The organism is Marinobacter sp. LV10R510-11A (genome assembly GCF_900215155.1).
In the GTDB taxonomy this organism is placed as follows: Bacteria; Pseudomonadota; Gammaproteobacteria; order Pseudomonadales; family Oleiphilaceae; genus Marinobacter.
This window is the reverse complement of record NZ_LT907980.1, coordinates 746,481-804,151: the sequence shown is the minus strand read 5'-3', so window position 1 is coordinate 804,151 and position 57,671 is coordinate 746,481. Positions and strand designations below refer to the sequence as shown.

The 57,671-nt window shown below is 54.5% G+C and carries 49 protein-coding genes and 1 other RNA gene (2 of these 50 cut by a window edge); 11 read left to right on the top strand and 39 right to left on the bottom strand.

Translation table 11 applies throughout. The features are described 5' to 3' along the window. Window positions 1–256, top strand: partial view of a LysR family transcriptional regulator gene (locus CPH80_RS03830; protein WP_096275691.1) — the end only. Its footprint begins 689 nt before the window's first position; 256 of the gene's 945 nt are visible here — the last part of the coding sequence; its start codon lies beyond the left edge, outside the window; its stop codon occupies window positions 254–256. On the opposite strand, the gene aroC is transcribed toward CPH80_RS03830, so the two are convergent. The 9 genes from aroC to CPH80_RS03785 all read right to left on the bottom strand — a co-directional run bounded on the left by aroC (window position 208) and on the right by CPH80_RS03785 (window position 9,969). Next, window positions 208–1,302, bottom strand: a complete 1,095-nt coding sequence (gene aroC / locus CPH80_RS03825; RefSeq protein WP_096275690.1) for a chorismate synthase — start codon at window positions 1,300–1,302, stop codon at window positions 208–210. The two genes, CPH80_RS03830 and aroC, sit on opposite strands and share 49 nt — an antisense overlap. Window positions 1,303–1,339: 37 nt before the next feature. Next, window positions 1,340–2,242 (bottom strand): 50S ribosomal protein L3 N(5)-glutamine methyltransferase, encoded by a 903-nt coding sequence (gene prmB, locus CPH80_RS03820; RefSeq protein WP_096275689.1) that lies wholly within the window; start codon window positions 2,240–2,242, stop codon window positions 1,340–1,342. A gap of 93 nt (window positions 2,243–2,335) precedes the next feature. Beyond that, a complete protein-coding gene (locus CPH80_RS03815; protein WP_096281380.1) occupies window positions 2,336–3,448 on the bottom strand; it encodes a patatin-like phospholipase family protein in 1,113 nt (370 codons plus the stop codon). A 46-nt stretch (window positions 3,449–3,494) separates the two neighbouring features. After that, entirely contained in the window at window positions 3,495–4,397 is a 903-nt protein-coding gene (locus CPH80_RS03810; protein ID WP_227520344.1) for a DUF4892 domain-containing protein, read from the bottom strand. Window positions 4,398–4,401: 4 nt separating this feature from the next. After that, entirely contained in the window at window positions 4,402–5,271 is an 870-nt protein-coding gene (locus tag CPH80_RS03805; RefSeq protein ID WP_096275688.1) for an alpha/beta fold hydrolase, read from the bottom strand. 11 nt (window positions 5,272–5,282) lie between these two features. After that, the gene (locus tag CPH80_RS03800; protein ID WP_096275687.1) at window positions 5,283–5,633 is read right to left on the bottom strand and encodes a PilZ domain-containing protein; all 351 of its coding nucleotides are present in this window, start codon (window positions 5,631–5,633) and stop codon (window positions 5,283–5,285) included. Window positions 5,634–5,736: 103 nt separating this feature from the next. Beyond that, a complete protein-coding gene (locus CPH80_RS03795; RefSeq protein ID WP_096275686.1) occupies window positions 5,737–6,768 on the bottom strand; it encodes a DNA polymerase III subunit delta' in 1,032 nt (343 codons plus the stop codon). After that, window positions 6,761–8,899: a transglutaminaseTgpA domain-containing protein gene (locus CPH80_RS03790; RefSeq protein WP_096275685.1), complete on the bottom strand. Its 2,139-nt coding sequence runs from the start codon at window positions 8,897–8,899 to the stop codon at window positions 6,761–6,763. The genes CPH80_RS03795 and CPH80_RS03790 overlap by 8 nt, the downstream gene beginning before the upstream one ends. Next, window positions 8,896–9,969 carry a DUF58 domain-containing protein gene (locus tag CPH80_RS03785; protein WP_096275684.1) on the bottom strand — a complete coding sequence of 358 codons (1,074 nt, stop codon included), beginning with the start codon at window positions 9,967–9,969 and terminating at the stop codon, window positions 8,896–8,898. Before CPH80_RS03785 ends, CPH80_RS03790 begins: the two co-directional genes overlap by 4 nt. Before the next feature lie 121 nt (window positions 9,970–10,090). Here CPH80_RS03785 and CPH80_RS03780 point away from each other — a divergent pair, with 121 nt between their 5' ends. The 3 genes from CPH80_RS03780 (at window position 10,091) to CPH80_RS03770 (ending at window position 13,148) form a co-directional block, all read left to right on the top strand. Continuing rightward, a complete protein-coding gene (locus CPH80_RS03780) occupies window positions 10,091–11,002 on the top strand; it encodes a tyrosine-type recombinase/integrase (protein ID WP_096275683.1) in 912 nt (303 codons plus the stop codon). Beyond that, window positions 10,999–12,072, top strand: coding sequence for a transposase (locus CPH80_RS03775; protein WP_096275682.1), 1,074 nt, complete (start codon window positions 10,999–11,001; stop codon window positions 12,070–12,072). Before CPH80_RS03780 ends, CPH80_RS03775 begins: the two co-directional genes overlap by 4 nt. Window positions 12,073–12,470: 398 nt before the next feature. Further along, window positions 12,471–13,148, top strand: a complete 678-nt coding sequence (locus CPH80_RS03770; protein ID WP_227520342.1) for a hypothetical protein — start codon at window positions 12,471–12,473, stop codon at window positions 13,146–13,148. A gap of 135 nt (window positions 13,149–13,283) precedes the next feature. On the opposite strand, the gene CPH80_RS03765 is transcribed toward CPH80_RS03770, so the two are convergent. Together CPH80_RS03765 and CPH80_RS03760 are read right to left on the bottom strand one after the other, a co-directional pair. Next, the gene (locus CPH80_RS03765; protein WP_096275681.1) at window positions 13,284–14,120 is read right to left on the bottom strand and encodes a DUF6160 family protein; all 837 of its coding nucleotides are present in this window, start codon (window positions 14,118–14,120) and stop codon (window positions 13,284–13,286) included. A 159-nt stretch (window positions 14,121–14,279) separates the two neighbouring features. After that, window positions 14,280–14,834: a hypothetical protein gene (locus tag CPH80_RS03760; RefSeq protein WP_227520341.1), complete on the bottom strand. Its 555-nt coding sequence runs from the start codon at window positions 14,832–14,834 to the stop codon at window positions 14,280–14,282. A 224-nt stretch (window positions 14,835–15,058) separates the two neighbouring features. On the opposite strand from CPH80_RS03760, the gene pabB reads away from it, so the two are divergent. Continuing rightward, window positions 15,059–16,468, top strand: a complete 1,410-nt coding sequence (gene pabB, locus CPH80_RS03755) for an aminodeoxychorismate synthase component I (protein ID WP_227520340.1) — start codon at window positions 15,059–15,061, stop codon at window positions 16,466–16,468. A gap of 42 nt (window positions 16,469–16,510) precedes the next feature. Here pabB and thrH read toward each other — a convergent pair whose 3' ends face one another. Next, window positions 16,511–17,125, bottom strand: coding sequence for a bifunctional phosphoserine phosphatase/homoserine phosphotransferase ThrH (gene thrH / locus CPH80_RS03750; protein WP_096275680.1), 615 nt, complete (start codon window positions 17,123–17,125; stop codon window positions 16,511–16,513). A gap of 251 nt (window positions 17,126–17,376) precedes the next feature. Between thrH and CPH80_RS03745 the strand changes: the two genes are divergently transcribed. After that, window positions 17,377–18,099 (top strand): phosphoadenylyl-sulfate reductase, encoded by a 723-nt coding sequence (locus CPH80_RS03745; protein WP_096275679.1) that lies wholly within the window; start codon window positions 17,377–17,379, stop codon window positions 18,097–18,099. Between the two features lie 25 nt (window positions 18,100–18,124). Here CPH80_RS03745 and cysB read toward each other — a convergent pair whose 3' ends face one another. Beyond that, complete coding sequence (cysB, locus tag CPH80_RS03740; protein ID WP_096275678.1) at window positions 18,125–19,102, bottom strand: HTH-type transcriptional regulator CysB; 978 nt, start codon at window positions 19,100–19,102, stop codon at window positions 18,125–18,127. A 254-nt stretch (window positions 19,103–19,356) separates the two neighbouring features. Here cysB and CPH80_RS03735 point away from each other — a divergent pair, with 254 nt between their 5' ends. Continuing rightward, complete coding sequence (locus tag CPH80_RS03735) at window positions 19,357–22,095, top strand: LuxR C-terminal-related transcriptional regulator (RefSeq protein WP_096275677.1); 2,739 nt, start codon at window positions 19,357–19,359, stop codon at window positions 22,093–22,095. Window positions 22,096–22,402: 307 nt separating this feature from the next. Here CPH80_RS03735 and dinG read toward each other — a convergent pair whose 3' ends face one another. The 8 genes from dinG to CPH80_RS03695 all read right to left on the bottom strand — a co-directional run bounded on the left by dinG (window position 22,403) and on the right by CPH80_RS03695 (window position 36,074). Beyond that, window positions 22,403–24,550: an ATP-dependent DNA helicase DinG gene (gene dinG / locus CPH80_RS03730; RefSeq protein ID WP_096281372.1), complete on the bottom strand. Its 2,148-nt coding sequence runs from the start codon at window positions 24,548–24,550 to the stop codon at window positions 22,403–22,405. Continuing rightward, window positions 24,550–25,239 (bottom strand): general secretion pathway protein GspB, encoded by a 690-nt coding sequence (locus tag CPH80_RS03725; RefSeq protein ID WP_096275676.1) that lies wholly within the window; start codon window positions 25,237–25,239, stop codon window positions 24,550–24,552. Before CPH80_RS03725 ends, dinG begins: the two co-directional genes overlap by 1 nt. Window positions 25,240–25,242: 3 nt before the next feature. Next, on the bottom strand, window positions 25,243–26,907 hold the full coding sequence (locus CPH80_RS03720; RefSeq protein WP_096275675.1) for an ExeA family protein: 1,665 nt from the start codon (window positions 26,905–26,907) through the stop codon (window positions 25,243–25,245). Window positions 26,908–26,917: 10 nt separating this feature from the next. Then, complete coding sequence (locus tag CPH80_RS03715; protein WP_096275674.1) at window positions 26,918–28,366, bottom strand: DUF3336 domain-containing protein; 1,449 nt, start codon at window positions 28,364–28,366, stop codon at window positions 26,918–26,920. A gap of 29 nt (window positions 28,367–28,395) precedes the next feature. Further along, window positions 28,396–29,187 carry a VacJ family lipoprotein gene (locus CPH80_RS03710; RefSeq protein WP_096275673.1) on the bottom strand — a complete coding sequence of 264 codons (792 nt, stop codon included), beginning with the start codon at window positions 29,185–29,187 and terminating at the stop codon, window positions 28,396–28,398. 24 nt (window positions 29,188–29,211) lie between these two features. Continuing rightward, window positions 29,212–30,333: a beta-ketoacyl-ACP synthase III gene (locus CPH80_RS03705; protein ID WP_096275672.1), complete on the bottom strand. Its 1,122-nt coding sequence runs from the start codon at window positions 30,331–30,333 to the stop codon at window positions 29,212–29,214. A gap of 144 nt (window positions 30,334–30,477) precedes the next feature. After that, on the bottom strand, window positions 30,478–34,341 hold the full coding sequence (hrpA, locus tag CPH80_RS03700) for an ATP-dependent RNA helicase HrpA (protein WP_096275671.1): 3,864 nt from the start codon (window positions 34,339–34,341) through the stop codon (window positions 30,478–30,480). Window positions 34,342–34,397: 56 nt separating this feature from the next. Further along, complete coding sequence (locus CPH80_RS03695) at window positions 34,398–36,074, bottom strand: AMP-binding protein (RefSeq protein WP_096275670.1); 1,677 nt, start codon at window positions 36,072–36,074, stop codon at window positions 34,398–34,400. Between the two features lie 186 nt (window positions 36,075–36,260). On the opposite strand from CPH80_RS03695, the gene CPH80_RS03690 reads away from it, so the two are divergent. Continuing rightward, entirely contained in the window at window positions 36,261–36,752 is a 492-nt protein-coding gene (locus tag CPH80_RS03690) for a MaoC/PaaZ C-terminal domain-containing protein (RefSeq protein ID WP_096275669.1), read from the top strand. Window positions 36,753–36,769: 17 nt separating this feature from the next. Here CPH80_RS03690 and CPH80_RS03685 read toward each other — a convergent pair whose 3' ends face one another. From CPH80_RS03685 to CPH80_RS03600, 18 genes are all read right to left on the bottom strand, one after another. Beyond that, window positions 36,770–37,801: an AgmX/PglI C-terminal domain-containing protein gene (locus CPH80_RS03685; RefSeq protein ID WP_227520338.1), complete on the bottom strand. Its 1,032-nt coding sequence runs from the start codon at window positions 37,799–37,801 to the stop codon at window positions 36,770–36,772. Beyond that, window positions 37,798–38,178 (bottom strand): hypothetical protein, encoded by a 381-nt coding sequence (locus CPH80_RS21950; RefSeq protein ID WP_180326130.1) that lies wholly within the window; start codon window positions 38,176–38,178, stop codon window positions 37,798–37,800. Before CPH80_RS21950 ends, CPH80_RS03685 begins: the two co-directional genes overlap by 4 nt. Next, the gene (locus CPH80_RS03675; RefSeq protein WP_096281368.1) at window positions 38,179–38,616 is read right to left on the bottom strand and encodes a tetratricopeptide repeat protein; all 438 of its coding nucleotides are present in this window, start codon (window positions 38,614–38,616) and stop codon (window positions 38,179–38,181) included. A gap of 118 nt (window positions 38,617–38,734) precedes the next feature. Continuing rightward, window positions 38,735–41,554: a tetratricopeptide repeat protein gene (locus CPH80_RS03670; protein ID WP_096275668.1), complete on the bottom strand. Its 2,820-nt coding sequence runs from the start codon at window positions 41,552–41,554 to the stop codon at window positions 38,735–38,737. Beyond that, window positions 41,551–43,032 (bottom strand): tetratricopeptide repeat protein, encoded by a 1,482-nt coding sequence (locus tag CPH80_RS03665; RefSeq protein WP_096275667.1) that lies wholly within the window; start codon window positions 43,030–43,032, stop codon window positions 41,551–41,553. The genes CPH80_RS03670 and CPH80_RS03665 overlap by 4 nt, the downstream gene beginning before the upstream one ends. A gap of 6 nt (window positions 43,033–43,038) precedes the next feature. Beyond that, complete coding sequence (locus CPH80_RS03660) at window positions 43,039–43,545, bottom strand: hypothetical protein (protein ID WP_227520337.1); 507 nt, start codon at window positions 43,543–43,545, stop codon at window positions 43,039–43,041. Window positions 43,546–43,819: 274 nt separating this feature from the next. Beyond that, window positions 43,820–44,998 (bottom strand): vWA domain-containing protein, encoded by a 1,179-nt coding sequence (locus CPH80_RS03655; RefSeq protein WP_096275666.1) that lies wholly within the window; start codon window positions 44,996–44,998, stop codon window positions 43,820–43,822. Window positions 44,999–45,020: 22 nt separating this feature from the next. After that, window positions 45,021–45,863: an AAA family ATPase gene (locus CPH80_RS03650; RefSeq protein WP_096275665.1), complete on the bottom strand. Its 843-nt coding sequence runs from the start codon at window positions 45,861–45,863 to the stop codon at window positions 45,021–45,023. 18 nt (window positions 45,864–45,881) lie between these two features. Continuing rightward, on the bottom strand, window positions 45,882–47,822 hold the full coding sequence (locus CPH80_RS03645; protein WP_096275664.1) for a VWA domain-containing protein: 1,941 nt from the start codon (window positions 47,820–47,822) through the stop codon (window positions 45,882–45,884). Between the two features lie 62 nt (window positions 47,823–47,884). Continuing rightward, on the bottom strand, window positions 47,885–48,229 hold the full coding sequence (locus CPH80_RS03640; protein WP_096275663.1) for a hypothetical protein: 345 nt from the start codon (window positions 48,227–48,229) through the stop codon (window positions 47,885–47,887). Next, the gene (locus CPH80_RS03635) at window positions 48,229–48,675 is read right to left on the bottom strand and encodes a YcgN family cysteine cluster protein (RefSeq protein ID WP_096275662.1); all 447 of its coding nucleotides are present in this window, start codon (window positions 48,673–48,675) and stop codon (window positions 48,229–48,231) included. Before CPH80_RS03635 ends, CPH80_RS03640 begins: the two co-directional genes overlap by 1 nt. Then, entirely contained in the window at window positions 48,672–48,965 is a 294-nt protein-coding gene (locus CPH80_RS03630; protein WP_096275661.1) for a YcgL domain-containing protein, read from the bottom strand. Before CPH80_RS03630 ends, CPH80_RS03635 begins: the two co-directional genes overlap by 4 nt. Next, on the bottom strand, window positions 48,962–50,110 hold the full coding sequence (locus CPH80_RS03625) for a ribonuclease D (protein ID WP_096275660.1): 1,149 nt from the start codon (window positions 50,108–50,110) through the stop codon (window positions 48,962–48,964). The genes CPH80_RS03630 and CPH80_RS03625 overlap by 4 nt, the downstream gene beginning before the upstream one ends. Window positions 50,111–50,153: 43 nt before the next feature. Then, window positions 50,154–50,756 (bottom strand): recombination mediator RecR, encoded by a 603-nt coding sequence (recR, locus tag CPH80_RS03620; protein WP_096275659.1) that lies wholly within the window; start codon window positions 50,754–50,756, stop codon window positions 50,154–50,156. A gap of 33 nt (window positions 50,757–50,789) precedes the next feature. Next, on the bottom strand, window positions 50,790–51,113 hold the full coding sequence (locus tag CPH80_RS03615; RefSeq protein WP_096275658.1) for a YbaB/EbfC family nucleoid-associated protein: 324 nt from the start codon (window positions 51,111–51,113) through the stop codon (window positions 50,790–50,792). Window positions 51,114–51,131: 18 nt separating this feature from the next. Then, a complete protein-coding gene (gene dnaX / locus CPH80_RS03610) occupies window positions 51,132–52,874 on the bottom strand; it encodes a DNA polymerase III subunit gamma/tau (RefSeq protein WP_096275657.1) in 1,743 nt (580 codons plus the stop codon). A 142-nt stretch (window positions 52,875–53,016) separates the two neighbouring features. Beyond that, window positions 53,017–53,113: signal recognition particle sRNA small type (gene ffs / locus CPH80_RS03605), an RNA gene on the bottom strand. Window positions 53,114–53,218: 105 nt separating this feature from the next. After that, window positions 53,219–53,860, bottom strand: a complete 642-nt coding sequence (locus CPH80_RS03600; RefSeq protein WP_227520336.1) for a 2OG-Fe(II) oxygenase — start codon at window positions 53,858–53,860, stop codon at window positions 53,219–53,221. A 147-nt stretch (window positions 53,861–54,007) separates the two neighbouring features. On the opposite strand from CPH80_RS03600, the gene CPH80_RS03595 reads away from it, so the two are divergent. From CPH80_RS03595 to prsR, 3 genes are all read left to right on the top strand, one after another. Beyond that, window positions 54,008–54,928, top strand: a complete 921-nt coding sequence (locus CPH80_RS03595) for a D-hexose-6-phosphate mutarotase (RefSeq protein WP_096275656.1) — start codon at window positions 54,008–54,010, stop codon at window positions 54,926–54,928. A gap of 104 nt (window positions 54,929–55,032) precedes the next feature. Continuing rightward, entirely contained in the window at window positions 55,033–57,123 is a 2,091-nt protein-coding gene (prsK, locus tag CPH80_RS03590) for an XrtA/PEP-CTERM system histidine kinase PrsK (protein ID WP_096275655.1), read from the top strand. Window positions 57,124–57,225: 102 nt separating this feature from the next. Next, a protein-coding gene (prsR, locus tag CPH80_RS03585) for a PEP-CTERM-box response regulator transcription factor (RefSeq protein ID WP_096275654.1) crosses the window boundary here: on the top strand, window positions 57,226–57,671 show its start. The gene runs 928 nt beyond the window's last position; the window shows 446 of its 1,374 coding nt (coding positions 1–446); the start codon lies at window positions 57,226–57,228; its stop codon lies beyond the right edge, outside the window.

The window sequence follows — 57,671 nt, the reverse complement described above, 5'->3', positions numbered from 1 at the left end:
GATGACCAGCGTCGGCCTGGGCTGGAGCGTATTACCGCTGCGCATGGTGGATGAAAGCTTGAGGGTGCTCGAAGGCGTATTAGCGAAGGGAACGGAAGCGGGACATCCGGTTACGAGGGTTCTCGGCGGTATCGGGCTCACCGGCCGACAGCCAGGCAACGCCGCGAAAGCGCTCCTGGCCATTGTTCAGGAAGAAGAAGGAAGAAGTCAGAGCTGCCCCAAGATCGGAGTCGACACTGAAACATCCCCATTCTGACCACGATGGCGCAAATAGTGATCCATCAACACAATCGCCATCATCGCCTCCGCAATCGGCGTTGCACGAATACCCACACAAGGATCGTGCCGCCCCGTGGTAATAACCTCCACCGGATTGCCATCCACATCAATACTGCGGCCCGGTAAACGCAAGCTCGAAGTCGGCTTCAAAGCAATGCTCGCCAGAATCGGCTGCCCGGAAGAAATACCCCCCAGCACACCGCCAGCTTCATTAGACAAGAAACCCTCAGGCGTCATCTCATCCCGGTGCTCAGTGCCCTTTTGAGTAATGCACCCAAAGCCTGCACCAATCTCCACACCCTTCACCGCATTGATACTCATCAACCCATGGGCCAAATCCGCATCCAAGCGGTCAAAAACCGGCTCGCCAAACCCAGGAGGTACGCCTTCCGCTACTACGTTAATCCGCGCGCCAATAGAATCCCCTTCCTTACGGAGAGCATCCATATAAGCCTCCATCTCCGGCACCTTATCGGCATCGGGACAGAAAAACGGATTCTGATGCACCTGATCCCAGTCTAGTTTCTCCGCACGAATCGGCCCAAGCTCCGACAGATACCCACGGATGCGAATACCCAGGCGCTGCTGCAAAAACTTCCGAGCTACAGCACCCGCCGCCACACGCATAGCCGTCTCACGGGCGGAAGAACGACCACCACCGCGATAATCACGCACGCCATACTTATGCATGTACGTGTAATCGGCGTGTGCCGGGCGGAACTGTTCCGAAATCTTAGAATAGTCTTTTGAGCGCTGATCCGTATTCTCGATAATCAGCCCAATCGGCGTACCAGTGGTTTTGCCTTCAAACACACCAGACAAAATACGAACCTCATCTGCCTCACGGCGCTGGGTCGTGTGCCGCGACGTACCCGGCTTGCGACGATCCAAATCCGCCTGCATATCCTCTTCCGACAGCTCCAGCCCTGGTGGGCACCCGTCGATAATGCAGCCCAGCGCAGCCCCATGGCTCTCACCGAAAGTGGTAACAGTGAACAGTTTTCCGAAAGAGTTTCCTGACATAATTCAATATCTTGTTAGGGTATTGTAAGAAGTTGGTTTAATGCTTGCTCTGCCACTGGCGGAGATCCTGCTCAGTGATAGCAAAGACACCGTCGCCGCCGTTGCTGAATTCCAGCCAGATAAGCGGGAGCCCCGGGTAGGCTTCATCCAGTGCCGCCCAGCTATTCCCCACCTCAACTACCAGCAAACCACCGGGCGTAAGATGCTCAACTGCACCGGCAATAATCCGGTGCGCAATATCCAGCCCGTCATCACCTGCCGCCAAACCCAATGCGGGTTCATGGTGGAACTCATCCGGCATGTCCGCCAGATCCTCCGCATCTACATAAGGCGGGTTACACACAATGATATCGTACTGCCCGCTGATGTTCGCAAACACATCCGATTGCACAGTGCGCACCCGGCCACGGAGTTCGTGAAGATCTATGTTTGATTCAGCAACCGCCAATGCATCCGGTGATATATCTGACAAATCCACACTGGCGTCTTCAAATACCGAGGCCGCGCCTATGCCAATACAACCGCTCCCCGTGCAGAGATCAAGAATCCGCTCAACCGGCTTGTCTCCCAGCCAGGGCTGAAAGCCATTTTCAATCAGCTCACCAATCGGGGATCGCGGCACCAGCACACGCTCATCCACATTAAACGGCATGCCCATAAACCAGGCTTCGCCCAGAAGATAAGCAAGAGGAACCCGCTCCTCGATACGGCGCCTGATACGCTCAAGAATAATCCGGCGCTCTTCCCGGATAAGCCGCGCATCAAGAAACAGGGTGTTGTTTTCCAGCGGCAGATGCAGGCTGCGCATCACCAGCTGTACGGCTTCATCCCACACGTTATCCGTGCCATGGCCGAAAAAAACCGGCGCGGCGGCAAACTGCGAAGATGTGTAGCGAAGGTAATCGCGAACGGTATGAAGATCTTCAATCGGGCTGCTCACAAACCGGTTTCCTGTAATGTCGGATTCAGCGCAGGATTATACGCTGTTTCAACGCTCTACTGCAGCCACCAAGTTAACCCTGCCCGGGCCGGCTCAAATAGCCAGTGGGCCAGAGCTGCTTCGGCTTTCCTCATAACGATCCAGAGCGGCCGCCATGCGTTCACGCCCAAGCTGAATCAGTTCGGGCGCCTTATGGTAGTCATAGCTGCGGCTCGCATTCTTGGGAATGTTAACCAAAAGATCCGGCGGATAACCCGCAAGCTTGTATTGAACCAAAGCACTCTGCATGGTTTCGATAGTGAGGTTCATAACATCAAATTTGCCGATGCCAAGCTTATCCCAATCAATGGTCTCGTGCTCTTCCTGCAGCTTCTTCTCACTAAGCCTTTGGTGCTCTTTTTTCTGTACCTGTTTGGTCATTTTCTCTTCCGGGCTATCCCCGCCGACGGGTTTCTTTACACCCAGAGATTTCAGCGTATCCCAGTCAAACCAACGGGATGCCCTGTCGCGAAAGGTATTCATCCACTCATCCGTATCATCGTCATCGCCGCTAACAGAAAACGCAGCGTCTGATATTTTCCGGCGCCGATCATCCTCACCGCTAAGGTTCACTGCCACGACGATGTCTGCTTGTGCGGAAATGGTAGGAACAATGGGCAGCGGATTCAGCAAAGAGCCGTCTACCAGCACACGACCACCATAAACCAAAGGTGTTACCACCCCCGGAATGGCAACAGATGCGCGGATCGCTCGGTCTAGGGGGCCGTCCTGAAACCAGATCTCCTTGTGGGCCAATAAATCCGTCGCGACGGCGGTATAGTGCAGCGGCAGGTTTTCGATGCGGGTGTCACCCAACATTTCCCGGACTATTGAAAAGATTTTCTCGCCCCGGATGGCGCCAACGGAATTGAACGTCAAATCCAGCAGCTTCAGCACATCAAACTGACCCAGCCCGGTTACCCAGTCTTTGTAGTCCTGCATTTTGCCGGCGGCGTACATTCCCCCAACAAGGGCACCCATAGAGCAGCCAGAGATGGCAACTATGTTATAGCCGCGCTCAGCCAGGATCTCAATGGCACCAATATGGGCATAACCACGGGCACCCCCGCTACCCAACGTAAGAGCAACCGTTTGGCGCCTGCGCTCCGGGGCCTTGCCCTCAGTGCTTATGCTCGACTCGGTGGCCGATATGTCAGAACTACCCATAACCTTGGACACATCATTTTCGGGCACTGCACTCCCCCTTTAAGAGCTACCTCGTTATAACCATCACTTCAACTCGGTCACCCTGTCGGGTCGGGTCGGTAACTGATACCAACGGCCCGACTATCAGCACTTCCTGCTGTTGTTTGGGCACGCCGGTCTTGGTCAACACCTCAGCAAGGGATTCAGTCGCGTTGCGTGCGCGATCCATGGAATCCTTCAGTGATTCATTCGCGTCAAGCGCGGAGTAGCCCACAAGAACCACCTTGGCACCCTCAACTCGGGCAAGCTCGTTGATCTTCCGGCGATCCGCCGACTGCCATTCAAACTGATAGGTAACACCACCTTTCCACGGAACAATCACAGGCCCTAACACTCGATTGTTAACGGTTCCAAGGCCGGGAATTACAGCGCCTGGCGCCACCTTTAGGTGCTCCACCCACACGTACTCTCTCAGGCTGCCCCTAGTAACGGTATACACAGACGTCAGCCAGCGACTGCCATCGCGTTCCACCACGCCCGCCACCAAATAATCCTGGGTAGCGTCCCGGCCATACAGATCCGCTTGGTTGAATATCTGATTTGCCCACACATTGCTTCGGCCACAGCGAACTCCCGTGCACTCAAACAAAATCTGTGCGCCACGCTCACGAAGCACTTCACGATAATGTTCCCGTGCGTCGCGGCGATTAGCATCCCGGGCGATCTGGTAGAGCCGCCCCGCCCCGGAAACCCGCAACCGGGCCATAGATTCTGAGCGAATCTCGTTGTTCACTTCACGTACTGGGCTGAAAAGCACCAGGTGCCCTGACGACTCAACGGGAACCGACAATTCAAGCGTGGACTGGGCAAATGCCTCAGGTAAGGCTTCGGGCAGTGCGGCACTGGCAAGAGCGGAGCTTGTTAGTAACAGAGCGCCAACAAGCAAGGGACATACAAAAAATTTGGACAAGGTATCACTCTTTTTTAAGGAAATTTCTAACAACATCGGCAACCGGGCGGACATCCCCATCAAGGTGACAGTGATGCCCACCGGGCACCTCCAACTTTTGCACGTTCGAAATCGCGTTCAAACGGTCGTCCAGCCCCTTCCGGTTAGCCAACAACCCTTTCTTTGCGCTCACGAACAGTGTCGGCGTCTGAACCGCCTTCAAAGAAGCCACTACCTGATCTTCAGTCATCATCAGTGGCGATGGATGCCGTAGCCGGGCGTCGGTACGCCAGCCGTAACCATCCCCCTCAGGCTGCAAGTTGCGGGGGATCAACGTCAGTGCTGCCTCATGACTGAGCGGGCTAAGGCCGCCTTCACGGACTTTTGCCGCAGCGGTTATATCAGGATAAACAACGGGGCGACCAGAACCCGCAATCCGCTTAGTAATGGACTTACGAAGCTGTGGAATCGTTTCATCAACAGGGCGGCTAAGTGCACCTAAGCTGTCGATCATCACAAGTTTACGCACCCGCTCTGGAAAAGCCGCCGCATACAGCGAGCCAACAATGCCGCCTAGGGAGTGACCCACAATATCCACTTTAATGCCCTGCTCTGGGCCACAAAAGTGTGTTTCGATCAGCTCTGCGATATCCGCAACGTAATCCATCAACTGGTAGCTTTGCCCCGGCGGGCGGTGGCCAGAATGCCCGTGGCCAGCCATATCCACGGCGTATAACGACGACACCTTTGCCAGTTCCGGCGCTATTTGCGAGAAGGTAAAGCTGTTATCCAGCCAGCCATGAAGCATGATGACAGGCGGGCTAACAGGTTGGGAGGCATCCTCGGCCGCCCAGCTTAGGCCAGCCAGAGTAATGTGCCGCAACGGCCACTGCATCTCACATGGCCTCACATCGTATGAGTCGGGCGATCAGAACTCAGAGAGCCGGCAAGATAGGATTCAATCTTGGTTCTGGCACTTTCGTCATCACCATTAAACTGCACACCAATGCCTGCCGCGCGATTACCCTGGGCGCCCTTGGGCGTAATCCAGATAACCTTGCCCGCAACGGGGAGCTTTTCTGGCTCATCCATCAGGTTCAGTAGCAAAAACACTTCATCACCAAGCTGATACTGCTTCTGGGTGGGTATAAACAGACCTCCCTGGCGAATGTATGGCATGTAAGCCGCGTACAAAACCGCTTTATCTTTAATCGTCAGGGTAAGAATGCCGCTGCGTGCACCAAATCCGGGCCCCATATCTGACACCTTTTAAAATTGAATGTTGACCGTTAAACCGAATGTGCGGGAAAAAATCCCTGATATCTCCGAATCATAGCAGTTGTGCTGAGCAAAAGCGTAATTAGGACGCGCGGCGCTTCGTGGGCATTAAGTCTCGCCAGGCTATGAGCAACCGGCTGGCTTCCAGTTCGGGGTTAACATTGTATACGCCAGCCGAACGGCTCTCCCGAACCATATCCAACAGTTCGTGGGCGCGCCATGCCGGGTTGATACCGGCCAGAAAACCGAGCATTTCACCGGCTTCCGGATCGTTTGCTTTGCCCCCAACACACAGCCGGGCCAAATCCGACGCCCAACCTTCAAACAACCAGAGCATATCCTCTAACCCCAGTGCTTTAAATGCCTTTGCCGCCTCCGAGACCGCAACCTGCCCCTTCATAAATTGCCGAAACTTATTGAACGCCTCATCCCGTAACGCCGGGAACTCACCTGTGGTGTACTCAAGCGCCAGGCGCGGGGCATTGCCCGCCAGCATAAGCGACTTGGCCATAAGCTCTGTGGACGGTTGCTTATCGGCTTCAAGGTGCGCCACCTTGCCGGCAAGCCATTGATCGGCCTGCTCTGTTGAAGGCACCGGTATCGACAACACCTGGCATCGAGACCGAATGGTTGGCAATACGGGCCGACCGCTTTCCTGCAAAAGTAGAAGCACAAAGTCCTCCACCGGCTCTTCAAGGGTTTTCAACAGAGCGTTGGCTGAGTTGATATTGAGTTGATCTGCGCGGTCAATAATCGCAATTTTTCGACCTGCAACCTGGGGCGATGAAACCGCAAAAGCCGAAAGCGATCTTATCTGATCAATTTTGATCATCCGGGACTTTTCCGGCGAGCACACCCGAACATCCGGGTGGCTGGATGCGGCAAGCAGTGTGCATTGACGGCACTGGCCACAGGCAATCGGCGCCCCGGCGTCCTTATTTAATGGAGCTGCGCACAATAACAGACCTGACACTGCATCTGCCCAGGCGCGCTTGCCCACGCCACATTCGCCATTAACCAATAACGCATGAGGAAGCCGGCCCTCGGCAAGGCCATTCTGTACAAACTGCCAGGGTTTCTGAAGCCAAGGCATTTCAAGGGCAATATCAGTCACTGTGCTTTCCTGATTGGGGGCTGGCCCGGAATATCCCGGATCGATGCTTGCCAGCTCTGTGCAGCTGTCGCTTCATGGTAGCTAGCAATCTGCGCAGGCGCTTCAGATCGTCGCTATCGTCCCGTGCGGAATGAGGCCCAGATTGAGGGCTAGATTGAGGCCTAGAGTGAGGCATATAGTAATGGCTGTTAACCATCCGAGCAAAAAGCCTGGCAGAATCGGCTACCGCAGGCTCTGCAACCGCCAGCCTTGAGGCCAAAGCCGCCGGTGTTTCACCATGCCTTACAGGCACACCTGCCCGCCCGCACAGCTGATACCAGGCACCCAGCACTCGCGCGTAGCGATCCCGGCCTACACCCCGGCGCATCTGCAACGCTGATATAAGACCTGCAATCAACAAAGCAGCACCGATAATGCCTGCCGTAAAATAACCCAGCTCGCGCATGCCGAACCCGCCAGGCAAGCGGGACATCAAATCTAACTGGCTTTGGCCCTGATACCCAACCACCCAGCGCTGCCATTGGTAGTTTATGCGATCAAGCTGCAGGCTTGCCCACTGAATAATGGCTACATCGCCGTATCTCTGGGCCGATGCCCAGTTGTTTTCCAAGAACGAACCTTCATCGGCCACTGCGTCCCGTAGGCCCAGCTCAATTCTGTCTGGCGCAATGGCCGCCGTGGGATCAATGCGAATCCAGCCCTGCCCTGCAACCCAAGCCTCAACCCACGCATGGGCATCGTACTGCCTCACGATAAGATATTCGTTACCTGCGCCGCTTTCGCCGCCCTGATACCCCACCACAATCCGCGCGGGAATGCCCGCAGAACGCAGCACAAAAGTGGTGGCGCCCGCATAATGCGCGCAGAACCCGCGTTTTTCATCAAAAAGCAGGCTGTCGATGCCGTCGTTTGGCATTTTGGGCGGGCGCAATGTGTAGAAGTAAGGCTGTTCCCGGAAACGGCTCAGCAGCGATTGGATCACGCCAACGTCATCGGTTGAGCGCTTTAACTCATCAGCCAGAGCACGGGCCCGGGGGTTTCCCTGTGCCGGAAGCTGCAGGTAGCGGTGAGCTTCGCCCGGCTCCAAGGATTGTGCTGCTGGCTTATCGGTGTTTTCCAGCGCCAACCTGTAGCGAATTGTGCTATCTGCCGGTCGGCGGAAGCGGAACAGCTCGTCTGCTTCTTTCACAACGTTATCAGACACGGCCTTCGAGCCTTCAAGCGCAAACGCCCACCGCTGATCCGTGGCCTCCATCAAAACATCGTACTCACGGGCTGCCAGCTCACCCACGCCGCCATCTACATTAACCCGACCCGGCGATCGATAGGGTTCGTACCCGCCCTGGCGCCAGGTTCCATCATCGAGGGTGTCGAGAATCAGCCCCCGCCAGTACCTGTCCCGATACTCCGGCATAGGGCCACCGAAAGTCACACGAAAGGCCCGTTCACTGCTTTGTGCCAGGTTGGATATATCCCCTGGCCGCATGGTGTCACTGATACCCGTGCGCGCCTGGCCAGACACAAGCGGTACACTCCACAAAGGCTCCATACGCGGGAAGAATACGAACAAAAGCACAACGACCGGTAGCACTTTCAGCAGCATAACGCCCAGCCTGCGCCAGCCCGCCTTCATGCCCCCGGGAAGATCCGGTGCATTGAGCACTTGCAGCCCGATAAGCAACAAGGCGATGGCACCGATATTCACCAGCGCCCAGTGAATCTCCTGATGAAACAGAAAATTCACGGTGGCCAGATACACCAGAATATAAAACAGCACGTAAAAATCCCGCGCGTTGCGTGTTTCAAGCCACTTCAAACCAACCGTCAGCACAAAAAACGAGGCGGCCGTATCCACGGTGAAACTTCCTTGCACACGAACCAGATATATCGCAACCAACACCAGCATTATCCCGGTGCGCAGCCAACGGCCCGGTAAACGCACACGCCCATGCTGAGCAAGCCACCGCCAGCCCGCCAATGCGACGCACACAAGGATCAGCCATAAGGGAAGTCGATCAAGCTGGGGTGTCAGCAACAACCCAAAGCTTGCAATCAGCCAGAGCAATGCGCGGGACGGCAGGCTATCGCTGGGTTTTTCAGGCTCGTTCTTGGAACGGCTCCAAAGGCTCATGTTTGGGCCCCCGATGTTGCTTCTGTAGGCTTGCCTGTGTGCTTGATGGTATCTGTGTGCTTGCGCGTGCCGTGGGGTGCTGCAAAGGCATCCCGGGGTTTTTCCTCGCCCCAAACCGCCAACGCTCTGAGGCAACGGGTTGCATGGGCAGGGCCACTGTCTGGCTCAATCACCTGCCCAGGCAAATTCAAACCAAACCTCGCACCACTCTTGCCACGCTCTAAAACCAGCCATGAGAGGTAACTAAGCCGCAACTCATGGTCCGTGCCCGCAAAGGCATTGAAATCCAGCCAGTGGGGGCTGCCTTTATCGGCTTCCCAATCTGCCACCACCATCTGGCCACTGCGGGCAAAACGCTTCCACATAACACGCTGGCTCATATCACCCTCGCGCCAGGGCCTGAGCTCTGCGTGGTCATTACCTTCTGGGGATCGAGAACTGGCCGTTTGCTCGCCATCCTCCACCGCGCTGATCACCTCAGGGGCCGCAATTGGCCGGGGGAACACCACAGCGGCCGACATCGGCCTCATCCACGACCAGGCTTTGAGCAAACCAAAAGGAAAGCGGGTTTCAACCCTGATGCGATCTGGCCGCAGGTAACCCCGGAACGCAGAAGGTACGGGCAAGGTAACATCTACCGACTGGCCAGAAGGCACATGGCCCACAGGCACCGACCGCTCGTCGCCCGAAAGCGTAAGGGCAATGGCGTCGTCTTTGCCGGCCGCAGCCCGCAAAAGGAAAACAATGTCATCGCCGGCAAAGCCTTCACCCGCTTGAACCAGCGTTAACTCAAGGCCGGAAAGGTTTCGATGGGTCTGGTGCATGGCACCCACAAACACCGCACCCAGTAGAAAGGTGACCAGATAAATTAGGCCGTTCTGATAGTTAATGCCGGTAAGTAGCATGATCAGCAACAGCAGCCCGAACACCACGCCGGCCGCCGTTGGCAAAATGAACAGGTTTCTCTGGGTGAGTACCTGGACATCTGACCGCGGAATGCGACGGTTTATCCAGCTTTTGACCCAACTTTTGTTGCCACTGGGAAAGCGGCTACGGATTAGTCTGCTCATTGTGCCCCTGCGGCTGATACTTTTATTAGCATGTTGAACGAAGCCGCTACGCGGCAGAGGCCAAATTCGACTGTACTTCTCTGACCCCTTCCATTTCGGAGGGCTTGTCAGGAGAAGTGTGATGAACGCTAACGAACACGCTCGTTTTCAAGCACTGCACCAACGCTACCTCACCGAACTCACCCTGCGCGGCAAAAGCCCCAAGACCATCGATCTGTACACCCGTTGCCTGCGACAGATCTGCGACTATTTCCAGACCTGTCCCGATCAGCTTAGCACCGATCAGCTCCAGCAGTATTTCATGCATCTGGTCCAGCATCGGTCCTGGAGTCTGGTCAAGATTGCCCGCAATGCGTTGCAGAGTTTCTATCAGTATGTACTGCGCAAGCCCTGGGAATACGTCCCTATCGTCAAGGCCCCCAAGGTTCAGACCCTGCAGGACGTGCTCTCCCTGAAGGAGGTCGAGCGCCTGATTAGTCGCACACGCAAACTCAGTTATCAGGTCTATTTCCTCACCACCTACAGTCTGGGCCTGCGACTGAGCGAGTCCCTGAACCTGACCATCGCCGATGTCGACAGTCACCTGATGCGGGTGCATGTGCGCTGTGGCAAGGGCAAGAAGGATCGCTTCGTGCCTTTACCGCTGATGACACTCAAGGCCTTGCGGCGCTATTGGGCCACTCACCGTCATCCGGACCTGCTGTTTCCCGGGGGACACCCGCCGTATGCGTCGGTTGCCACCTCCGGCAAGCCCCGGGTGATGGACCGGGGTGGAGTGCAGAAGGCCATCAAACAGGTCGCTCTGGACTGCGGTATCCGCAAAAATGTGCACATTCATTCCCTGCGCCATAGCTTTGCCACCCATCTGCTGGAAAATGGGGTTAACCTGCGCTCAATTCAGACCCTGCTCGGCCATGCCAGCCCGGTGACCACCGCCCGCTACACCCGGATGACCCATGAGGCCCAGCAGAACAGTGCCCTGATGATTAATGCTCTGGTGGAGCGCCTGCAGGTTGACTGGGTGACCCCATGATCACCCTGGCGCAGATTCTGCGCGATCATGAGGCCAGCCTGAAGCAGCACGTCGGGGCACGTATGCGACCGGAACATCACGCCGCCCTGCGGTCGATTCTGGCCTGCCATACGCCGGACTGTGGCGAGGTTCGCTATCACTGTCGCGCCTGTCAGCAGGTGCAACAGGCGTACCCGTCCTGCGGCCATCGCAGTTGCCCTGCCTGTCAGCACGGCACCAACAGCCAATGGCTGGGCCGGCAGCGGCAGAAGCTGTTGCCGGTGGATTATTTCCTGGTGACCTTCACCCTACCGGCCCAGTTGCGGGGCTTTGCCTGGCACCACCTCCGATGGACCTGTCACGCTCTGTTCCAGGCCGCCCGGGAGACGCTGTGCCAGTTCGCCCGCAACGATAAACGCCTGGGCAACCAGCTCGGGCTGGTCGGGGTGTTGCACACCCACTCCCGCCGCTTGGCTTTCCACCCCCATGTCCACATCGTGGTCCCCGGGGGCGGGCTGACGGGCCATCACTGGCACGCCCGGGCCGGGCGATACCTGTTCAACGGCCGGGCCCTGGCCACCGTGTTTCGCGCCAAATTCCTCACCCGGATGCGCGAGCAAGGCTTTGCCTTGCCGGAATCGATTCCCAAACACTGGGTCGCCCAGTGCGAGCAGGTCGGCCGTGGCGACCAGGCGCTGACCTATCTGGCCCGCTATCTGTATCGTGGTGTGCTCCGGGAGCAGAACATCGTGGATTACGACGGTGAGCAGGTCACCTTCCGCTACCAGGACAGCCAGACCCGGCGCTGGCAGACCCTGACCGAACCGGCGAGTCGGTTCCTCTGGCGGGTTCTGCAGCATGTCCTGCCCAAGGGGCTGCGACGGGTGCGGGAATACGGGTTCCTGCATGGCGGTGCCCGCAAAACCTTACACCGGCTGCAGTGGCTCTTGCAGGTGGCGCTACCCGGGATCGTCACCCAACCCCGGAAACAACGCGTTTGCCCCTGTTGTGGCGAGCCCATGGGCATCACGCTTTGGCGGCGACCTTGCCGGTGGCCCGGGCCGACAATCCGGCGACGATGTTTAGCATAGACCCACATCCGTCCGACATGCACCTCACAGGGAGGGATCAGAGCACCCTATGACACCACCAGGACAGATCGGCTATCGGTTTCACCGAGGGTCACGGGAACCTCTGGCCTGACGAAAATGACCGCCCAATGCCAGGGCCAAAGCACCTCTCAGTTCGCCGATGATATTTCCTTAATAGAGAAGCACCGGGCTCGTCCAACACCGGATCAGGTCGCGGCTGCGCGCGACCTATCCTTATTTGTTGTACGACAAATCAACGGTTCTGATCACAAACTAACGCCCACACGCTTGAAATACTGTCAGACAACCCGAATACTCATAGATAGAGAGAAGCGTACTGATTGCTGTAACCTCAGACACGCCTCGTACCTGAGTTTATCCCAGCAAGAGGCCAGATTATGAACCACCACACCCTGCCAACCCGGTGCAACCCCGGCGCGGCACACTCTACCAAAAATGCCATCCGAATTGCCGCTGCCATTGCAGCCACACTTGCGGCTGCCACTTCACTGCCGGCAATCGCAGGCGTGCAGGCAATGACCTCCGATGAGATGGTTGAAACCTATGTGAGAGATTCTGCGATAATTGTGGTACCAAGAGAGAGCAGGAAAACGGAAGCTGACCGCCAGCGCATTATTCGCGCCCTGACCATTTCCCCGGGCGAACCCGTTACCACAGAAGCTGAAGATGAAGCCTACCGGGAAGCCCTGCAGCGATTTACAGATGAAGGCAAATCCGACGCCCTGGCAAACGCCGAGGAAGAGTTTCTTCGCCGGGCGTTACTTTTGCCTCAAGAAGAACTGGCGAGAGCCCAGCCGCCCGCAGAATTCACCCCCAACATTGCGCCGTTGATTTTCGGGCAGCAGATGCAGATTCCAGATGAGCCGTTCACCCAGTCTTTTCTTAATGATCAGCTGGGCATTGGCTTTGATGGGCAGAACCTGAACTTCTCCATTGGTACCCCTCCGGGAATAGACCAGATAAACATTCCGCAAGGGATCAATGAAGGGCCGATTAGGCTGACGCCAAGAGCGGGTGGTGGGTTTGATCTTTCTATTGCGGTGCCTGATCAGTAGGTAGTGCTTTTTCCACTCAAGCCCTAGATGAAACGGCAACTTATATTCTTAAGCTGCCGTTTTTTATTGCCTGTTCAGTAACGAAAAACGCCCCGCGGATGCGGGGCGTTTCAACACCTTTGGTATCAGATCAGATTATTTGTGACCATAAACCTTCATGCTAGTATTGGTGATTGCTAGGTTGTCCATTTGGAATGAACCAATAGACTCGCCACCAATTTCAACGCCACCTACTAGAATATCAGCTTGGAAGCTGGGGATAGAAATTTCCAGAGCATCCCCACCAGTAGCAGCAGAAACACCTTTTCCAACGGTGATAGTAGCAAACGCGAATGCGTTCGCAAGAGTAGCTGGATCGGCCGGATCAACCGCACCGCCAGATTCAAGGAAATTGGTGCCCATAACACGCATATCGCGGATATTTACACCCAAGAAGTCCATATCCACATCCATGTCAGTAACGTTAAAGCCAACGTTCATGACCAGATTGTCAGTCAAAGTGTCAACGCGAATGTTGAGCTGAGCCAAGTTACCTTCGATACCGATGTTGCTGGCTAGCAGTGTGCTTTCACCACCGCCACCAGCAGCGTTCAGTGAGACCGAACCAACACCGACCGCAAAGTCAATTGGAGCGCCCGAGATGCTATGAACGTCGATAACCGCATCACCGTCTGCCTCAACGTCAATGTCGATGAGCAAGTCATCGAGGAGACCGGCAACACCGGTAACGTTTCCGGTTGCGTCGCGCTCAACTGCACCACCACCAATAAAGATGTCAGAAACAGACAGATAACCTTCGTCGGTGTAGCGGAATTCACCGATACTGACTTCAGTTTCCAATTCAATGGTCACACCAGCCTGGCCAGTCACGTTGCCCATTGCACTATCATCCAGTGCTCTGAGGTCAGCATGAGCTGCAAACGGAAATGCTGCCACGGCAGTTACTAGTGCGAGTTTTTTCAGGCCTTTCATAATGTTCTCCTTTACGGAACAAATTGTTGTTGTTTCCATACGTACAGACTGTTTGGTTTACTTTTGTATCTGCACGACTACAGAGTACGTCAGAGGTAACAGAATGTTCCGTGACCACCTTCACAATAATCGATAATCAGATTGTCCGACATAATATGATTATCCCGCAGCTCCTTCATCAATTTTGAGATTAAACATCTGCTTCTCCATATCCACGACTACCTGGTCGCCAAACGCCGCTTTACCTTCTTTAACCGTGAATGGCACTAGCTGAGCAAGGGTTGGCCCGAAGATGTGTTCCATTTCAACGACCAGAACCTTTTCTGCATTTGACTCTTGGTTCGGGTTGTCAGCGGTATAAAAGATGGCTGTCGCCCCAATCTTGCCCTTTTTGACCAAGGCAACAAGGGAACGACGGAGCACCTCCAAGGCCATATCGGCATGCATTTCTTCAATCTGTTTAATACGAATGGTCTTCACCTTGTCACCCGTATCGGTCACCACTGCAAACGGTTTTACGCCGCCGGAAACAACGATTCGATCTGAGAGATTCCCAATACCTTTCTGATACATCCGTTCGAACTGTTTTTGCACCATTACCCTTATCTCCTTTTCCGTATCCCCTCCGCTTTGCGCGAACGAAAACGACGGCAGCAGAATTACAAACACAAAAATCATCGCTAGCCGGGCAAACATCGAAATCGTATTTTTCATGCATTTTCTCCATATTTACTTGAAAGCTCTGCTACCCATTCCGGACAACAAGCCTCAGTTCATTTTTTGTGTAAGGATGAAACTATTAACTCAGTTATAATACCGACCGATCTCCTATGAGGCGCTCATCCAAAACGACTTTTCATTAGATCAGTGGAGCCGCGAAGCCGACAACGCCCGTTTTGTGTGCTGCTTATCATTTCTCGAAGATTCCGGAGGTACTTTTGAACCCGGCAACCATGCGTGAACTTAACCGAGAGGCGTATCATCGTCTGCTCACCCATGCCAGCCGGGAAAAGGATTTTGCCTACATAGGAAGCATTGGGGATGACTATTCAAGAGGCATTTTCAGCGGCTTTTCTGCTCAGTCTATTGAATCGGAAGTGATCGAATATCCGGCCCCCTCAAGCTTTTGCACCGACCTTATTGCTCAGAAAATGGAGCAACGGGTTAGCCAGTACCAGATCCAACCAGAGCGCAGTCCCCAGTGCCTTACCGGAGGCTGGTTTGGTTTTGTGAGCTATGAACTAGGGTATGTGAAGGAGAATCATATCTCGCGGCTTTGCCCGCCTTTGGATATCCCACTGTTGTTCGCGGGTTTTTACCTATGGGCCGCCAGCCATAATCGAGAAACAGACCAATATTGGCTATGGACTCATTCTCAATGTCCGAAGAGAATCCGAAAGACCATTGATAAGTGGCTTTGCAAGGATGAACCGCTCGCAGTGCTCGACTGGCGAATGAATTCCGGCTTTGAACCACGCCAAACACCAGACGCCTTCAAAGCGAGCGTCCAGGCAATACGTCGATACATCGAAGCTGGAGACTGCTATCAGGTTAACCTCTCGCAAGAATTTTCCGGGCGATTCTCCGGCGATCCTTGGCAGGCATTTCAGGCCCTAGCCGAAGCAAATCCAACGTCCTATAGCGGCTTTATCCGCGCCGGCAACGCATCCATATTGTCGATATCCCCCGAGCGTTTCCTTGAAATACATGGCCGAACCGTAACTACAAGCCCTATCAAAGGCACCCGCCCGAGGGGAAACACGCCCGAGCGCGATTCTGCCTATGCCGCTGAGCTGAAAGCCTCGGCAAAAGACATTGCCGAAAACCTTATGATTGTGGATCTGCTGCGCAATGATCTCAGCCTGAACGCCAAACCCAAAAGTGTGAAAGTCGATCAGCTGTTCGCCCTCGAGTCGTACCGGAACGTCCATCATCTGGTCAGCCACATCCGAGCCGAATTGACAGACGGTGTAACTCCCATGAAGGCACTGTTCGATGCGTTTCCCGGCGGCTCCATTACTGGCGCTCCGAAAATCCGCGCCATGGAAATTATCCGTGAGCTTGAGCCCCACTGGCGAGGTCCTTATTGCGGGTCGGTGTTTTATCGCGGGTTGGATGGCACTCTGGACAGCAACATAGCGATACGCACCATGCTGTGTGAAGAGGAGTCATCTGAAGGCGTGTCTGATGAGGCGCTTGACGAACTAGAGAAAGGAACAGGAACCATACGATGCTGGGGCGGCGGCGGCATTGTTGCCGACTCGGATCCTGAGAGCGAATACCAGGAAACCCTCACCAAAGTGAAGCCGTTGATGGATTTTCTGGAGAATCTGAACCCTAGCCACTAGAGCCAGAGCAACTAGCAGTCGCCCTGGATCGAGGGCATATTTTTAGACGCTGTGAACAGCACTTGCCTTCAGAAATTCCTGCTTCAATTCCTCAAACTCCTGCACTGCCGGATACTGAGGGAACTCGTCAATTACGTTCTTAGGCGCGTGAAACAGAATGCCTGCTTCCGCCTGCCCCAGCATGGTGGTGTCGTTGTACGAATCACCTGCCGCAATTACGCGATAGTTCAATAGCTGGAACGCACGTACAGACTGGCGCTTAGGGTCTCTCTGGCGCAACAGGTAGTCGGTAATCTGACCGTTCTCGGCAACTTCCAGTTTGTGGCAAAGCAGCGCGGGGTAACCCAGTTTCTTCATCAGTGGCATGGCAAATTCGTAGAAGGTGTCGGAAAGAATCACCACCTGGAACCGCTCGCGCAGCCAGCCAAGAAACTCCTGGGCGCCCGGCAGCGGGTCTAGTTCACCGATCACTTCCTGAATTTGCGGCAAGCCATATCCGTGCTGATCCAGCAGTTTTAGCCGTTGTGTCATCAGAACATCGTAATCAGGAATATCGCGGGTGGTCGCCTTGAGCTCTTCAATACCGGTTTTTTCTGCAAATGCGATCCAGATTTCCGGGATCAATACGCCTTCAAGGTCAAGACATGCCAGTTCCACAGTGATCTCCTGATGTAATGTTTCAACGTTTCAAGTGAGAATTCTAAATGGGAGCAAGGCACGCTCCCCGAATATTAGCGCCGTATCATAAGAAAAACCGGCGAAGAATGCATCGTGCATCGCAACAAAACTGTGAGGTTTTCAGCCCACACCTAAACATCAAGCTATAACCATATAGATTGTCATTCCTTTATGGAATTAGTCGTTTAATGCTAACCTTCTCTAACACCCGTATTAGGTAGTGACATTTTATGAGCAATATCCGCGAGCTACAGGACGAGTTGGGCAGCGAAAGCCCAAGAGCAATTCTGAAGGCTGCTTTCAAACGCTATGACAACATTGCTATTTCTTTCAGTGGCGCCGAAGACGTGGTGCTCATCGAAATGGCCCACAAACTGACCGATAATCTGAAGGTGTTCACGCTGGACACAGGTCGCCTGCACCCAGAAACCTACGAATTTATCGAGCGTGTCCGCAAGCACTATGGCATTAACATAGAAGTGCTGTTTCCCGACACAAGCGAAGTTCAGGATTTGGTGAATCACAAGGGATTGTTTAGCTTTTACGAAGACGGCCACGGCGAGTGCTGCGGTATTCGCAAGGTGAACCCGCTCAAGCGCAAGCTTGCAGGTGTTGATGCTTGGATTACCGGCCAGCGCAAGGACCAAAGCCCGGGCACCCGCGACGAAGTGCCAGTTGTCCAGGAAGACGTCAACTTCTCCGGCCCCGGCAAAACCCTAGTCAAGTTCAACCCACTGGCTAACTGGACGTCAAAAGAGGTGTGGGACTATATCCGCATGACGGAGGCCCCCTATAACGAGCTTCACGAAAAAGGCTTTGTGAGCATTGGCTGCCAGCCCTGCACTCGCCCAGTGTTGCCGGGGCAACATGAACGCGAAGGCCGCTGGTGGTGGGAAGAAGCTACACAGAAAGAGTGCGGCCTGCATGCAGATAACCTTATAGCCCGCCAGTAAGAAAACGGGCGGGGATTGCCGATGCCTAGTAAGTCGGCAGCTCTACATTTTTGAATAATTCCTCTATGTCGGTGCGGCTGCTCTGGCGGGCAACGGCTTCGTCGACAGCCTCTTTAGTAAGGTGCGGCGCGAAACGCTGAATGAAATCGTACATATAGCCACGCAGGAAGGTGCCTTTGCGGAAGCCAATACGGGTCACACTCGGGCTGAACAGTTTTTTGGCGTCCAGTGCGACCATATCGGTATCGGTTTTGGGGTCAAATGCCATGCTGGCGATGATCCCGACCCCAAGGCCCAGGCGCACGTAGGTTTTGATAACGTCCGCATCCGCAGCAGTGAACACCACTTTTGGCGTCAGGCCTTTAGACTTAAACGCCTCATCAAGCTTCGAACGGCCGGTAAAGCCAAACACGTAAGTGACCAGCGGGTGCTCCGCCAGCGCTTCCAGCGTCAACTCAGACAACTGCGCGAGCGGGTGATCCTTGGGCACAACCACGGTACGGTTCCAGCGGTAACAAGGCATCATGATGAGATCGTTGAACAACTCCATAGCCTCAGTGGCGATGGCGAAATCAACGGCCCCGGTGGCCGCCATTTCGGAAATCTGCATCGGCGTGCCCTGGTGCATGTGCAGGGACACATCGGGGTAGGCTTCAATAAAGCCACTGATCACCGGCGGCAAGGCGTATCGCGCTTGGGTGTGAGTTGTGGCAATACTCAGGTCACCCTTACGCTGGTTACTGAATTCCTGGGCAATCTTCTTAATGCCTTCCGCACGGCGCAGAATTTCACCGGCTTCGCGCACGATGATTTCACCCCCTGGGGTGATGCGGGTTAAATGCTTGCCACTGCGGGCAAATATTTCCAAGCCCAGCTCATCTTCCAAAAGGCGAATCTGCTTGGAAATGCCCGGCTGAGACGTGAAAAGACTCTGGGCAGTTGCCGACACGTTGAGATCATGGTGCGCAACTTCCCAAATATAGCGCAACTGTTGTAATTTCATTCGCTCTGTCGCTCCCTGAGTTTTCGGCCTGAGACGGGCTGCATATAGATGTAGACATGTGACCAAGGCCCAAGAATACGCATAACACGTCTATTTTTCATTCTTTATTAGTATATAAGAGCCCACTGACTCAGTTTAGACCATAATGCCGTTTGCGCAGCTTATGACGGCCATGTTTGTTTCTCCAACCCTTGACTTGACCGAGACAGAGCACACAATCCGAGGTCACCATTTATTCGGCATCTGGAACAGCAATGCTATTAACCACCAAGTTCCTCAGGCCCGCCTCTGATCCGCGAGCGGTTCGCCGTGAACGCCTCAGTTCACTTTTGGCGCCAGGCCATCCCAAGCGCATGAACCTTGTGATAGCGCCGGCAGGATTTGGTAAAACAACATTGGTAAGCCAATGGTGCGCCCGCACAACTGGCCCCATTGCCTGGCTGTCCCTGGATGAACACGATGATGAGCCCCAGCGCTTCTGGCAGTACATCGCCGGCGCATTTGAACACGCTGGCCTAACCGGGCTTGAAGACTGTCACAGAAGCCTTGCAGGCAATACGGACGACCATCTCAACAGCGCGATTACAGCATTGATCAACGCACTAGCATCCGACGGTGGCCCATGGGTTCTGGTGCTCGATGATTTTCAGTTTGTAGCCAACGAGAAGATTCAACGCCAGTTCGGGTACTTTGTGGATTATCTTCCTGCAGATGTCACGGTGACTCTGGCTTCCCGCACTGAGCCGCCCCTGCCATTGGCCCGCTGGCGTGTGCGCCGCTGGGTGCAGGAGATCCACCCTGCATTGCTGGCGTTTTCTGAAGATGAATGCCGAGAGTTTTTTCACAGCACCATGGGCTTGGCCATTTCAGAGCAGGAAGTACAGGCCATTTGCCGCCGAACCGAAGGCTGGGTGGCGGCCATGCAACTGTCTGCGCTATCGGGAATTAACAGCGGCTTGGCGCGAGATCCGTCAGCTACTGCTTCAGATGTACCATTAAACGCCCTGAGCATAGATGAACGGCACATCAGCGACTATGTGCTCAGCGAAGTGCTAGATAAACAACCAGAGGCCATTGTCGCCTTCTTGCTCGATACCGCCTGCTGCCCGCGATTATGCGCCTCCATGTGCAACACCATTCGTAACGCGGACGACAGCCAGGAAAAGCTGCAAACCCTGCTGTCCCAGAACCTGTTTCTGATTCCCCTGGATAATCACAACGAATGGTTCCGCTATCACGACCTGTTTCGCGATGCCTTGCTGCAGCGCATCCGCCATGCCGACCCAGAGCGCGCCCACCTGCTCTGGCACCGAACGGTGGAATGGCTTTTAGACCACGGTCAGGTTCAGGAAGCCATTGCTCAGATTGTGCAGAAGGAAGACTGGCCATGGTTGGCTGAAGTTCTGGCAACCCACGGTAACAATCTGATTCATGGGGGCTATCACCTGCCGGTTCTAAACTGGCTTGAATCACTGCCCCCAGAGCAGATAGAAGAAAGCGCCCAGTTGCAGATGCTGCGGGTTTGGAGCCGCTTTTTTGCCAACCGATTTGATCATCTTGAGCCGCTGTTGGCCAACGTTGAGGATTTGCTTGACCGCCGTGTTGCAGATTCCGCACCCGATGCAGAGGGCGCACTGGGCCTGCAGAGCGAGGTATCGCTTATACGCTCTTACTTGGCACGGTCGCGCAGCGATGACAAAAGTGCCAGCGACCTGACGCGTCAGGTTCTAGCGGATATTGACCACACGCGAATTCCTCTCAAATCTGTGACCTATTACGGCTTAGGGCTGGACGATTACGGCAGGGGCGACCTGACAGGCGCTGAAGAAGCGCTAAAGTCTGCGGTGCATTATGGGCAGGTTGAACGAAAGCCCAGCACGGTGCTTTCCAGCGGTGGCCTGCTGGCCTGGATACAGTACAACCGAGGCGATATGGACCTCGCGTTGGATACCTGCACCGAGGTGCGCCGGTGGGTTGATCAACACTACTCAGACCCGAGCCAGCCCAGGCTAATCTCATGCTGGCTGAATGCCGCGCTCACCGAAATTCACCGGGAACGTAACCAGCTACAGGATGCAGCCGCTCACCTCGCGCCTTTGCTGGAGCATGTAGACCAAGGCACTGAGCCGGGGCAACATGTGATCATTCAACATGTCCGGGGGCATCTCGCCTTTAGCGATGGCCATTTTCAGAAAGCGATAGACGCGCTTGAAGACGCAGAGCAACTAGGCCGAAAACGCAGAGAACACATTGTTTTCGAGCCACCCGCCAGCGCCGCTTTTAAGGCACGATGTTTTCTAGCAACCGGCCAAATTGCTCAAGCCCGCCAAAGCTTGGAATCACTGGATAGCCAAGCTGTTACCAACCCCCTGAACCGGGAACAGAACAGCATTAGCTACGCCCGGCTGCTGGTTGCGGAGGGCCAGCCGGAAAAGGCACTTGAGATTCTTAAAACGTTGGAGTCCGAAACTGAACAGAACGAACACAACCGCCACCTGGTGGAAACACTGCTGGTATGCGCTGAAGCACTTGCGTTGCAAGGTCGAAGCGACGAATGCCGGGAGCGACTTGAGCGGGCGGTCAGCGTGGCAGCCGAAGCCGGGTTTATGCGCTTGTTTGTTGAAGAAAGCCCACGCCTGCAGGCGCTTTTGCTTGAATCACCTGCCCTGAAAGGCGAAGGAACTTGGCAGCGTAGCCTAAGACTCATGCTACAGAGCCAAAAGAACCCAAACACCGCGAGCCAGAAAGAAAAGAAACCTACACCGGTCAGCCAAGACCAAAATCAAGGCCTTGCTGAGCCGCTGAGCCAGCGGGAGCTGGAAGTGCTGGAACTCATTAACGCTGGGGGGGCAAACAAAGACATTGCCGTGCGCATGGGTGTAGCGCCGGCAACGGTAAAGGCCCATATACGCAACCTTTATGGCAAGCTGGGCGTTGGTCGGCGAACCGAAGCCCTTGCTCGGGCGCGGGAACTGGGCCTTCTCACCCAGTAGGTTTCGCCGTGCTTTTGTGACGCCCATCACATCCGGCGCGAACTTTTCACCTAGGCTACGCCCTTTGGACGATTCGGCTACGCCCCCTACTCCCCTATTATTGATTCCACGGTAGGGCAAGCCCTCACCATGAATTCTGGAACTTCAGGCCTTCAGACTTCTTGCACAGCGTTGTTTAGACGCACGGGTTTTTTTCGAGGACCCCTTATATAAGCCAGCCTTCGGGCTGGCTCTTTTTTTGCCTCTTAATCTCTCTACCTCTCGCCTTTTTACCTCTCTATCTCTCACCTCTCTATCTCTCACCTCTCTATCTCTCGATGATGCGCCGGAACGGTGGTAACGCATCCAGCAGCAACTGACCATAACGCCTTGCGACAATGCGGCGATCAAGAATCGTAACTCTTCCGGTATCTTCTTCTGTACGCAGTAGACGGCCCACAGCCTGTACAAGTTTAATGGAGGCGCCCGGCACCGTAATTTCCATAAACGGGTTGCCACCGCGCTGAGTTACCCATTCCGCTAGGCTGGCCTCGATAGGGTCGTCTGGCACAGAGAAAGGCAGCCGTGTGATCACCACATGGTGCAGATACTTACCGGGTAAATCGATCCCTTCTGCGAAGCTGGCCACGCCAAACAGTACACTAGCCCTGCCCTCATCAATGCGAACCCGGTGCTGACGCAAAACCTCACCCCGGGACATGTCGTCTTGGGTAATAATCAGGTCCGGGTAGTCCGGCGCCAGCGCATCCCGCACTTGGTGCATTTGCCGGCGGGAGGTAAACAACACAAGCGTGGCGGTCTCACCGGCCCATACTCCCGGCAGGCGCTTGATCAATTCATCCGCAAAACCGTCGTCGGTGGGCATACAGGCCATGGCTGGCACTTCGACTGTCGCCATCTCGTTATAACGGAAGGAACTGGGGACCACCAGCAAACGGCTGGCGGCGGGCAAGCCTGCCCTGGATTGCAGGCGATCAAAGCTGCCCAGTGCCGTTAGAGTGGCACTGGTAAGCACCGCACCGTAGGCCCGCGACCAAAGCCTTGAGTACAAAAGGTTGTCTGCCAGTACCGGCGAGCTGAACAGTGTGATGTCTTCCGCATGATCCCAGCGCTGCCGCACACTCCAACGTGCCGGAGGGGGGCTTTTGCCTTTGTTCGGGCCATCAATCTGTTCCGTCCAGGCTGTCCAGAGGCGTAGCTGGTCTTCCGACCGGCTGTGAAACGCACCAATCACCGGGTACCAAGCTTCTGCGGTGTCTCGGTCGATCTCATGCTGTTTGCGTTCATCGAACGCGCCCTGCAATTCATCCGCCAGCACGCCTAGGTGGCGCACCAGGTTCGCGGTGGCAAGCCGGCTCTCAGAAGCCAGTTCTGCCAGTGCCTCTGGCAGCTCACCCTCAGGGTACCGCCATTGTGCAGAGCGGCGTTCGTCGTTGAACTCCCAGCCGGTGTTGTGCTCGGCTTCTTCGTAAACCCTGCTAAGCACCAAATCGACATCTCGAGAGGCGCCACTTATACGATCAATCGTTTTCGCACCCTGAGTGCCCGCGGCCAAATAGGGCTGCATTTTGGCAAGCGCTTGCGACAGCTGCTTAAGCCATTGCCGAGTCGAGTTCAGGGGTACAGACGCCGCAAAGTGATTCAGCGCTTTGTCTGGCAGGTGATGGGCTTCGTCGAAAATAAACAAGGCATTTTCAGGTTCCGGCAGAATCGCACCGCCACCCAAGGCCAAGTCAGCGAGAACGAGATCGTGATTGGCCACCACAATATCCACTTCGTCCAGATCTTTGCGAGCATCAAAAAAGGCGCAGCTGTCGAAGTAGCTGCAATGCCGGTTGGTGCACTGGCGATGATCGGTTGTTACCTGGCGCCAAATCTCATCTGGTATCTGCTCGGGCCAATGGTCTCTGTCGCCATCCCATTTGCGCGAGCCATAGCTTGCCAGCATTTCTTCAAAGAATGCCCGGGTGCCCGGCTCCTCGGTGCCGTGGCTGTCCAGCAGAAACAACGGCATAGTATCGCTATCGCCGTTACCTTCATCATGCAGGCGCGTCTCCAAGCGGGACATGCACAGATACCGCCCGCGGCCTTTGGCCAAGGTCCAGCTAAAGTTCATCTTGCTGTGTTTTTTCAGATCCGGCAGGTCTTTGAGCACAATCTGATCTTGCAACGCCACCGTTGCTGTGGATATTACTAAGGTTTTATTAAGAGCCCGAGCCACGGGAATGGCTGCAATGAGATAAGCCAGGGTTTTACCCGTACCCGTGCCGGCCTCAACCACACAGGCAGCCGGCGGTGAGGTACGTTGGCCGTCGTTTTCGGTAATATCGCCCATGTAGCGGGCAATCTCAGCAATCATTAAGCGCTGGCCATAGCGGGCACGAACGTCTTTGCCGGCCAGAACGTCGCGATAACTCTGCTGAATCTCCTGTTTGATCTCGTCGGATAATGCCATCAGCGCGGGCTCACCCAATCGCGGACAATGCCCACCCTAAAGCGTGTTCCCTGCTTGCTAAGCACCACGCCATTTTCAGTGACCTCTTCTACGGTAATACCAGAAAAGGATTCCCCACGGCTTAGGTAATGATCATTGATCATCACCCGGCTGGCGTAGGGATCTGTGGAGTAAATATGGCTGTTGAACATTAGGTTCGGAATACTCTTCTGAAATGAAAGGGGCAGCTCAACCAGGTGCGGCACTCTTGCTCCACCTCTTGCTATGGCAAAGGCCTCATCTTGGCGCAATGCCGGCGCCTGGCGCTCCTGACGAACAGTCGGCGTAATGATGGTTGGCCATTCACGAGCAACGGCTGTTTCAGATTCAGGAGTACCTGCCGGAGCCGTGGGAGCTGGCGCTGGATCAGAAACTGGCTTTGTTTCCGATTTCGCCGGCTGCTCCAGTGGTGCCTCAGGCTCAGCTATTTGAGCGGTCGGCGCAACAAGCAACTCACTTGGGCGCCCCGGCCAGAACACTACCGCCAGCACTCCAGCGTTTACCAGTAACGCCAGCGCCACCCAAACCACCGGAGATTTCCGGCGTTTTTTGGGCCGGTGTATCAGCTGTACCTGCTGCCCAAGGTCCGGAACCTTGCCCTGCCGGCGTTCAGTTTCTGATTTTCTGAGGGCATCGAGAATGTAGGACATAGCCTATCCCTTCCCTCCGGGCCTGGTGTTTACCAGTCTTGGTACGTCAGCATTCAGGTCGTTGTTAACTTGGATCACCGTCATGGCACCTGCAATGCCATCTACCGTTAGACCCGTTAAGGACTGATACCAGCGCACCTGCTCTTGCGCAGACATACGCTTGATCTTTGCATTGTCTGCGGGCGATTCGCTGTGGGCATCTGCAAGCTCCATCATACGCACGCCTATCCACAACTCTTCACCTTTAGCATTACGGACTTCCGGGTCGCTGGTGACATAATCCGGAAGCTGCCATAGAGCCCGATACTCACCAAACCAGAAGGGCTCGATACTGGCAAAAGACACCTGAATTGATCCTGCGGGCAAAACAATTTCCGCAACGTCGTCTTCAAGATGGCGCAGCACAACATAACCACGCTTGCCGGTATTATCCTGAAGCATCAGCATGGCTGGCCTGTCCAGAAACGCCAGACTTCTGCGGCTACCCTGTCGCTCAAGGCAGCCGAGACCGGCTTCGCGGGCAAACTCACAAGCAATCGGAAATTCCTGCGGGCTGTATTGAACACCCCATATACCAAACAACCCACGGAAAGCATCTTGTAGATTCAGTGCCTGCTCTTCGAAGCTGAAAGAGGGCTTCTTCACGGCTTCAGGTTGTTGCTCTTCGGGCTGATCTTCACGCTGAATCGTGCCAGCCAGTTCAATGGGTGCGGCACTCACTTCGGCTACCGTTTTTCCCCCAGACCATTGCTGGTATAGCCAAAAAGTACTGACCATAGCCAGTAACAGCGAGGCGGCGAGCACCAAAAACCCGGGGAAATCCAGCTTGCCTCTGGCACTCGCGGGCGTTGGCCCTAGGTTGTTGCTACCCGCAACTTCCTTAGCAGCCTGTCGGATATGTGCCGATGTCACTTCATGCTCGCCTTCGGCATAGGCGCCCAACAGTGAGCGGTCGCTTATTAGATTGATTAGGCGTGGTATGCCATTACTAAAACGGTAGAGCTTGCGCACGGCTGCCGGCGCGAACACATCGCCCCGCATGCCCGCAACACCTAGCCGATAGCTTAGGTAGGCAGGCAGTTCGTTACGGCCTATAGCATCCAGATGATAGCGGGCGGTTACCCGTTGATTCAGCTGGCGCAACTTTGGAAGCGCAAGTATTTGCTGCAGTTCTGGCTGGCCCAGCAACACAATTTGCAGCAGTTTCTTTTCTGCGGTTTCAAGGTTGGTTAGCAGGCGTAGCTGCTCAAGCACATCGGCCGAGAGATTCTGCGCCTCGTCAATCATCAAAACCTTATGTCGCCCTGCCGCGTGGGCTTTGAGCAAATCCCGGTTAATCAGGTCGACCATCTGTTTGATAGTGGCGCCAGCCGGGTGAGCGATTTCCAGCTCATCACAAATGGCAGAAAGCAGTTCCCGGGCAGAAAGCCGGGGGTTTAAAATAAGGGCAATGTCGACGTGGGCCGGAGCGTTCTCGATAAAACACCGGCTCACGGTGGTTTTACCGGTGCCCACTTCTCCGGTAATCACGATAAAGCCGCCCTGACCCTGCACGCCATACATCAAATGAGCAAGCGCCTCTTTGTGACGCTCGCTCAGATAAAGGTAGCGGGGATCAGGCGCGATAGAGAACGGAGGTTCTCTGAAGCCAAAGAAGTCGTAATACATGGGCGTCCAGTCAAATGCTCGAGGTGTTCTGGTGTTTTAAGCGTCGCACGCAGCGCTCTAGGGTTTTTGAAATGCGTGCATGGGAGCGAATCATAGAGATTTTCGGCCAAGTTGCACGCTCACCCGCAAGAATCATTTCACGCACAAACTCCGGCTTCGGATCTGCCAGCATTCGCCGGTAGTCTTTGAACGAGTAGGTAGGCGCGATAGTGACGTCTCCAGAATAACGTTGGGCCATGATGGTATGCATCTGGCCATAGATCTGCCGTAGCAGTTCTGGCCGGGCCCGCTTACGCAGATAATCAAACACTCCTTGGCCGTGAAACTGAACTTCAGATTTAAACAAATGCAAAGGCAGGCTGGCTAGGGAGAGCTTCTCATCTCGGCCACGGGCGTTGAGAAACGGCACCACATGGGGGTTGGTCTGGCTTACGATGGTGAAGTTAACATCGTAAAGGTGCATCAACCTGTCTATGGGCAAGTCACTGACCACCGAGCCATCCACAAATTTTAGCCTGGGCATGTAAGGCAGAGTCTGCCCATACATATCCTTTTTCATCAGAGTGACTGGCGGGAATATGCCGGGAACCGCCGCACTGGCAAGGGCCGCACTCCATACCATCAGGTAGGGCGAGGTATAGCCAGACAACAAGCGGGCTTTCTGATGCGCCTGAACTGGCGACACGCTCATGTTGATGGAGCGACCAGTACGCTGGTAAGCCTCTTCGAAGGTGTATTCACCAATATTGGTTCTAAGGCAGGTGCGAAGCTGCTCCTGGTCCATCAACCCTTCGCCCCGCATGGCGCTTAGCAAGCCACGCCACTTCCAGGCTTTGAGATTGTGGTTTTCAGGGATCAGCATTTCAGGTATTTCGGCGTCTGTGTGCACACCCAGCATACCGGCAATAATCGCACCTATGCTCGAGCCAGTGACAACCTGCGGCAGCAAGCCTTTTTCCCAGAGCGCTTTGATAACCCCGAAGTGAAACATGCCAAGGCTGGCACCGCCACTTAACAACAGCGTTGGCCGGCCATAGCTGGTGAGGGTATCACGGAAAAACTGAAGTTTGTCAGCAACTGGAAAGCCCGGAACCGGGTGATCGCAGAGAAAATCCAACGCTTCGCAAGCTTGAGCAATGTACTCCTCAATAAGGTGTTTGGTACCCACCCTGGAATGCGTATACAGCGCAGGGTTGCCCATGTTGCCAAGGTCATGATGAAGCCCCTCACGCAATGCGCGCTTCAGGCGCTCAAAATCATTCTGTTGGCGATATTGTTTAATGCTGCTTAGGCGGTCGTACAATAGCTCGTAGTGGTAATGCTCGGAGGCGAAATCCTCTTTCCACTTCGCCTTACCTTCAAGAAAATCCAGTTCCAGTGCGGCAGCCTTCCACACCTCATAGTTTGGTGCCTCAGCCAGCATCTTGCGGAACTTGCTAATCTTTGGATCTTTGAACACCGCGTGTCTCCCTTAACCGGCCGTCGGGATCAAAAGTCGTCCAGCATCAGGTCTTCATCATTGCGGCCGCTAGCAAACGGATCGCTGGTCACCTTACCGTCGTTGATCAAAAACTGCCTGCGCTGCATGAATGCGTTGCGAACAAAGATATAGGCGTCGCCGGAAATGAAACCCTCCGCCGGGATCAGGTCTGCCCGCTTATCTACAATTTGAAGGCCCCGTGCGTAGTAAATCTCTGGGCTATCAACCTCGTCCCACAGTGATGGCAGCACAAACCCGTCTACACCCAACCCACCGAAATGCCGTGGACTGGATGGCCCGAGAAACGGCAACATCAGGTAGGGGCCGGAGCCGGCGCCCCAGTGCCCTAGTGTCTGGCCGAAATCTTCTGGCCGCTCTGGCAGATCAAATGCGGTTGCGACATCAATCAGGCCACCAAGACCAAACACCGTGTTATAGGTGAACCGCCCCGCTGCGACCACCGCAGATTCGCCCTTCAGCTGTAAAATGCTGTTGGTGAAGTTTCGGATTTCCGTCAGGTTGTTGAAAAAGTTTGTAATGGCGCGGTCTGCGAAATCTGGCACAAACGTACGATAGGTTTTGGCGACCGGCTTAAGCGCCCAGCGATCCACTGTATCGTTGAAGGTGTATACCTTACGGTTCCAGTTTTCGTAGGGATCCTGAGGATTTACCGACGGTGTGCCCGCAGGAACTCGCTCCTGTACATTCCGAGCCATGGCCGAGCTGGCTGAAAAAACCATCGCCAACACAGCCACAGGTAGCACGGCAGACAACCAGCCCCGGGGTGAAAATTTAGTCATGCTCAACTCTCGGGTTGTTGGTTATCAGCGACGGCGTACTACAACACTGCCAATGGAATAACCCGCGCCGAATGAGCAGATAACACCCGCATCACCGGTTTTCAGGTCGTCTTTGTGTTTATGGAACGCAATGATGGAGCCGGCGGAGCTTGTGTTGGCGTACTCATCAAGAATCACCGGAGCTTCATCCTCGGTCGCATCCCGGCCAAGCACCCTGCGGGCGATAAGCTGGTTCATGTTTAGGTTAGCTTGGTGCAGCCACATTCTGCGCAAATCTTCCGGCGCAAGAGACAAGCTTTTGAGATGATCCAGGACGGTTTCCGCAACCAGCGGCGAGACTTCTTTGAATACTTTACGACCCTGCTGGATAAACAGTTTGTCCGGCTTGCCAACACCGTCGTCATCTGCCCGGTTCAAGAAGCCGAAATTATTCCGAATGTTATTCGAGAAGGCCGTTTTCAGGCGGGTACCAAGAATTTCGAACCCCTGCCCTGGCTGAGTGTCTTCCTCCCGCTCCACCAAAATGGCAGTGCAGGCATCACCAAAAATAAAGTGGCTGTCACGATCACGGAAGTTTAGATGCCCTGAACAGATTTCTGGGCTAACCACCAACACTGCGCGGGCAGAGCCATTCTCCACGGAGTTAACCGCTGCTTGCAAACCAAAGGTGGCAGAACTGCAGGCCACGTTCATGTCGTAAGCGAAGCCCTCAATACCCAACGCCGCCTGAACTTCAATCGAAACCGCCGGATAAGCACGCTGCATGTTAGAACACGCCACAATTACCGCGTCCACATCGCTGGCTTTCTTGCCCGCCTGCTCCAGCGCTTCATTACACGCCACAACGGCCATATCACACTGAACCGAAGGCTCATCGTTACCGCGCTCGGGGATGTACGGGGCCATACGCTTCGGGTCAACAATGCCCGACTTATCAATCACGTGACGGCTCTTGATGCCTGAGGCCTTCTCTATAAACGCTGAAGACGACGGCTGCAAAGCGTTCGTTTCGCCACGGGCAATAGCGTCCGCATGCTCCGTGTTGTACATCTCAACAAACTGGTTAAAAGCTTCGACCAGTTCATCGTTATCAATGGTTGCCGGCGGTGTGTACAGGCCGGTTCCGCTAATGACGGCTTTAATCACGCTAACCCCACGTCATGAATAAGGTAACAGAAGGACAGGAATATCATTCTTCCAGAAATACTAACACAGTCCAGGACTTTTGCCCGCCCCGCAGAAGCCCGTATTACGGGCCAGACTGCAAACCGGATTCAAAGGCTGAGGCCTTTATACCCGGGTGAGCTCCCACTGTTTATGGAGACGCTTTGCGGATACGGTCATGGCTGTACCCAGTTGCTGGGCAAAAAACGATACCCGAAACTCTTCCAGCATCCATCGGTAAAGCACAAGTTCAGGATCGCGAACGCCCTGCCTTTGTTGCTCTTCCCGCTTGCTGGCGTAGCGAGCCCAGAGAGGTTCCATAGCGTGCAGAAACTCACGTTCGCGGCCCATTTCCCTAGCCATCTTCTCCATCCTAGCCAGCGCGGCCTCAAAGTAGCGACCAAACTCTGCCAGCCATTGCGAAGGTGTTTCTACCAGAAAACCGGGGTAAACAAGGTTTTGCATCTGAAACTTCAAGTCTGCCATGCTGTTAGCGAGGGCAAGATTGATCTTTCCTTTAAGCTTCTTCGCTATTTTCTGATACCCGATCATGGCTTGGTAAAGGCGCTCGTCCGCTTGCTCAAGCGCGGGAATAAAATCCCCCCGATGGCGATCGAACAGTGCATCAAACGCTTCGCGGGTGTCGGGCATTTGGCCGTGTAAAAAGTGCTCCATCGCAGTGGCCAAAAGCAGATCATCTAACAGCACCTTTGCGTGACCTATAGGCGCAAACATCAAGGCTGAATGTTTGAAGCGTGGAAGCTTTCGCTCCAGGTCCTCCAAGGTATTGCCAAACCGGTTCAGAATGAGCCGTGCAATCCCTTTGCGGGTTGTGTCTTCCGCGGTAAGGCGATCCAGACAACGAATCTGCTTAACCCGCTTACCCATATCTTCAAGGGCCGGGTACACCGTGATCTGCATGCCACCCTTTTCGGTCTGCACCTGCCTTGGTACTTTGCCGAATTCCCACTCGGTGTATTCGCTCGCAGGCTCGTCACTACGGCTCTCGCTGGTTGCGGATGCAAGGGCCGCCTCGGCTCGCCCTTCAAGCTGGGTCTGAAGCTCACCGGTCTGCCGGCTTTCGCCAATCACCTTGCCGCCATCACCGAGAACTCTTAGGTTCATTCTCAGGTGCCGGGGCAGCTCATCACTGGGCCAGGTTTCAGGATCAATTCGCACGCCAGTCATGCGGCGCAACTGCTCCCCTAACTGAAGTGCCAGGGGCTCGTTTGAGGGCTGAAGGTTTGCAACCGCCGCATCCACAAAGTCTGGTACCGGCACAAAATTACGCCGCAAGGATTTTGGAAGGCCTTTGATCAGCGCAATACATTTTTCTCTGAGCAGGCCAGGCACAAGCCATTCCAGACGCCGCGACGGAATCTGCCTAAGCGCCATCAGCGGAACCTGCAGCGTAACGCCGTCGCGCTCACTGGTGGGCTCAAATTCATAGCTGAGAGGATAACGAACCCCCTCCCACTCCAGAAAATCTGGGTACAGGTCCGCCGCTTGGGCATCAACCGGCCGCTGAAGAACATCTTCCTCTGTGAGCTCAAGGTTACGGAGCTCTTCTGCCGAAAGGCTCTTCCACCAGCTTTCAAAATGGCGGCCACTGACAATCTCAGCGGGCACGCGTTCATCGTAAAAGCCCACGAGCACTTCATCGTCCACCAGAAGATCCCGGCGCCGGGTTTTCTTCTCGAGATCCTCTACGCTTGCGAGCATCTCGCGATTAAGGCTGATAAAAGGCGCTTTTGAGCGATAATCACCATCCACCAGAGCATGACGTATAAACAGATTACGGCACTCAACCGGGTCTATTGTGCTGTACGCGATGGCCCGCTTAGGCACCACATCAAGGCCGTAAAGGGTGATTTTCTCATACCCCATCACCTGGCCACGCTTCTGCTCCCAGTGGGGCTCAAAATAGTGATGCTTCACCACATGCCCGGCCAAGGGCTCTATCCATTCGGGCTGAATGGCGGCCACCATACGAGCAAACACCCGGCTGGTTTCGACAATCTCCGTGGCAACAATCCATTTTGGCCCAGCTTTAGACACTTTCGAGCCTGGGAAGATCATCACCTTACGATTACGGGTGGCCAAATATTCCTTGTTCTCGACCTTTACGGCCACCTGCCCCAGAAGCCCGGCCAAGATAGCCTTATGCATGGCATCGTAGGTCGCCGGTTCTGTATTGAACGACAACTTCTGTTCACGGCAAATTAACGTGAGCTGGCGGTGAATGTCGCGCCACTCACGCATGCGCATCCAACTCAGAAAGCTTTTCTGACACACACGTTTAAGCTGATTCTGGGTCAGTTCTTGGCGCTGTTCTTCGTGAAAGTTCCAGATGTTAAGCAGCGTAATAAAGTCTGACTCTTTATCATTGAACGGCGCATGGGCCTGATCCGCAGCCTGCTGCTTGTCCTGTGGGCGCTCTCTGGGGTCTTGAACACTCAGCCCCGCAATGATCACCAGCGTTTCTGCCAGGCTGCTCTGGTCGGCAGCTGTTACCAGCATACGAGCAAGGCGTGGGTCCAGCGGCAACTTGGCCATTGTATGCCCAAGCTTTGTAACCCGGCGCTGGTCATCTACTGCACTGAGTTCTTCCAGCAGCTTGTAGCCATCGTTAATTAGGCGATTGTCTGGTGCCTCCAGAAACGGGAAGTGGCGTATCTCGCCAAGGCCAGAGGTGGCCATCAGCAAGATCACCGAGGCCAGATTGGTGCGCAGTATTTCTGGGTCTGTGTATTCCGAGCGGTTGAGAAAATCGGCTTCGTCGTACAGGCGAAAACAGATACCCGGCGCAACCCGGCCGCAGCGACCTGCCCGCTGATTAGCACTGGCTTGGGATACAGGTTCAATGGGCAAGCGCTGAATTTTGGAGCGAACACTGTAGCGACTGATTCGCGCAACACCGGCATCGATAACATAGCGAATGCCTGGCACGGTTAATGAGGTTTCCGCTACGTTGGTAGAAAGCACAATTCTGCGGCCACCGTGGCTCTGGAACACCCGGTTTTGTTCCTGATTGCTCAGCCTGGAATACAAAGGAAGCACTTCGGTGTGCCGGAGTTCGGCATCGCGCAGCATCTTGCTCAGGTTGCGAATTTCGCGCTCACCCGGCAGGAATATCAGCACATCACCCGGCGGCAACTTTTCGCTGCGCTCATGCTGTTCAATCTCATCGACCGCGGCCAGAACGCCATCGTTCCAACCCTGGTCGCGATCATCCTCATCGCCAGCCAATGGGCGATAGCGAACGTCTACCGGGAAGGTGCGGCCACTGACTTCCAGCACAGGTGCGTTGCCGAAAAAATCACTAAACCGATCCACCTCAATGGTGGCAGACGTGATGATAACTTTGAGATCAGGGCGCTTGGGGAGCAGCTGTTTCAGGTAACCCAGCAGAAAATCGATATTCAGGCTGCGTTCGTGGGCTTCATCAATAATCAGCGTGTCGTAACGATCAAGAAAGCGGTCGCGTTGAACTTCCGCGAGCAAAATCCCATCGGTCATTACCTTGACCCGGGACTGTTCCGAGGTGTTATCGGTAAACCGCACTTGATAACCAATCCGCTGGCCCACCTGCTCGCCCAGTTCATCGGCGATACGGGCAGCCACACTGCGGGCAGCGATACGTCTTGGCTGGGTGTGACCGATAAGCCCGCGAATGCCGCGGCCGATGTTCATGCAAATTTTGGGGATTTGGGTGGTTTTACCCGAGCCGGTCTCACCGGCAATAATGACAACCTGATGGTTTTCGATCGCCTCACGGATGTCATCTACACGATCAGTAACCGGCAACCCTGCGGGAAAGCTCGCTGGCTTATGCAGGGCCTGGCGTTGGCGCACCTTTTCTAAGCCACGCTCAAGCCAGGTTGCCATTTTCTCCAGATCTTTCTGGCTGGGCGCGCCCTTGGTTCTTGCCATCAGTTTAACGATGCGCGCAGCTTCCTGCTGATTACAGGTAGGTAGCTGCTCCCTCATCGCCTTTATGGCGGCCTTTACTGACGAATTGTCATCGGGTTGCAAGGTCACCGTAATTACTTGTTCTCCGGTTCGTCGCGCAGCTCGCGGCGCAGAACTTTACCTACGTTGGTTTTTGGCAGCTCATCGCGGAATTCAAAGTAGCGAGGCACTTTGTAGGCGGTCAGGCGCTCACGACAAAACTCCTTGAGTTCATTTTCGGTGACACCTTCGGGCGAAGCGACAAGATACACTTTAACGGCCTCACCGCTTTTGGCATCGGGAATACCTACGGCTGCGCACTCAACCACCTTCGGATGGCTGGATACAACATCCTCAATCTCGTTGGGGTAAACGTTAAACCCGGAAACGATGATCATGTCCTTCTTGCGATCGACAATGCGTATATAGCCGTCTTCCTGAATCACGGCAACGTCGCCGGTCTGGATATAGCCATCTTCAGTGAACGACTTTTGCGTGTCTTCCGGGCGCTGCCAATAGCCACGCATAACCTGCGGGCCTTTCACACAAAGTTCGCCCGGTACACCCAGAGGTGTTTCATTGCCGTCGTCATCAAGGGTTTTAACCTGGGTAGACGGCACCGGCAAACCAATAGTCCCCAGCTGAATCGCACTGTGGGGGTTAAAGGTAACCACTGGTGAGGTTTCGGTCATGCCATAACCTTCTGATACTGCACAGCCGGTTACGCGCTCCCACATTTTTGCGGTATCGCTGGTGAGAGCCATACCACCAGAGGACGTCAGCTTAAGATGGCTGAAGTCAAGATCCTGAAACTCTTCGTTATTGCACAGAGCAACGAACAAGGTGTTTAAGCCCAGAAATGCGGTGAACTTGAAATTTTTCAGCTCTTTCACAAAGCCCGGGATGTCCCGCGGATTGGGAATAAGAACGTTGTGGCCGCCGGCTTCCAGCATAATGCCGCAGTTCAGCGTGAAGGAGTAAATGTGATAAAGCGGCAGAGGCGCAATGACCACTTCCTGCCCTTCAACGACGGAGTCTTCCATCATTGGGCGAACTTGCAGCAGGTTGGCTACCAGGTTGCCGTGGGTGAGCATCGCTCCCTTGGCAATGCCGGTTGTTCCACCTGTGTACTGAAGCACGGCGATGTCGTCCGGCTTACACTCAACCGGTGTGAACTTTTCCCGAGCGCCAGCGCTGAGTACCGCCGGCAACTTGTGAGCCTGCGGGATGCTAAACGGCGGCACCATCTTTTTAACGTGCTTTACCACTGCATTCATCAGCGTGCGCTTGATGGGCGAATGCATGTCGGCAATTTCAGTGACGATTACATGCTCAATGCTGGTGTGGGGCAGAACTTTCTCGGCGTTTACCGCCATGTTCGCCAGCACAACCAGGGCTTTAGCACCGGAATCGTTGAACTGATGTTCCATCTCGCGAGTGGTGTACAGCGGGTTGGTGTTAACCACAATCAGGCCGGCACGCATGGCGCCAAATACCACGACAGGATACTGGGTCAAGTTAGGCATTTGCACGGCAATACGATCGCCGGGCTTAAGATCGGTCTTGTTTTGTAGCCAAGCCGCAAAGTTACGGGTTTGAGTGTCCAGATCGCGATAAGTGAGAGTTGCGCCGACAGCACTAAACGCGGGGCGGTCTGGGTACTTTTTAACCGCCTGTTCAAACACGTCCACCATACTGCTGTATTTAGTCAGATCAACTTCGCGGGGAACACCGGCGGGGTATTTGTCTTGATAGAACGCCTCAAAATCCATCACCATCTCCTGTCTAGCGCTTCTCTTTATAAAAATTTACGAGTGCCGAGCGGTGTAAAAATCAACGCGACATAAGTATCAGGGTCAAAAAAGTTGGGAGAGAATAGCAGTTTTGTTAACGATGAGGTAGTTTCACGACATAACCAGAAACGCCTGTACCCAAAGGCCTTGCGAAGGGAGCACCTAATGAGCGACACCCTTGATACTCTTGAAAACCTCACCTATGATGAGCTTCACGAGGGTGATACTGCAACGTTTACGCGTACTCTCTCAGAACGCGAACTGGTGCTATTTGCTGCTGTTTCGGGAGACGTTAACCCGGTGCATTTAGACCCCGAATTTGCCGCCAACTCCATATTTGGGGAACGCATTGCCCACGGCATGTGGAGCGGATCGTTGATTTCGGCCGCGCTGGCTACGGTTATGCCCGGCCCAGGCACCATATATCTGGAGCAGAGCCTTTCTTTTAAACGCCCGGTAAAACTGGATGATACGTTAACCGTAAGCCTTACCGTATCGCGCAAAGATCCGAAAAACCGGGTGGTATTCCAGTGCATCGTAACCAATCAAAACGACCAGAAAGTTGTTACAGGTGAAGCCAAGGTTATAGCCCCCACCGAAAAGGTTTGCCTTTATAAGCCAGCGCTTCCACACATCACCATTGAAAGCGACGACTGATAACCGCACACGCCAGCTTAGCCCGGAAGGAAATCTATAGGGAACCTTACCTTTCGGGCTTCAACGCTATCGGCGCCAAAATTGAAAAGGCGAACCCGCATGGCGATTTTCTGCTCCAGTGCCGGGCTCTCAAGCTCAGAACTGACCACCTTGCACGCTGATACAGAGCCATCTGGCTCAATAACCAACTCCAGCAACACCTTACCTTCCAGGGTTGGATCCTTTCTTAGCTCGCGCTGATACAGCGAATAAAGCGCCGTTTTGCCCGAATCAAACACCTGCCGGATATTGCTCATGGCACGCTCACCCACCGAAGGCTTCTGCTTGGGCGCAGGCGCACTAGCCACTGCAGGTTGCGCTTGTGATGGAGCTGCTACCTTTCTTACCTGGTGCCCGGCAACGTCTACATCCGCCCGGGCGGTCGACTGCACATTTTTAACCCCACCACTGCCCTGCTGCACATCCCCAACGGCTTGGGTTTTGACACCGCCTGCAGAGCCAGACGCGTCACCGGTATTCGCTTGGATAACCGGTACGGCCCTAGCGGCCGGCTGACGCATTGAGGCCAGGCGATCTTTCATCGTCAGTAGCCCAGAACGGGACGCAGTTTCCCGGGCTTGCTCAACACTCTGGCTGGTCTGTTTTGGCGCCGGCTGAACAGGAACGGGTTTTGGTTCTGGCTTCGCCACCTGCGGGGAAGGTTTCGGCTCAGGCGGCGCAGCGACCTCTTCGGGTTTGGGCGCTGGTTTTTCAATGGCTTCTGGCCTTTCAATAGCTTTCGGCTTTTCAACGACTTCAGGCTTCACAAGCAGCTTTGCGAGTTGTGGTGGCAGGCTTTCAGCCTTTTCCCGCTCAGGTGCCGGCACATCGAGCGTGGAAATCAACACAGCCAGCGGAACAAACAGTAGAAGGGCTACAACAGTAATAACCGCCAAGCGCAGGCGCTCGCCCTCCTCCCGACTCCACGATAGCGAGGACAAAGACACTCGCCCCAATGGGTTTGAGAGGCCGAACTCGGCATTAGCAGGCATAGCATTCATACCGGTCATTGCCGCCCACCAGGATGTGTGACACCCAAACTACGACGGAACTCGCGATGGCGCTCAAGCGCCAAGGGGTCAAGAGGCTGAACAAGTTCTGGAGCGGAGTTTTCCAGCTCTGCTCTTGGCCGACGCGGCAACGTGGGTGCACGCCAGGGCAAAATAGTCAGCACTCGCGGCTCATCTTCACCCACACTGGCAGAAATGCCTTCAATGCTCAGGCCAAACGGTTTGCTCTGCAGGGCATCATCACCACGCACCTGACCCTCAGCACCTGAAGCATTGCAAACAGCAGGTATGAGCAGCACGAATAGATAGAGAACCTTAACTAGAGGCCTAGCTGAGGCGTGAGCCAGGTTATGGAGACAGGAAGCCATTCTCATCATTTAATTCAGCCTCCTTTCCAGATCCGCAATCCATCCGGTTACCTTTTTATCTTCACTGGCCGATAGTGTCTGATAGCGCTGGTAATGTGTAAGCGCCCTGTTCAAATCCAGCAGGTAAAGCTCAGAAATAACCGCAAGGTTGTAGTGCAGTTCGGCCACTTCTGGCGAACTTTCAAGGCCAGTTTCCAGTAGCGCAGCTGCCTCACTGAAGCGATGCTTCTGCTTTAGCAGAAGCGCCAAATTGTTGTGAGTGACGGCATCATCTGGGTTGAGCTCAACAGCCAACTGCCAGGCATCAATCGCCGCTGAAACGTCACCCTGCTCGTAAGCTGCTGCGCCCTCCCGTGCATGTATAAGTGCTTGCTGCGGGTTAGGCGGCGGCTTTGGCTTAGATGTGGGCGGAACTGCGGATTGAGATGCGGGCTGCGACGGCTGCATCGACTGCCCTGCGCAACCAGACAGCAAACTAGAAAGCAAAAAAGTAGCTACCAGCAAACTGCAACAGACATAGGATTTTAGATAGTTTTTTAGATAGTGTTTTAGATAGCATTTTAGTTTATACACCATCATGGCCCTCCACTGTCCCGCTCATCCACTGCAGCGACCGGTCATACCGGCCCGGGTGCAGTTCCGCCAGAACTCCCAGGCTTTTTTCTATCCAGTCATTAAAACCACCGGCGTTAATGTGCTGATGGTTTTCCGAATGCAACGCAATGGCACGCTCTTCGAACGGATATGCCTCTTCCTCAAGCAGCATGCGGTATTGCATCTGCTCCATCTCGTTCAGCCCCCTTGGCGCAGCAGAAGCCATAAGGTCTTTAGCCATGATCCGATGAAGCTCCGCACGACGGAACAAAGATTCAGGCAAAACGGTAGCGCCACCAAGAGATGCAGCATTGCGGAAGTGCGCCTGTGCTTTTTCCATGGCGCGCTGTTTTTGATCCAGCGACGCCTCAAGGGGAAGGCTCAACTTAACACTCGCGAACTCTGCGGCCACTTCAGCACCCATTGTCAGCGCTCCCCGGGCCGCCCACTGTAAGGTCTGCTCCGAATGCCAACGGCTTTCCAGCTCCGCCGACACCAACTCAGCCTGCCATTGTGCGGACTGGTTGCCCGCCTCTATCAACCTATGGCGCATGGTCTGCAGCTGAACATGCTCATTCGCGTTCATAGCACTTGGGCTGATTGCAAGATAGTTCTCATAGATTGCATTGCGCTGGCCCTCCGCCTCAGCGGCATGGAACAGCTCAGCGGCCCTAAGGCGGTAGCCCAGCGCCTCATCTTGGCCCGCGTTTGACTCACCCCTGCCGTTATCCGCCATATCCATCAACTCGCCCGCTGCCCGCAAAGGCTGGCGCGATGTGGTATAGGCCAGAACCAGTTTCTCACTGATTCCCAAGGTAAGCGCGTGCCCTGGGTAATCTGCGCGGAAGCGGTTAAGTTCGTTGATCGCCGGCTGCCATTCGGCGGCCTTAAGTAGGGTGTTTGCTGCGTCAAAACGACCTTTAACGGCGGTTTCCGACCCAGGAAGCACTGTCTCGATGCGCTGAAAGTGTGCGACCGCCATCGCCGTCTTACCGGCCCCGGCCGCTTGCTCCCCTTGGCGATAGATGGCCGTGGCAAGCTGCTCACGCAGACCCGCAGCCTGCGCCTTCATTGCACCGGTTGCGGATTCACCGGAGGCAAGCGCCAAGGCCTCTCGCCAGGCTCGTTCGGCAAGCCCATAGGCTCGTGTGTATTGCCGAACTTGAGCCATTACTACCCACGCCGCATAACGTGTTTCGGGTACGGCTTGTGGGTGACCAAGCGCTTGCGTGGCGTAGTGCAACGCTCGATCGTTATCCCCAATGTCGAGCCAGCGCGTTGCCAAATCTGCCAACAACCCCGGGGCTCGGCCGTCGGAGCCATAGCGTTCGATAAACCTATCTGTTTCAGCAGCCAGATCTGCAAGGCTGGGGCCAAACCCAGGGGAAACCCTTTCTCCGATTACACCTGCCCGCACCAGAACAATGGCGGCCCAGCCGGCATCGGCGCTCTGTTCGTAGCCAGGCACGTCATAAGCCGCCATGTGAAAATCTTTAAGCGCAGAGGGGTACTCCCCTGCCTGCAGCCGCGCGTCACCCGCAAGGCGAAAAAACTCACCGGCGCCGTCGCTACGCTGCGCCAATCCCTCGTAATACTTAGCAGCAGCCCCGTAGTTAGCGACAACTTCGCCTTCGCCAGAGCTGCCTTTCGCGTAATGATAATCCGCAAGAAAGCGGCTAAACTTACGCCATTTGTCACGATAATCGGGCTCTAAGCCAGCATAATCACGCTGATCGTTAAACAGAGCGATGTAGTCGGCCATAGCCTCTCTGGCTTGTGCGGGCTTGCCGGCACGGTTCCAGACATCCACAACCTGCGCCATAAAGCCCGCCCGTTGAGGATGCTCAGGGAAATAGTTCACAAACGCCCGATTGGTCTCCACGCTGGCCTCAGCATCACCTTGCACCGCGTATAAATCCGCAAGCCGATCAAACACCAGGGGCGTCCAGGGACGTAGCGCTTCAGGCTGCAACCAACTCATCAGGGTTTCTGCACCGTTCCGGCGGCTGGCCATCAATGCCAGAACTCGAAGAGTGTCATCAATGCTGTCTACGTTGGATTCGGAAACTTGATCAAGGCTTTCAGTGCTTGGCAAAGACTCATCCAATACCTCAACAAATCTGCGCCCAGCGCGCTCCCAGGCATGGGAACCCTGTTTGAAAAGTGCCCATCCGAGCATGTAGCGCGCCTTGCTTTTCAAGCCACCGGCATCGCCACTCCCATCAACAAGCTCCCGGTACCCTGCCTCCGCCTCAACATAGTTGCCGGCGGCGAAAGCCGATTCTGCAATCCGGAATCTAGCTTCCGGCACCAGAGCCGAATCTGGATACAGGCCAACGAGCTGTTGCAGGCACTTCACAGAGGCAGAGTTCTGGCCCGTCAAAGCATTGGCTTTAGCCATTTGATACAAAAGCTCATCCAGGCGGCCGCCAAACGCACCGCGCTCAAGAATAGACTCATAGCTCTCAATCGCCTGTTGATACACCTCTGCTTCTTCCGCCGGGGTAAACCCTATGTCTTCACCGGAACGCTCGCGGATATTAGTTAGGCGGTTCAGTGCATCTACACGCACTGCAGGCTCATCAGTGGTGTTGAACAACCGCTGATAGCGTCTCGCCACTTCCGCTGGCGAAATGGCGGGAAGTGGCCGGGTTTCAAATTTCAGAAATACCGGGCGCATATCGGCAATGGTTTCACCATCCTTCCCCAGCTCTACACGGAAAGATTCCTGCCCGAACGCCAAACTGCAGAAGAAGAAAAGGGGCAGTAAAGCCACACGCAAACGTCTCATTTTTCTTGCTCCCCGGAATCCAATTCCTGCAGGGCCAGGTACTCATAAAGGTGCGCGATTTGTTGCTCGGTTTTATCCAGAGCAAACACCATGTTCTTGTCCTGAGCGGCCACAAACTCGAGTGCCAGGCGATCAAGCAAGGCTTCAGCCCGAACACGGAGAGCCGAAACAGTCTCTAAATACGCGAGTGACTGTTTGCGTAGTTTTCGAGCTTCAGTAAGCAGCGACTTAAGATTGGCCGAGCTGTTAGCAGACCTACCGTGAAGTTTATCGAGTTGTTTGCCAGAGTCGGAAAGGGTTGTTTTCAACATATTGAGTTGCAAGCGCTGATCCGGAGTTAACTCGCCGCCCTCCGCTCGCGCAAGCAAAGTACTCAGGCGCTCTTCCAGCCGCGCATTGTTGTCTTTCAGGGCTTCTGCTCTTGGCGCCTCGTTGGAACGACTTGGCGACTTAAGCTGGCCTGCAATAGCGGTGCTGAAAACATCAAGATCTTGAGCATTGCGTTCGAGTTCGACCATAATTTGCGCCAGATCCAGCACACGGTTTACGGCCTGTTGAGCCTCGGATCGCTCCATAAAGCTAAGAAAATAGGCCATTCGAGGCTGAGTGAGCGTACGGCTATCCGCGAGAAACCACTCTACTTTCGGGCTACTGGAGCCGGATTTCCCAGAGCCGGCGTCGCCCGAACCAGCACCTCGCGCATCCAATACAAGCGCTTTGTACGCCCCCTGCTCTTCAATCTGGCTCGCCAGTTTGCGCAGAGTGACCCGCTCACCTTCGTAGGCCGCATTCGCGGCAAGATAAGCCTCGCCCGCCTGCCCCAGATAACCAGAAAGATCGTAGCCACGCCCCATACCTATCCAAGCATCTGCAACGCCTGAGTAAGCAAGGGGATACTTTTTCGCCCGATGCCAGCTCTGCATGGCTGCCCGGTGATGGCCCTGCTCCGCCAATGCCAAGCCATGGAAGTAGAGCGCCTGGGGCGTTTTGTGGCTATCCAGTGGTATTTTTTCTAAAAAACCTATGGCCTTGTCATAGTCGGAGCTTGTATAGGCCAAGTAGCCTGCACGCAACAGAATCCGGCTGCGCAGTGCTGTTTTGCGCTCAGTGTCGGAATCCTTGTCGGCCATGGCCAGCGCCACTCGCAGAGCAACCAGTGCCCGTGACGGATTCAGATCATTGCGAGCATAGTCCCCAGAAAGATTGATATAGCCCACGGCAGACCAGTACCCCTCGTCCATACTCGCAAGTATCTTGCCCGCTTGCTCGGCAGATCCGCCAACGCGGGCAAGCTCAGCTTTCTCATAAAGTAGCTGTTGTCGGGATACGGAAGAAACCGTGCTCGCATTCCAGGCGGAGCTTGCACGGGAAAATTGCTCAAGGCCCGCCTTCAAAACCGATGGCGCTGGCTGATCGGCATACGCTGAAGCCACCGTCAGGCCGCATAGGCAAAACACACTGACCAGGAATACCCTCATGACTGGCTACTTCCACTCAACAAAAGAAACGCGGGGTTCGTAATCAGGCGCCTTGGCTTCCAGAGCCATCTGTAAACGAAGGGCGCCGGGGCGCTTTTGAAAACGATGCGTGGATTCCCGGCGCACAAAACGATCATTAGCCGCCCGCGCCGTTATCACGGCTTTCAGTTGGTGTTCACCGTTTGCTAGATTACCGGTGAAGAGCTGCTGAATGCCGCCCTGTTGCAAAGAGCCTGTCTCCCGAGCGGTATACAGGTGGGAAGCAACAGGTTGCCCGTTCACGTACAGCTCCACTGTATCCAAATCGAGACCGTCTCGATTGGTGAGTGTCAGGAAAACCGCCAGGCGCGTATCAACTGGGTGAAGTACTTTTTGTTCAAGCTCAAAGATCTCGCCTGCATGGGCGAAGATCTCGGATTTCAGATCGGCGATTTCCTCATCGAGAGAGGACGCGATAGCCGGGCCGCAGCCCAGAGCCATCAGAACAGCCGCTACAATTAGGCCGATACCCAAGCCGTTGCACGGTCTGTTTCGGCACCTTTTTGTTATTTGTAGGCCAAACATAACCCTCCTGCTCCTGCCGTCGCTAAACTCGATAGGACTCTGTAACAAACTGGCAGAAAGAGTAACACTTGGTAACAGCGAAGAACGGTATCCAGATCACCAAATCGGAAACCCAAGATCCAGGCTTAGTAAGGAGAAACAGACAAGGAAAAGCGGGGACGCAATAACCACACCCCCGCTTGATATGCAGAGCTTTGCCGATGTCTCAACCGCATCGGCTTTTTTATTTGCTCAAATACTTCATCGCCGATTCCAAGCCTTCCACCGTGAGCGGGTACATGTGGTTGTTCACAAGTTGCTTAGTCATACCCAGCGAGCCACCGGTTCCCCAGTAACCGTCGGGTAACGGATTGATCCAGACAACCTTGCGGAAATGCTCGTGGATTCGCTGAAACCAGGTAGCACCCGCCTCTTCGTTCCAGTGTTCGATGGAACCACCGGGATGAGAGACCTCATAAGGTGCCATAGTGGCATCGCCCACAAAGATTACTTTGTAGTCAGACGAGTACTTGTGGAGGATATCCCAAGTGCTAGTGGTCTCATTCATGCGCCGGATATTTTTCGTCCACACACTTTCATAAACAAAGTTGTGAAAGTAAAAATACTCCATGTGCTTAAATTCCGTGCGCGCGGCTGAAAACAGCTCTTCGCACACCCGCACATGGGGGTCCATAGAACCACCCACATCGAAAAAGATCAGCACCTTGGCCGCGTTGTGCCGCTCGGGCACCATCTTCAAATCCAGGTAACCCGCGTTACGGGCTGTGGAACGAATAGTGTCGTCCAAATCCAGCTTGTCCGCTGCACCCTGTCGAGCAAATTTACGCAGCCGCCGAAGTGCTACCTTGATGTTACGAATACCCAAGGTGACGCTGTCATCAAGATCTTTAAACTCGCGCTTTTCCCAGACTTTAATGGCCCGCCCGTGACGTCCTTTTTCCTGACCGATACGGTAGCCTTCAGGGTTGTACCCATCGGCGCCAAAGGGCGACGTACCGCCGGTTCCAATCCACTTGTTACCGCCTGCGTGGCGCTCTTTTTGCTCCTCCATGCGCTTCTTGAAGGTTTCGATCAGCTCTTCCAGCCCGCCAAGGGACTCAATCTTGGCCTTTTCTTCCTCACTCAGGTTCTTCTCAAACTCAGCTCGAAGCCACTCATCTGGAATCAACGCTTGCAGCAACTCATCTAAGTGTTCAATGCCGTCAAAATAGACCTTGAACGCCCGATCGAACTTGTCGAAGTGGCGCTCGTCCTTTACCAGGCACAACCGCGCCAGGTAATAGAACTCTTCCATATCTGCAAAAACAAGCTGCTGTTGCATCGCTTCCAGCAGATCGAGGAATTCACGTAGGCTGGCAGGCACCTTGGCCCGCCGCACTTCGAGAAAGAAATCAATCAACATAAAACCGCACTCTTGCCGAATTTCAGCCGCGACGGCGGGCCATAAACGCCAGCTTCTGCAGCAGGTGAACGTCCTGCTCGTTTTTCACCAGAGCGCCATATAAAGGCGGCAAGGCTGAACTGCTGTCTTTTTCCTGCAGCATTTTTGCGGATAACTCGTCCGCCATGAGCAACTTTAGCCAGTCGATCAATTCTGAGGTGGAAGGCTTTTTCTTCAAGCCCGGCACCTTGCGCACATCGAAGAACACCTCAAGTGCATCCTTCACCACCCGCTGCTGAATACCGGGGAAGTGAACATCCACGATCTCCTGCATGGTGGTGCGATCTGGGAAGTTGATGTAGTGGAAAAAGCAGCGACGCAGGAAGGCGTCTGGCAGTTCTTTTTCGTTGTTACTGGTAATAACGACAATTGGCCGCTTAGCGGCTTTTACGAACTGCTTGGTTTCGTACACATAGAATTCCATCCGATCCAACTCAAGCAACAGATCGTTGGGGAACTCAATGTCGGCCTTGTCGATTTCATCAATCAGCAACACCACCTGATCGTCGGCTTCAAAAGCTTCCCAAAGCTTGCCCTTCACAATGTAGTTGCTGATGTCGCTAACTTTCGCATCACCTAACTGAGAATCCCGCAAACGGGAGACTGCATCGTATTCGTACAGGCCTTGTTGAGCCTTGGTCGTAGATTTGATGTGCCAAGGAATAAGCCGCATGCCCAATGAGCTTGCAATTTCCTCGGCCAGCAAGGTTTTGCCGGTGCCGGGTTCGCCTTTGATCAACAGTGGACGTTGCAGCGCAATGGCTGCGTTTACAGCCATTTGCAGGTCATCGGTGGCTACGTATTTATCGGTACCGGTAAACTTCATCTGTGTCATTCCTATGGGTTACTTTTTCTGTTCATCGTCCGGATCAGAGTTATCCGGCTGAGCGCTGTCCGATGAATCGTCAAATTCGGATAGATCGAAGTCATCCAGACCGGACTCTTCTTCCTCGTCGTCTTCCGCCGGCTCAACAAGCTCGGGAATGGTTTCTTCCGGCTCCACCACGGTGCTGGCAACGGGTATATCTTCTTCCGCTGGTTCTTCTTCAGGCTCTAGCTCTAGCTCGGGTTCTGGCTCTTCCGCCATCACTACCGGTGTTTCGGTGTCAGTTTCGGCTTCGGGTTCTGCTTCAATGTCTGCCATTTCCTGTTGCAGATCATCTAGATTTTCGATTTCTTCGTCTGGCTTATCGGCCACATCTTGGGCGTTACGGCGCTTGCGCATCAACAGGAAAATGATCAGTGCGAGGACCACGAACGCACCTGCGCCAGCGCCAATCATCCACAGTGGTATGGGCAGTGATGATTCACTTTCCGTATCTTCTTCTGCAGACGGCATTTTATCAGCTGAGGGTTTCTCTTTAGCTGAAGGCTCTTTTTCCGCCACAGGCGCCGGCTCAACAGGCGTCGGTTGCGGCTCGGGTTCTGCCGCCGGCGCTTGTTCTGCCTTCTCAGTCAGGCTGATATCGATAGGCGTATCGATGGGTGAATCGATCATGCCCACCGGCACGATGAATTCAGTTGTTGCACTGAACTTACGGGCGAAAGTCTTGCCATCCGCAACAATATCTATCCGATACAGGCCTTCGGTCGGCAGTTTGCTGATGGTGTCAGTGTACTCACCATCTTCCGGTGACTGATCCTTTGAGAGCGCTTTGCTGCCCCCGCGACCGTCTTCAGAGGTAAGGCTAAGTTCCAAACTTATTACATCGAGAAATTCTGGATTGGTCACCTTTTCTGATTTTTCAAAAAACGCAACGCGAACTTCAATCGGTGATTTGGCCGTAAACGTCGCAGGTACAGGGCCTACCACCATTCTCAGATCACTGACAACTGTAACGCGGCTGCCCTCACCCAGTTCACCCTTCACGCGCCACTCACCCGACTGTGGCTCGGTAATGGTCACCAGGTCATAGGCTGCTTCGCTGGCCCAGCGAACATTGTCGGGCTGTGCGGATTGCACAAGCGTTTTGCCATCAGGGCGAACCAGCTCAAGGCTGGCATCTTCATCCATTTCACCGGTTTCACCGGTTTTAGCTTCGCCTCGGAAGATTAATGCCGTGAATTCCTTAACGCCGCCATCAACGGTAAACGCATTGCCTTCAATGGGAATCTGCTCTTGGGGCGCTGCCGTATTCAGGGCATCCAGAAAAGCCAGATTGAGGGATTCCGCCGTGTCCGCAATCCTAAAACTGCCCTGTGACTCCTCGGCGAGGGTCTTCAGAAAACGGGCATCCGCCAGACCTGAGAGCGCGACCGGGTGAAATGTGGCACCTCTGGCAACTAAATCACTCAAAACCTTACCCAGAATTCTTTCTTCTTCAGCCTTGTTCACATCCGCACTGTCTGAGATATCCACGTTGCCGTCTGTCAGCAGAATAAAGTGCGTATTCTCTAGCGAGCCGCCGGTCACATAACCGTCGCTGGCCACTTCAATGGCTCTGCCAAGATTGGTGCGCAGCGCCACAGAGTTTATCTGTTTGGAGCGATCAATCGCCGTTTCCCGCCAAGAGTCATTAACCTCGCCATGGGGCACAAGCATGTTCACGTATTGCCCGAACGTCCACACGCCAGCGGTGTTGCCTTCGGGGATTACCCGGGCCAGCAGCCGTACAGCAGGTTGCCGCAGATTGTTCGGATCGGATTGCTTCATGGAGCCAGAAATATCCACAATAATCCGGACATCTGCGCGTTCAGGCAGTGTCAGCGTGGTGGGCTCTTGGGCCCAAAGCGTTACGGGCAGCCATAAAACAGTGAAAAAAACCAGTGTGAGAAGTTTCGGCATTGTCGCTCTCAGAAAAATGTGTGGGGGAGCCTCAGCTTTTTATTAGTGGGTGTGGAGGAGCCTCAGCGTTTGGTTAGTCGGTAACGCACCATATCCAGAATCCAAACAAGCAGCATGACAATGCCCGCGATACCCAAATTGAGCCATGCCCGGCCAGCGGCGTCGACATCACCCAGAATGGTTTCGTAACCTCCGAAAAGCCAAGCGGGAATCCACCAGCCTGCAAGCTCGGCGGACTCTACAGGCGTCAGCAAAACAGCCACCAATGCGGCAAGCAAAAAAGTGCGTAAGCCGTATAACGGTAAAAAGCGAAACAGCTTTTTCATCATGTAATAGAACACGACGAAAGCGATGGCGTAGGCAGCCCAGAAGATGCCGTATGCAATTTGTGCGTCAATATCGATCATTACAGAACCCAGTGAATGATATGTTCTTCCCAGTCTTCTTCTGCCACCCGATTCTCGTGGATCACCTTGTGGCGTATAGATACACCTACCTCGTGAACCGATTCGGGATTCCCACTGCGTAACGGATGCCAATCAGCAAGCGGCCTACCCTCCGCGAGAGTGCGGTAGGCACAGGTATGAGGCAACCAATGGTAATCGTTCACCGTACCCGGTGTCAGCACTGTGCAACCAGGTACTTTTTGAAGGCGGTCCGGATACACCGTGCACTGGCAGGTGGCGTCATCCATATAACGGCACACCAGGTCCGTGTGATAAACCTCGCCGGTGTCTTCATCTTCAAGCTTATTCAGGCAACATTTGCCGCAACCGTCGCACAGGGATTCCCATTCCTGTGGGGTCATCTCGCTCAGGCGCTTGCGCTGCCAAAACGGGATTTGGGCACTCACGAATCTCTCAGCCCCGGCTTTGTTCGGAAATCAACAACGTACCCGTCTTGTTCTTCCGGCATCTGCAAAAAGAAATCTTTTTCAGCAATGCCGTTCAGCACCTGCTCACCGGTGGTTCTGGCGAGCTTGCGGTCTGGAGTCATAATCAGATCCATTGAGTGCACCGGGGTGCCAAAAATAGCTTTAAGGCTTTCAGGTAACTCATCCCACTTCTGCCCGCGACGAACGAACATATAGGTATCGCTTTTCTTACTGCTTCGGAATACAGACACAAACTCCCGGTTTTTCATGATTTCAGATAACCCTCAATATCGTTCATTTCCGGCGCCAAAATCTCAGCGCGCCAGCCATGGAAAAACGGACTGTCAGCCAGGGTTTTGTCCTGCATAACCTTTTCAAGCCGTTTCCTTGGCGCAACCAATTCGACCGGTATATCGGCAGCTTCCGCAGCTTTCTTGAAAAATCGCTTTAAGTCCTTGAAGCCAATTTGCTGATCTCGGGTTAAGGGTGGCGCAATGGGTTTAATCTCGGAAGGGTCGCCGCTGCGGCCAGCTTCAACCAGCTCAAGCAAGACCTGCCCATACCGACGAACCACTCCCCCTGGAACACCTTGAATATCAGAAAGCTCAGCGATAGATTTAGGCAATCGGTCTGCGATGGCAATAATAAGAGGGTCAGCCAGCACCCTGCCGCGAGGGCGATCGCGCTCCCTTCCTTCTAATTCACGCCAAACCACCAGCTTCTTGAGCACAAGCTGTTGCTGAGCGGTCAAGGCCCAACCGCCCCGCAGGCGAAGATAATGAGCGTTCGGATCGTCCTGCCGCGCAAGCTCATCCGCAAACCGGGTGGATTCTTCCACCAGCGCTGCTTCAAGCCCGCGCTCTCGCAGATGCGCAGTAACCCACTCGTACATGGGCGCAAGAAAACGTATGTCATCAACCGCGTAACGCTGCTGAGCCTCGCTCAAAGGGCGGGAAATCCAATCAGAACGGGTAACAGATTTATCCAGCGCCTCGCCAAAGAGTGTTTCAACAAACCGTGCATAGCCCAAAGAAAAGCCAGCACCCGCCATAGCGGCGCCAATCTGCAGGTCGACAACACCTTTTGGGCGTATGTCGAGCCAATCCCGAAAAAGCTCGAGATCTTCACTCATGGCATACAGCAGCTTGGTCACAGCGGGATCTGCGATAACCTCACGGAAGCGCGCAGACCGTTCCGCCACGTCAGGATCTACAAGGCAAAAACGATCACCAAGCCCAAGCTGAACCAACCCGGGAATGGGATAAAAGGTATTTACCCGCTCAAATTCGGTATCTAGCACTAAAGGCAGCCCCGGGGCGCTATCCAGCCACGTGTCCAGTTGGTCTGGCTGCACAATCCAGTGGATGGTTTCGGGGGCCGGCGGGACATCAATAGCCGATAGAGGAAGTGTCATAAAAAAAGCCAGTTAAAAGCGCCATGAAGACGTTGATGCGAAATCAATCCAGCAGAGGTTTTCTGCCGCGAAACGCATGGGTGAGCGTAAAACCGTCGACGTAGCCAAGCTCGCCACCCACCGGTATGCCGTGAGCAAGGCGGGTAATGAGAATATCTAAACCGTCGAGCCGATCGGAAATATAGTGGGCAGTCGCTTCACCCTCCACAGTCGGGTTGGTCGCAAGAATAAGTTCGGTGACACCATCTGAGCGCACTCGGCGCAGCAGCCGTTCGATGCCAATTTCCTCAGGGCCTACACCGTCAATGGGCGATAAATGCCCCATCAGAACAAAATAGCTGCCTTTATAGTCCCCTGCCTGCTCAATGGCCAACAGATCCGAGGGGCTTTCCACCACGCAGAGTGTGCCGATGCTTCGGGCTGGGTTGTCACAAATCCCACAGACTTCGGTATCCGAAAAGTTCTGGCAGCTTTCGCAGCGACGGACACCGTCCATGGCATTGCTTAACGCATCAGAAAGCCGAGTTCCCCCCGAGCGTGCACGCTCAAGCAAGTGAAACGCCATGCGCTGAGCGCTTTTTTGACCCACACCCGGCAAACACCGTAGAGATTCGACAAGTTCATCAACCAGCGGGCTGAACGCCATGAAACATCCTCAAACTGCAGTTCAGAAAAAGCCTTAAAACGGCATCTTGAAGCCAGGGGGCAAACCCAAACCAGACATCATGCCGGACATTTTATCTTTTTGGTTCGCTTCCACGCGGCGCACAGCATCGTTGATAGCAGCCGCCAGCAAGTCTTCAAGAATATCCTTCTCTTCAGTCATCAGGGAAGGATCAATATCCACCTTGCGCACATCGTGGCGACCGTTCATGGTGACTTTCACCAAGCCCGCGCCAGATTCACCGGTAATTTCGACTTTTGCGGCTTCTTCCTGGGCTTTTTGCATGTCTTCCTGCATTTTTTGGGCTTTTTTCATCATGTCGCCCACATTATTCACCATGTGTTATCTCCTGCTTATCTATATTGGCCTAATGCTATCTTCGACTACCCGCGCCTCAAACCGTTCAACAATGGACTTAACCAGCGGATCGTTGCGGATAGATTCTTCAGCCGCGCCTTGGCGTGCTTTGTTCTGGCGTACTTCATAAGCCGCCGGAGTATGTGATCCTGCATCGCCCTGCTCTATCTTTAATTGAATGGCGTCGCCGAAGTGATTTCTCAAGGCAGTCAGAATTTTTTCTTCGTGCCGAGCATTCAGCAGCCGGGCGTGCCCTTCGTCGATTAACAGCGTGATGGTATCGCTGGCACGGGACATAGTGCTGTGGCTGGCCAAGTTGCCGGGCATACCCACAATACCCAGGCTACGGAAATCCCGCTCCCAAACAAACTCTCCTTCAGGCAGAGGAGCGGGAGCTGCTTCGACCGGATCAGCCGGGGATGGTTTAGGCTCTGGCTCTGGCTCTGGCTCTGGCTCGGATTCAGGCTCGGATTCAGGCTCGGGATCAGTATCCCAAGGCGGTGCTAGCTGCGGTTCAGGGGTTTCCGGCGCGCTGGGTGCATTCACCGCGGGCTCAGGTGCTTGCGGTGCAGGTGCGGGTGCAGGCTCAGGTTCGTCCCGGGACTCGCCATCTGTCACCGAACCGGCATTACTCGCAGCCGGCGGCGCGCGACGATCCGAGCCGGGGCGGAATGCCAGCATACGAAGCAGTGTCATCTCGAAGCCCATGCGGGCATCGGGGGTAATCGCCAAGTCTTTCCGGCCCATAAGGGCTGTTTGATAGAACAGCTGGGCGTCTTCTGCACTCAGCTTACGTGCCAGCGACTGTACCTGCGCGGCATCGCCAAGCGCGTTGTCGGCACTGCCAGGCACCACCTGCTCCATGGTCACTCGATGGAACAAGGACAAAAGATCCGCAAGTATAATGCTGTAGTCCGGTGCAAAATCTGAAATACGGCTAACCTCAGCCAATAAACCTGGGCCATCCCGGTCTACCAGCGAGCTTACAATCCGCTCAATATCCTGCTGATCAATCGTGCCCAACATGCTGCTGACATCACTGGCAGCTAACTTCTGGTTACCAAAGGCAATGGCCTGATCGGTCAGGCTCAAAGCATCGCGCATACTGCCATCGGCCGCACGAGCCAGCAGCCAAAGCGCAGGCTCTTCAAAGGGAATCTGCTCAGCCGTGAGTACCTTTGTAAGGTGCCCGGCAATATGTTCCGGCGTCATGCGCTTGAGGTTAAATTGCAAACAACGGGACAGAACGGTAACAGGCAATTTCTGGGGATTGGTCGTGGCCAGCAGGAACTTCACATGTTCCGGCGGCTCTTCCAGGGTTTTGAGAAACGCGTTGAACGACGGGGTGGAAAGCATGTGCACCTCGTCGATGAGGTACACCTTGAAACGGCCACTGCTGGGTGCGTACTGAACGTTATCAGTCAGCTCCCGCATGTCATCTACACCGGTGCGAGATGCAGCATCAATCTCAATAAGATCAACAAACCGGCCTTCCTGAATTTCAACGCAACTGGAACAAGTGCCGCAGGGGCGCGAAGTAATGCCGGTCTCGCAGTTGAGACAGCGTGCCAACAAGCGCCCAATGGTAGTTTTACCCACGCCACGAGTACCCGTAAACAGGTAGGCATGGTGCAAACGCTGATTGTCCAAAGCGTGTATTAACGCCTGGAGAACGTGTTCCTGGCCCACCATATCTTCAAAGGTGCGGGGGCGCCATTTACGGGCAAGTACCTGGTAGCTCATGATCCGCCAACTGCTGAGAAAAACGCCTGCAACCATAGCATGGGCGCGGTTTTATAAGAAGGTATAAGACGTTTTTAAGGCGCAGATATCAGAGCTTAGGGAGATTTTAGAAGAGGGGTAAAACGAAAAAATCTGGGGGTGGCCCCACCAGCGACACTCCGGCACACAATTCCACCGCTACGGCTGCTCCCTTCCGGGTCTGACCGGGTTCGCGGTTTCATGTTGCGGAGGCACCAATAGGGCCACCATAACGCCGCTTGAGGACAATATCCCTCAAGCGGCGCGAATGTTAACAAAAGGGTTTGCGGACTACAACGGAAAATCCAACCGCCAACACAAATGCGCTAAATAAGTGCCGATACGGGCAAAGCAATCTCATCCTGCCGAAGCCAGCATGCAAGGCTGTAGCGGGTGCGATGGGCCTCAAGAACCTCGTGGCGGATTTCTTCGCTCATGAACAGCGCCACCCTTCCCATTTCAGGCAACACCAGCCCACTTACCTCGTTTTCGCTTTCCCGGTTAAAGACCTGCAGCGCACCGCCATCCGTGGGTTGCCAGTCATCATTCAGGTAAAGCACCAAGCTTACAATACGCGACGCTCGGCCCTGAAAGCTGTCCACATGAGCCCGATAGAAATCACCGCGATGATACGTTGCGTAGTGGGCCTCAAAACGCTTCAAGCCCAGAAAAAGCCGCTGGTTCAGCCCCTGGCGCAGGCTTTCAAGAAACCCGAACAACTCAGATTGCGGCGACTCCGTGCCCTGCAGCCAAGCGATTTTGTCGCGGCGCACTGAGCGATCCCGAACAGGTGCATTTCCCCGCCCTGTGCCCGCTGTTTTGAGCGCATCATTCTGATCAAGGGTTATGATCTCCTGTTGTAGAGAACGTAAAACCTTCAGCCCCAACCACGGCGTAATATCACAGCTCATCCAGCTCTGCTCACTCAAACCCCAAGCAAGCTCATCCAACCACAGCGCTTTATCCAATTACATTCCTTATGAAAACTACGTGCCGGAACGGAAAACCCAGTTCCTAGGGTCACCTTGGCTATTTTATGGGCAGATGTCGCCCACAACACGGTTTTAATTTACTCTTTAACAAAACAGATGCACTTAAGCTCGGAACCAAGCCTTATGTCCGAAAGCAGCAACAAACCCCCTTTATCTCTTTCCCCGGGGCAATGGTCGTTTACCCGCTGGAAAACCATCGGACAGCTCGAGGCGCTGGAGGTTCACCACCCCCTGTTCGAGGCCACGGTTTTCCTGCAAGGCGCGCACCTCACCCGGTTTATTCCAAAGGATGAACCAAACTGGCTTTGGCTAAGCCCTACGGCACGGTTCGAACCCGGCCAGGCCATACGCGGTGGCATCCCTATATGCTGGCCCTGGTTCGGCGACCCGGCCCGCAATGCGCCAGAGATACGCAAACGTGTAAAAACCCACAGCCCCCACGGGTTCGCTCGCACAGCCATCTGGAAACTGGAGGATGTGAACGAGAGCGCCCACGAAGTCGAAATCTGCCTGTCTTTAGATGCCAACGAAGACTTTTCTGACGTGTGGAGCGGCCACGCCCTTGCCCTACTCACTTTCAGCTTTTCGGTACGGGGCTGCCAGCTAGCATTCACCACCACAAACCTGAGCAACGAGCCGCTGGCCTACAGCCAGGCTCTACACACGTATCTGCCCACCACCGACGTTCTGCGTTCAAGAGTTCTCGGGTTAGGCTGCAGCCATTACATAGACACCCTCAAAGATTGGGAATACTGCAGCCAAGACGGCCCCGTGTATTTTGAGGGAGAAACCGACCGAATATACGAGAGCGGCGAGCCGCTAACCATCGTAACGCCCAACACAAACCGCAAGCTTACAGCGGTGGGAAGTGACTCCACAGTGGTATGGAACCCCGGCCCATACAAAGCCGAAAAGCTGAGCGATTTTCCGGATTCTGCCTGGCAGACAATGCTTTGTGTCGAAACCGCCAATGCAGCCAGCGATTATCAAGTGCTTAATGCAGGTCAAGGTCATACATTGGGCGCTCTGATCGGGCGTGGCTGACTATTGCTATAGCGCGCCCTCAATCCGACCCAAACGCAACCCAAGAGTTGCACAGAACCGCCGCCCACAGCAAACTACACCTGTCCACGGAATAGGTAGGTTACATGCTTCCAGATTTAAGCGTGATTAGTCACGGAGCGGCGGCTGCAGTATTCGCAATACTTGCGGTGCTTGTGGGCACTCGCTATTTAAGGCGTGACATAGACTGGGCACTCTTTGTGGCGGCCCTGGTTACTACCTTGTGGGCCTCTAGCCTGGTCACCCAAAGCCTCTGGGGGCAGCCCAGCTTTTTCATTCGCTATCTGCTGGAATTGCTTCGGGATACCGCCTGGATTCTACTTCTGTTCGCCATGCTGCGGGATACCTTCCGGCAAGGGCGCCTAAGCGGGCAAATCAAAAAGTTCCTCGGCATCGCAACCGCCGGCCTACTCCTCACCTTGATTACGCTCGGCAGCCTGGAATTCATCTTTGGCATGGCGCTGGTTGATGGCAAAACCAAACTCATCGGGCAGATTGCGCTGTCGTTGCTTGGTCTCTCCCTGGTCGAGCAGATTTGGCGCAACGCACCCGCCTTTGGCCGTTCCAGCATGAAATACCTGTGCATTGGTACCGCCACAATTTTCATCTTCGATTTTTTGATGTACGCAGACGCACTGCTGTTTGGCGGCATCGCAGACTCATTCTGGAATGCCCGGGGGTTTGTGAACGCCGCGCTGGTGCCACTATTTGCCATCAACGTCGTCAACACCCGCAAACAGCCTATCGACTTTCAGCTTTCCCGCTCAGCGGTATTCCACGCCGGCACGCTGATCCTAGCTGGGACTTACTTGGTTCTTCTTTCTGTCAGCGGTTATTACGTTCGCATCCTCGGTGGCGACTGGGGCGAGGCACTGCAGGTAATACTGTCAGCAGTCGCCCTGGTTTTTCTGACAACCTTGGTGCTTTCACGGCGAATACGAGCAAGGCTGATGGTTCGTATCAGCCAAAACTTCTTCGACTATAAATACGATTACCGGGAAGAATGGCTAAAACTGACAAAAGAGCTAGCGGATCTCAGCGATGAACCCCCTCTGCCGCAACGGGCAATCCGGATTCTTGCGGGCCTGGTAGAAAGCAACGCCGGCGCTATCTGGCTAAAAAGCGAACAAGGGTCGTACATCTTGAAAGAGTCCGCCAACCTCGCCACCCCCAGATACACCATCATTGATGAAGACGCCGAGCTGGTTCGCCTGTTCAACGAGAAAGAATGGATTGTAAATCTCGATGAATACAGGACGGACCCAGTGAGCTACGACCTGATGGAAATCCCCGATGCCATCGCCAAAACCCCAGGCGCCTGGCTGGTGATCCCGCTTTACCTTGGCAACGAACTGTACGGCATTGCGATGATAGGCCGTCCATACGCACGGGTAGACCTAAACTGGGAGAACTTCGATCTGATCAAAGTAGTGGCCCGCCAAACCTGTAACCTGTTGGCCCAAGCAGATGCACAGAACCGGTTATCCCGAGCCATGCAGTTCGAAGCCGTAAGCAAAGCCTCGGCCTTCATGGTGCACGACCTGAAAACCGTGATTGCGCAGTTGTCCTTACTGGTGAATAACGCCCAAAAACACAGAAATAATCCGGCGTTTATTGATGACATGATCAACACCACAGACCACGCTGTTCGTAAGATGACCAATCTGGTAGACCACATTCGTAAGCCATCATCCGGCGACGAAGAAGAGTCCTCAGTTCTGGACTTGACCAGTTTAGTAACCAATCTGCTAGATCACTACGACCGACAGCACCCTATACCCAAGCTGGAGGGGCAAGTACCGAAAATAATGATCAAAGCAGACCCCGAGCAGTTAAGGAATGTGCTCGGCCATTTGATCCAGAACGCACAAGATGCCACGCCGCCAGGCGGGGAGGTCACTTTGTCTCTTAAAATCGCCAAGGGTAACGTCATGCTGTTTATTCAAGACACCGGCAGCGGCATGACAGAAGACTTTATCAGTGGACGATTATTCAAGCCGTTCGAAAGCACAAAAGGCCTCACCGGCATGGGCATTGGCGCCTATCAGGCCCGAGAATACATCCAAAAGCTGGGAGGCACCCTCGATGCCACAAGCGAACCCGGCGTAGGCTCCTGTTTCTCCATCCGTATTCCGCTGATTGATGACCAAATATACAGCCACGCACATGCCAACTAAATGGCACGCGGCCACAACAATTAAAACGATCGTTGCAAAGTGTCAATGTTCAGTTAAGAATCAGACGTATCGGAATATTAAAACAAAGGAATTGTTGCCGCTGTGACTAGACGACTGCTAATCGTAGAGGATGATCCGGGCCTGCAAAGCCAAATGCGCTGGTGTTTCAGCGAGGATCTGGAAGTAACTGTCGCCTCAGACAGAGAAGCCGCCATCGCTGCGCTGCGGCGCACAGAGCCCGATGTGGTTACCCTAGACCTCGGCCTACCGCCAGATCCCGGCGGCGCTACCGAAGGCTTCGCGCTATTGGAAGAAATCCTACGGCTTTCACCTACAACCAAGGTGATTGTCGTGACCGGTCGCGAAGACAAAGAAAACGCCGTGAGGGCCATCGGCATGGGCGCATCCGACTTCTACCAGAAACCCCTGGATGCAGACATACTTACATTTGTCGTCAACAGAGCGTTACGGCTTGCCGAACTGGAGCGGGAAAACCAGGACCTAACGCAGCTGGGCAACGGCACGAACATCAAGGGCATTATCGCAGC

Bases quoted from the DNA above. Each gene is read 5' to 3' on its own strand.
- aroC (WP_096275690.1), bottom strand. From the start codon at position 1,302: ATGTCAGGAAACTCTTTCGGAAAACTGTTCACTGTTACCACTTTCGGT.
- CPH80_RS03815 (WP_096281380.1), bottom strand. From the start codon at position 3,448: ATGGGTAGTTCTGACATATCGGCCACCGAGTCGAGCATAAGCACTGAG.
- CPH80_RS03805 (WP_096275688.1), bottom strand. From the start codon at position 5,271: ATGCAGTGGCCGTTGCGGCACATTACTCTGGCTGGCCTAAGCTGGGCG.
- CPH80_RS03800 (WP_096275687.1), bottom strand. From the start codon at position 5,633: ATGGGGCCCGGATTTGGTGCACGCAGCGGCATTCTTACCCTGACGATT.
- CPH80_RS03790 (WP_096275685.1), bottom strand. From the start codon at position 8,899: ATGAGCCTTTGGAGCCGTTCCAAGAACGAGCCTGAAAAACCCAGCGAT.
- CPH80_RS03785 (WP_096275684.1), bottom strand. From the start codon at position 9,969: ATGAGCAGACTAATCCGTAGCCGCTTTCCCAGTGGCAACAAAAGTTGG.
- CPH80_RS03780 (WP_096275683.1), top strand. From the start codon at position 10,091: ATGAACGCTAACGAACACGCTCGTTTTCAAGCACTGCACCAACGCTAC.
- CPH80_RS03775 (WP_096275682.1), top strand. From the start codon at position 10,999: ATGATCACCCTGGCGCAGATTCTGCGCGATCATGAGGCCAGCCTGAAG.
- CPH80_RS03770 (WP_227520342.1), top strand. From the start codon at position 12,471: ATGAACCACCACACCCTGCCAACCCGGTGCAACCCCGGCGCGGCACAC.
- CPH80_RS03765 (WP_096275681.1), bottom strand. From the start codon at position 14,120: ATGAAAGGCCTGAAAAAACTCGCACTAGTAACTGCCGTGGCAGCATTT.
- CPH80_RS03760 (WP_227520341.1), bottom strand. From the start codon at position 14,834: ATGAAAAATACGATTTCGATGTTTGCCCGGCTAGCGATGATTTTTGTG.
- CPH80_RS03745 (WP_096275679.1), top strand. From the start codon at position 17,377: ATGAGCAATATCCGCGAGCTACAGGACGAGTTGGGCAGCGAAAGCCCA.
- cysB (WP_096275678.1), bottom strand. From the start codon at position 19,102: ATGAAATTACAACAGTTGCGCTATATTTGGGAAGTTGCGCACCATGAT.
- CPH80_RS03735 (WP_096275677.1), top strand. From the start codon at position 19,357: ATGCTATTAACCACCAAGTTCCTCAGGCCCGCCTCTGATCCGCGAGCG.
- dinG (WP_096281372.1), bottom strand. From the start codon at position 24,550: ATGGCATTATCCGACGAGATCAAACAGGAGATTCAGCAGAGTTATCGC.
- CPH80_RS03725 (WP_096275676.1), bottom strand. From the start codon at position 25,239: ATGTCCTACATTCTCGATGCCCTCAGAAAATCAGAAACTGAACGCCGG.
- CPH80_RS03720 (WP_096275675.1), bottom strand. From the start codon at position 26,907: ATGTATTACGACTTCTTTGGCTTCAGAGAACCTCCGTTCTCTATCGCG.
- CPH80_RS03710 (WP_096275673.1), bottom strand. From the start codon at position 29,187: ATGACTAAATTTTCACCCCGGGGCTGGTTGTCTGCCGTGCTACCTGTG.
- hrpA (WP_096275671.1), bottom strand. From the start codon at position 34,341: ATGAGGGAGCAGCTACCTACCTGTAATCAGCAGGAAGCTGCGCGCATC.
- CPH80_RS03695 (WP_096275670.1), bottom strand. From the start codon at position 36,074: ATGGATTTTGAGGCGTTCTATCAAGACAAATACCCCGCCGGTGTTCCC.
- CPH80_RS03690 (WP_096275669.1), top strand. From the start codon at position 36,261: ATGAGCGACACCCTTGATACTCTTGAAAACCTCACCTATGATGAGCTT.
- CPH80_RS03685 (WP_227520338.1), bottom strand. From the start codon at position 37,801: ATGACCGGTATGAATGCTATGCCTGCTAATGCCGAGTTCGGCCTCTCA.
- CPH80_RS21950 (WP_180326130.1), bottom strand. From the start codon at position 38,178: ATGATGAGAATGGCTTCCTGTCTCCATAACCTGGCTCACGCCTCAGCT.
- CPH80_RS03675 (WP_096281368.1), bottom strand. From the start codon at position 38,616: ATGCAGCCGTCGCAGCCCGCATCTCAATCCGCAGTTCCGCCCACATCT.
- CPH80_RS03670 (WP_096275668.1), bottom strand. From the start codon at position 41,554: ATGAGACGTTTGCGTGTGGCTTTACTGCCCCTTTTCTTCTTCTGCAGT.
- CPH80_RS03665 (WP_096275667.1), bottom strand. From the start codon at position 43,032: ATGAGGGTATTCCTGGTCAGTGTGTTTTGCCTATGCGGCCTGACGGTG.
- CPH80_RS03655 (WP_096275666.1), bottom strand. From the start codon at position 44,998: ATGTTGATTGATTTCTTTCTCGAAGTGCGGCGGGCCAAGGTGCCTGCC.
- CPH80_RS03650 (WP_096275665.1), bottom strand. From the start codon at position 45,863: ATGAAGTTTACCGGTACCGATAAATACGTAGCCACCGATGACCTGCAA.
- CPH80_RS03645 (WP_096275664.1), bottom strand. From the start codon at position 47,822: ATGCCGAAACTTCTCACACTGGTTTTTTTCACTGTTTTATGGCTGCCC.
- CPH80_RS03640 (WP_096275663.1), bottom strand. From the start codon at position 48,229: ATGATCGATATTGACGCACAAATTGCATACGGCATCTTCTGGGCTGCC.
- CPH80_RS03630 (WP_096275661.1), bottom strand. From the start codon at position 48,965: ATGAAAAACCGGGAGTTTGTGTCTGTATTCCGAAGCAGTAAGAAAAGC.
- CPH80_RS03625 (WP_096275660.1), bottom strand. From the start codon at position 50,110: ATGACACTTCCTCTATCGGCTATTGATGTCCCGCCGGCCCCCGAAACC.
- recR (WP_096275659.1), bottom strand. From the start codon at position 50,756: ATGGCGTTCAGCCCGCTGGTTGATGAACTTGTCGAATCTCTACGGTGT.
- CPH80_RS03615 (WP_096275658.1), bottom strand. From the start codon at position 51,113: ATGGTGAATAATGTGGGCGACATGATGAAAAAAGCCCAAAAAATGCAG.
- dnaX (WP_096275657.1), bottom strand. From the start codon at position 52,874: ATGAGCTACCAGGTACTTGCCCGTAAATGGCGCCCCCGCACCTTTGAA.
- CPH80_RS03595 (WP_096275656.1), top strand. From the start codon at position 54,008: ATGTCCGAAAGCAGCAACAAACCCCCTTTATCTCTTTCCCCGGGGCAA.
- prsK (WP_096275655.1), top strand. From the start codon at position 55,033: ATGCTTCCAGATTTAAGCGTGATTAGTCACGGAGCGGCGGCTGCAGTA.